Source organism: Kribbella sp. NPDC049227 (assembly GCF_043197265.1).
Classification (GTDB): domain Bacteria; phylum Actinomycetota; class Actinomycetes; order Propionibacteriales; family Kribbellaceae; genus Kribbella.
Genome location: NZ_JBICST010000006.1, coordinates 113,324 through 168,284 on the forward strand (window position 1 = coordinate 113,324; position 54,961 = coordinate 168,284).

Genomic DNA, 54,961 nt, shown 5'->3' on the forward strand with positions numbered 1-54,961 from the left:
CGATCTGCAGAACCTCGCGGCCGCGCCCACCTCAGGCCTGATCTCGGTTGAACTGAAGACCGACGGCACCGCGTACTTCGCCGTACCCAGGGCAGAGGTCGGCCAGGGCATGACCACGGCGATCGCGATGATCGTCGCCGAGGAACTTGACCTGCCGATGGACAAGATCACCATCGGGCTCGCGGACGCGCGGCCGGAGTTGCTGATGAATCAGCTGACCGGCGGCTCGAACTCGATGCGCAGCATGTACCTCCCGGTGCGCACAGCGGCTGCGATCACTCGGCAACGCCTGGTGGAGACGGCCGCTGCGCACTGGGGCGTGTCGGCCGGCAAGGTGACGACTCGCAAGGGTGTGGTCAGTGGACCGAGCGGGCGTACGGCGACGTACGGATCGTTGGCCCGGGCCGCCGCCAGTTCCCGGACGATAAAGGTGTCCGCCGAGCTCAAGCCCCAGTCCGAGTTCAGCATTCTCGGGCGGCCGCACAACCGGGTCGACGCTCACGACATCGTCACCGGCCGCAAGCAGTTCGGGACGGATCTGCAGATCCCGAACGCGAAGCCGACCATGGTGGCCCGGCCGCCGACGATCAACGGCACCGTGAAGTCGGTCAACAATCTCGCCGCGATCCGCGCGATGCCCGGGATCACGGACGTCGTCGCCATCACCCACGGTGTGGCGATCCGGGGCGAGACGTTCGGCCAATGCATCGACGCCATCCAGGTGGTCGACGCGACCTGGGGCCCGGGAACTGTGGACGGCGAGTCCGACGCGACAGTGTTGGCGAAGCTGCGTGCGGCCCAGTTGCCGATGGCCGTGCCGCCGCTGTTGTCGAACACGATCGACGCCGAGTTCGTCTTCGCCTTCGCCAGCAACAGCCCGCTGGAACCGGACTGTGCGATCGCCGACGTCACCCCGGACAGCGCCGAGATCTGGGCCAGTCTCAAGGTACCGATCGTCGCCCAGGAGGACATCGCCAAACGGCTCGGCCTGCCGATCGACGCGGTGAAGGTGCACGTCATCCAGGGCGGTGGCTCGTTCGGCCGGCACCTGTTCCATGATGTGGCGGCCGAGGCGGCGGAGATCTCCCAGAAGATGGGCAAGCCGGTGAAGCTGTCGTGGTCGCGCACGGACAACTTCCGCCAGGGGCGCGTCCACCCGATGTGTACGTCGCGCGTCCGGGTCAACTACCTGGCCGGCAACGTGCTCAGCTACGAGCAGCGGCACACCAGTGTGGAGACGGACTTCGGTCACGGGCTCGGAGAGATGATCACCGCGTTCGCCGCGGACCTGCCGGTCGGTGGCAACCTCTCGTTCGCGGAGACGATCTTCGCGCTCAGCCAGTCCTCGCCGTACAACTTCGGTGTCACCACGCAGTTGCTCAACGAGATCCCGCTGAAGTTCAACACCGGCAGCATGCGCAACATCTACTCGCCGAACGTCGTGTGCGCCGAGGAGCTCGTGGTCGACCGGCTCGCCGCGAAGTTCGGCCAGGACCCGGTGCGGTTCCGTCGCAACTTCCTCAAGGACAAGCGACTGCTGGCGGTGCTGAACAAGGCGGCCGAGGTCGGCCGATGGGGCAAGACCATGCCGAAGGGCACGGCACAGGGTGTCGCGGTGCACGCGGAGTACCGCGGTGCGGTCGCGACCCTGGTCGAGATCGACTGCCGCCCGGAAACGGTGAACAGACCCATTCGGGACGGCGTGAGCGGCCCGCGCGTGACCAAGGCCGTGATCGTGGTCGATCCCGGCTTCTGCATCAACCCGCGCGGGCTGGAAGCCCAGATGATCGGTGGCCTGCAGGACGCCATCGCACTCGCGCTGACCTCGAGTCTGCACATCAAGAACGGCATGCCGCTCGAAGGCAGCTGGGACAACTACTTCTACACCCGGCAGTGGAACACACCGCCGGACGTACAGGTGGTCATCATGCCCAACACCAACGACAGTCCCAGCGGTGCCGGTGAGCTGGCGGTGGCCCCGGCCTTCGCCGCGGTCGCGTGTGCCTACGCTCGCGCCACCGGGACGATGCCGACGTACTTCCCGATCAACCACGGCAAGCTGGGCTTCGAACCGCTGCCGCTGGAGCCGTCCACCCCGCAGTCACCGACCGACGGTCTCGACCACACGTTCTGAGGAATCCATGGCAACCCACACTTTTACACTCAACGGCAAGCAGATCAGCGTCGAGGCCGAGGGCAACGTTCGTCTGCTGTGGGTTCTCCGCGACCTGCTCGGCGTCACCGGCCCGAAGTACGGGTGCGCGCTGGAGGTCTGCAAGTCGTGCACCTCTCACATCAACGGCAAGGCCTTCAACCCGTGCTCGGTGCAGGTCAAGGACATCGAGCCGGCTGACGAGATCACGACGATCGAAGGCCTGCCGGCGACCGTAGGCAAAGACCTGCACCCGATGCAGCAGGCCTGGCTCGACCACGACGTCTCCCAGTGCGGCTACTGCCAGCCCGGTCAGATCATGGCGGCCGTGGCCAAGGTCAAGCAGGCCCAGGCGGAAGGCCGCGAGATCACCGATGCGGACCTCGACGAGCTGCGCAACATCTGCCGGTGCGGCACCTACTCCCGGATCCGCGAGGCCATCAAGGCAGGCGCCGAGAACATGTGAGGCAGCCTGCGCGACTTTCTCCCGCACATCCGGCCGGATCAGGCGTACGTGGGGAGGGTGGTCAGGAAGCTGAGGAGCAGGGTGTTCACGTGGTCGGGCGCGTCGAGCTGGGGCCAGTGGCCGATGCCGTTGATCCGCTCGTACCGCCACGGGGCGTCGACGAAAGCTGCGGTGCCGGTCAGCGCCTGTTCGGTGATGGCGAGATCTTCGGTGCTCCAGATCCCCATCGTCGGTGCCTGAATGGGCGGGAGGTCCGTCGGAGGCCGGATCAGTGACTCCGGCGGCAGGATCGCCCGGTACACCCCGAGGCTGGCCGTCAGGGCCGCGGGGTCGCGCAGGTGTGCGATGACGGACTCGATGTCCGGGTGCCGGCTCCACGCGCGCAGGTTCGCGAAGTCGTCGGCCGCGAGCCAGCGTTCAGCGACGCCGGGGAACTGGAACAGCAGCATGTACCACGATTTCTCGCGTTGTTCCCAGCCTGCGGCCGCGAACGCCGCCGGATGCCCGACCGACAGGCAGGTCAGGCTGGCGACCCGTTCGGGCGACAGGGCGGCGAGCACCGCGCCGATCGCACCGCCCCAGTCGTGGCCCACGACATGGGCCTGGGGCACGCCGACGGCGTCAAGGAGACCGATCAGGTCGCTGACCATCTGAATCATTCCGTAGCTCGCGACGGTGCCGCGTTTGTCGGACTGGCCGAATCCGCGAAGGTCGGGGGCGATGGTTCGGTAGCCGGTCGTGCCGAGCGCGGTGATCTGGTGGCGCCAGACCTCGTGGCTGTCGGGCCAGCCGTGCAGCAGGAGGACGGGCTCGCCGTCGCCGAGGTCCTCGACCTCGAGGACTGTTCCGTTGATGTCCAAGCGCATGGCGAACTCCTTTCCGGGTTCAGTTGGAGGCGGCCGCGATCGTGGAGAGGAGCTCTGCGCGGTTGGGACCAGGGGTCGGGTACTGCGGCGCGTTGGCGCCGAGCGTGAGGACCTTGCCGACCAAGCCAGGCGCTGCCAGTGCCTCCTGGGGAGTACTCAGCATCGACATGACGGACGCGTACGCACGCAGTACGTCGGGATCATGCCGGGCGGCCGCGTACAACGCTTTGCTCATCGCCCAACTGGCGTCGGACGTTTGGTAGGTTTCGCCGGCCGCATCGGCGGCGAGCTCGTTCAGCCGGTGCCGGTCGAAGGCCAGCGTCATCCGGTACAGCGGAGCGACCGTGCTCTCGGTGATCTCGTCGAACCGGCGTACCAGCTTCTCCGGCTGGTCCGGGTTGACGTCGCGGAGCAGATCGCGCAGTGCGCAGGCGTGCAGCATCCCGATCGACGCGCCGCGACCGAGCGAGGGGTTCGTGCAGGCCCAGGAGTCGCCGACCGCTACGAGCCCGGTGACCACCGGTTCGCCATCGACGACGAACCGGTGATACCGGTCTTCGATGCCGGCGATCACCTGTACGTCCGTGATCGGTTCCGCCTCGCCCCAGTGGGCGGCGGTCGGATACAGCCTCAGCGCCGCGTGCCAGGCGGAGGCGTCGCGCAGCCCGCGCAGGTGCTTGTCTCGCGCGGAGGTGATGAATCCGACGCCCCAGGTGCCGTTGTCGCCGGGAAGGGTCAGGACCGACAGGCTGTCGAAGTGCTGGAGGAGTGTGCCCAGGGCCGCGGGGCGGGATCCGTCTGCCGAACGGAAGTGGCGCGCGTAGTACACGAATCCTGAGTCCTCGCGCTCCTCGTGGGGACGGCGGCCACCGGCGGACTCGACCATGTCGCCGATCGGCGACCGCCGCCCGGTCGTGTCGACGACGAGGTCGGCACGGAGTACGGCGCCGCCGTCGATCACAACTCCGGTCACGTGGGGCGCCGCGGCGACCGGGCCACGGCCGGTGACCAATCCGCGGACCGTGACGCCGCGGCGGATCGAAACACCGTGGGTCCGCTCTGCGACCGCAGCGGCCGCTGCCTCGAGGATCGGACGCCGGGCCGTCACTGTGTCGAATCTGTCGTCGCTGTCGCGCCGGCCACCGGTCAGGTCGACCGGCAGCTCACCGAACACGTTCAGCCGGCAGCCGCCCGAGGCGATCACCTGGTCGAGGACGTCCGGCAGCTCGTGCTGCATCAGCGTCCGCCAGCGGGGCAACATGAAATGCAGCTGGCGGAACTGGTTGACTCCCGGCCGTTGCCACTGGTCCCAGAGGGTGCCGGCATCGTCGCCGGGGGCGGCTTGGTCCCGTTCCAGGATCGTCACGCTGTGGCCGTCGTGGGCCAGGAGCATCGCGGTGACCAGGCCGTTCAGGCCGGCGCCCAGTACGAGGATTTCCGCCATCTCACACCTCCGGAGCTGTATCAGTGCCGGAAGCGTGCGGCCGCCGGCTGCTCATCCGCCAGACCAATCGCTGTCCAATCACTGTCCGAACGCCGTACGGGCTGTTCATCCGTCTTGACCGCTGACCGGGCGGGGGGCAGGTTGGACTGAGGCGCGGCGCGCGAGGATGCTCGGAGTGCCGAAGGGGGTGGCGCATGACGAGCCGTGACGAGTCCACACCGACGGCGCAGGCCGGTGCGGCCACGGTCGCGGATCGGCTTCGGCAGGCGCGGCGCCGGCGGTTCGTCGGGCGGACGGGTGAGCTCGAGTTGTTCCGTACCGCGGTGACGTCGGTGGAGTCCGGCTTCACCGTGCTGTTCGTGCACGGGCCGGGTGGAATCGGGAAGACCACCTTGCTCGGCGCTCTCGCCGAGGCCGCCGAGGAGGCAGGTGCCACGGCGGTGCGTCTGGACGCCCGGACGATCGAGCCGTCGCCGCCCGGGTTCTACGCCGCACTTGGCGCGGCCCTCGGCCTACCGGACCGGACCGCACCACTGGAGAGCCTCGCTGCGCACCCTCGCCCGATCCTCTTCATCGACACCTACGAGCAGTTGCTGCCGCTGGACAACTGGCTGCGCGAGGAGTTCCTGCCGGCCCTTCCCGCGGACGCCCTGGTCGTGGCCGCCGGGCGGACGCCGCCTTCCCCGCAGTGGGCCAGCGATCACGGCTGGAGTGAGCTGTTGCGAGTGGTTGCCCTGCGCAACCTGCGCCCCGACGACGCACGCGCCTACCTGCACGCCGCGGGCGTGCCGGAGGATTTGCATGGACGGGTGCTGGAGATGACGCACGGTCATCCGCTCGCACTGTCGCTGCTGGTCGATGTCGTCGAGCAGCACCGAGGTGCCCTTGCGCCGGGCCTGTCCCTGCAGGAGACGCCGGACGTGGTGCGGGTGCTGCTCGAACACTTCGTCGAGTGGGTCCCCAGCCCACGGCACCGCGAAGCGCTGGAGGCCTGCGCGCATGCCCGGTTCACCACGGAGGATCTGCTGCGTACGGCGCTCGGCGGCGACGACGCGCATGAGCTGTTCGGCTGGCTGCGTGGGCTGTCGTTCATCGAGGAGGACCCGTACGGCGTGTTCCCGCACGACGTGGCGCGGGACGTCCTCGACGCGGATCTGCGCTGGCGAGACCGCGCCTCGTACGCCGACCTGCACCGGCGGGTACGTCGGCACCTCGTGGAGCGGGCACGCCGTACCACGGGACTGGAACAGCACCGCTGGACCGCCGACATCATCTTCCTCCACCGCAACAACCCGTTGATGAGGAGCTTTTGGGACTGGGAGTCGTTCGGCCAGGCCTTCCCGGACGAGCTCCGCGACGACGACCGGGCTCCGGTCCTGGCGATGACCAGGCGGCACCAGGGAGCTGAGCAGGCCGGGTTGGTGGCGCACTGGATGGACCATCCTGCGGCGAAGTTCGTCGCCTTCCGGGCCGGCGCCGGCGACCCGATCGGCTACGGCGGGGAGATCAGCCTGGAGCAGGCCGGTGAGTCCGGCCTCGCTGCTGACCCCGGCGCCGCCGCGATGTGGCAGTACGCACAGCGACACGGCCCGCCGCGGCCGGGCGAGACCGTTTACGCGGCCAGGTTCTTCATGGATCGAGAGGCCTATCAGAGGCCGTCGGCGTCGAACAATGTGATCACCGCGCGGCACATCCAGCACATCCTCACGACGCCGCGCCTGTCGTGGGACTTCATCGCGTGTTACGAGGACGCAGCCTTCTGGGAGCCCTTCTTCGCCTACATCGACTACCACCGGGCCCATGAGGCGGAGTACGACATCGGCACCCATCACTACGCCGTGTACGCCCACGACTTCCGGCGGCTGGACCCCGCGGCCTGGCTGGAGCTGATGTCCGATCGGGAGATCGGCGCCCCCGCAGGACCGCCGACCGGCGCCGACCCGGAACTGGTGCTCTCCCAGCCCGACTTCGCCGACGCGGTCCGTGCCGCCCTGCGGTCTCTGCACCGGCCGGACCGGCTCGCGGGCAATCCGCTCCTGTGCTCGAGGCTGGTCCGCGACCACGGTGACTCATCCGCCGACACGCTCCGTGCTCTCGTCCTGGAGGCCGCTGAGTCACTCCGGGCCGACCCCCGTGACGACAGGCCTTTCCGGGCGATAGACCGTACTTTCCTCCGGCCCGCCGGCACTCAGGAACGGGCCGCGGAGGTGCTCGGCCTGCCGTTCACCACCTACCGCCGCCACCTCGCCCGGGGCGTCGACCGCATCATCGACTCGCTGTGGGCCCGAGAAGTGGACGGCCCGCCTCCGGAGAGCGGTCGTTAATCGATTGACGGTGGGGGATGGGGGCTGATCTGCTGTGGGCACGTGCGCCGGACGAGCCGGCGCGGACCGGGAGGAGGGAAGCCGATGTCTGTCCTGTCCAGCAGCTTCGCTCTGAAAGGTCCTTGGTTTGGCATTCGCACGTTCGTTCAGCTGTGAACACTGCGGCGTAGAGGTTTCTCTCGACGCCCCCGGAACCACCCATCGAAATCATTGCCCGAGTTGTCTGTGGTCGCGCCATCTCGACCGCAACGTGCCGGGTGATCGCAAGGCCGACTGCAGCGGCGGTATGGAACCGATCGCGGTCACGGTCCGCGGCGAGGGCCGTTGGGTCCTCATCCACCGGTGCACCAACTGTGGCCGCCTCCGGCTCAACAAGACCGCCGGTGACGACAACGTCCTGCTGCTGATGCGGCTGGCGGCGCTGCCGCTGACCATGCCGTTCATCCCGTTCGCGGCCGAGCCCGAGACCGAGGGCAACATCAACGGCAACGGCAACGGTTCGCATCCCGCTCCTCGCAAGCCGAGGGCGCGCAAGGCCAAGGCCTGAGTGAGGCCTTTCGATCAGGGGACGCGCCGGGCGCGTCCCCTGATCATCAGACGCCGGCGCGTGGTGCGGCGGGTAGTTCGACCGTTACCCGGAGGCCGCCGGTGGGGCGGGGGGTGAGGGTGAGGGTTCCGTCGTGGGCTTGGGTGATGCTTCTGGCGATGGCCAAGCCGAGACCGACGCCTGCGTGGTCGGTGCGGATGCGTTGGGTGCCGCGCTGGAACGGCTCAGCGAGCGTGGACACCAGCTGTGGGGTGAGCCTCTCGCCGGTGTTCTCGACCGTGAGCAGTACGGTCCTGGGGCGGGCGCTGGTCGTGACCCAGACCGTGCCGTGGTCGGGCAGATTGTGGACGATCGCGTTGTGCACGAGGTTGGTGGTCAGCTGCAGCAGCAGCGCGTGTGAGCCGATGGTGGGCGTGATGGTGCCTGACGTCTCGATGGTGAGGCCCTGCTTCTCGGCGAGTGCGAGGAGCGTCTCCGTGGCTTCTTCGGCCAGCAGGGAGAGGTCGACGTGTTCCCGGGTGAAGGACCGCTGGTCGGCGCGGCTGAGCACAAGCAAGGCTTCGGTGAGGTCGATCGCCCTGGTGTTGACGGCGTGGAGGCGATCGACCAAGGCTCGGTTGTCGCCGTTCAGATCGTTGCGGGCCACGTCGAGAAGGGTCTGCGTGATCGCCAGTGGAGTGCGCAGTTCGTGGGAGGCGTTGGCCGCGAATCGCTTCTGTTCGGCGTCGTGTGCCTCGAGCCGGGCGAGCATGGTGTCGAAGGCGTCGGCGAGTTCGCGGAACTCGTCCTTGCGGCCTTCCAGCATGATCCGGTGCGAGAGCGATCCGTTCGTCGCCTGCCGGGTGGCATTGGTGATGCGAGTCAGCGGCGCGAGCATGCTGCCGGCGAGAATCCAGCCTCCGACCAGGCCGGCGACAAGCAGGAACATCAGCATCATGATGGCCTTCGGGAGGAAGGCGGCCATGAGGTCCGAGCGGTCGGGCAGAGTCATGGGCGAGGGGGAGAGCTGCACCGGTACGTAACGCAGCAGGAACACCCACACGACCGCGAGCAGCGAGACACCGACAAGCATCACGAACCCCGCGTAGCTGAGGGTGAGCTTGAGGCGAACGCTCCAGCCAGGCTCTCTATCCACCCTCGTCTCCCGTGTCGATGCGGTAGCCGACGCCTGGCACGGTCGCGATGATCCAGGGCTCGCCGAGGCGTTTACGCAGGGCGGAGACAGTGATGCGTACGGCGTTGGTGAACGGATCCGCGTTCTCGTCCCACGCCTGCGCCAGGAGTGCTTCGGCGCTGACGATGCCGCCTTCGGCAGTGACGAGGACCTCGAGTACGGCGAACTGCTTGCGGGTGAGCGCGACGTACCGGCCGTCACGGTAGACCTCGCGCCGGAACGGATCCACCCGGAGACCGGCGATCTCCCGCACGGGTGGTCTGTTGTGGGCGCGCCTGCGGTAGAGCGCTCGGAGCCGGAGTACGAGTTCCTGGAGCGCGAAGGGCTTGGTGAGGTAGTCGTCGGCGCCGAGTTCGAACCCGGAGGCCTTGTCGTCGAGCCGGTCGGCGGCGGTCAGCATGAGGATCGGCATACCGCTGCCGGAGGCAACGATCCGCTTGGCGATCTCGTCGCCCGATGGGCCAGGGATGTCGCGGTCGAGTACGGCGATGTCGTAGCTGTTGATGCTCAGCAGTTCGAGCGCCGTGTCACCGTCACCGGCGATGTCGGCCGCGATCGCTTCCAGGCGGAGGCCATCGCGGACGGCGTCGGCCATCTCGGGTTCGTCCTCGACGATCAGCACGCGCACACTCTTGATGGTACGAGCTGGGCCATATCGTCGGCGTATCCAAAACCGGATACGCGCCGGCAACAGCACGCTGCCTTGACTGGAACGCATGTCAGCCAGCGAACCGGCACAGGCAGCGGGCCGCCGTACCAAACTGACCGTCCGCGCGGCGTTCGTCGTCGCCAATGTGGCGCTTGTCGGCGTCTTCATCCACCAGTCGCTGGCGACGTCCTCATTCCCGGTGGCATCGCCCAGCGAGGCTCGCCACGGTGCACTGGCCGATGGCTTCGTCCCTGCCGGAGTCAAGGTGTTCGACGACGAGATTCCCGGTGTGGCCAACCTCGACCCGGAGCTGCTCCGGGCGCTGCGTCAGGCCGCGACGGATGCCGCGGACGACGGGGTCGAGTTCTTCGTCAACAGTGGCTGGCGTTCCCCGGCGTACCAGGAGCAACTGCTCAGTGAGGTGGTCGCGAAGTACGGCTCGAGGGAGGAAGCGGCCCGGTGGGTAGCGACCCCAGACACGTCGCCCCATGTGTTGGGGCAGGCGATCGACATCGGGCGCTCAGACGCGACCGCGTGGCTGTCCAAGCACGGCGCGTCGTACGGGCTGTGCCAGATCTACGACAACGAACCGTGGCACTACGAACTGCGGCCTGAGGCCGTCGATCACGGTTGTCCACCCAGGTACGCCGACCCTACGCACGACCCCAGGATGCAGCAGTGACCCTGACTGTCCAGCCAATCGGCGCCGCCGAGCACTTGGCCTTCGTGCAGGCACAGCGGTCGGTCAGTTTCCTGCAGACCCCGGCCTGGGGGAGCGTCAAGACCGAGTGGCGCAGCGAGTCTCTCGGCTGGTACGACGGCCGGCGGCTGGTCGGCGCCGGGCTCGTCCTTCACCGCCCCGTGCCGCGGCTCGAGCGCTACACGCTGGCCTACGTGCCCGAGGGGCCGGTGATCGACTGGACCGGCGAGATCGACGCGTGGCTCGACCCGCTGGCGGCGTACCTCAGGGCGCGCGGCGCGTTCGCGATCCGGCTCGGTCCGCCGGTACGCACGGACACCTGGTGTGCTGCCCAGGTCAAGGAGGGCATCGCTGATCCGGCCATCGAGCGACTCACCGACCTGCCGAGCCAGCGCGTCGACCCGGTCGGTGCGCGGGTGACCAGCCAGCTGCGGGACGCCGGCTGGTTGCCGCAAAGTCCGGAGGACGGGTTCGGCGCCGGGCATCCGCAGTACAACTTCGAGCTTCCGCTGGCTGGTAGGACCGAGGACGACCTGCTCAGGGGCATGAACCAGCTGTGGCGACGCAACGTCAAGAGGGCAGCCAAGGAGGGCGTCGAGGTCACAGTCGTCGAGGTCGCGGTCGGCGAGGATCTGAAGGCGTTTCACGACCTGTACGTCCACACCGCTCAGCGCGACCACTTCACGCCCCGGCCGCTGCGCTACTTCGAGACGATGGTCGCGGCGATGTGTGCGGAGGATCCCGAGCGGATCAGGCTCTACGAGGCCCGCCACCGGGGCGACCTGGTCGCCGCCACCATCATGGTCCGCGTCGGCGCCCAGGCTTGGTACGCGTATGGCGCCTCCTCCACCGAGAAGCGTGAGGTGCGCGGATCGAACGCCTGCCAGTGGGCAATGATCCGCGACGCGGTGGCGGCCGGCTGCGTTGTCTACAATCTGCGCGGCATCACCCCCACCCTCGACGCCGACGACCCGCATGTCGGGCTGATCCAGTTCAAGGTCGGCACCGGCGGACAGGCCGTGAGGTACGTCGGGGAGTGGGACCTGCCGTTGCGGCCGATGGTCTACCGGGCCTTCGACCTCTACATGCGGCGGCGCGAGTCCATCAGGCGGCGCGGACGACTAGATTCCATGGCCTGACGGAAAGTGGGGGTCGCGTGATCATCAACGGGTGGCACCGCTGGTTCGATACGTTCACTGGCGTGGCCTTGCTGACCGTGGCCTTCCTGCCGTTGGCCGCGCTGGTGGTGTGGGCGCTGGCACGTCGGCGGACAGCCACTGGCGCCACGCGGCCGTGGCGCACCTCGCTCGCGGAGGTCGGCATCGTCTACGGGACGGTGCCGTGGGTGTGGATGATCCTGCTGCCAGGCAGCCGCGCAGGTGAGGTCCCCGGCCGGGTGAGCCTGGTACCGCTGCGGGACCTGCTCACGATGTCGACGCCTCAGGTTGTCGGCAATCTGCTGGTGTTCGCGGCGCTGGGGTTCTTCGTCCCCCTGCGGTTCGCCGCGCTGGCGTCGGTTCCGCGGATCCTGGCGCTCGCGGCGGGTTGCTCGGTCCTGGTCGAGGTCGCGCAGTTCGTCCTGCGGCTGGACCGGGTGTCCTCGGTGGACGACGTACTGCTCAACACCGCCGGCGCCGGGCTGGCCGCGCTGGCGTCGTACCGCTGGTGGTGCGTGCCTGTCGTCACCCGGCCACAGGTTACCCGTCGTTAGCATTTCGTCGGCATATCAAAATCCACATACAGGCGGACAACACCGTGCCCCTTTGACTAGGTGGCATGACCTACAGCGAACCAGCGGCACTCGCTCGATGGCTGGCGTCGTCCACCTCGGCCGCCCCGCGCACAGGAATCACGATCTTTGGATGCGGGCAGGACGAGGCGGTTCTGTTCCGCGAGTTGGCACCGCGTTTTGGCGTCATGCCGACCATCACAGCAGCGGCGGTATCCGAAGCGAACGCCGACCTGGCCTCCGGAAATCGCTGCATCAGTGTCGGTCACAAGACTCGGATCACCAACCCCACTCTGCTGGCGCTCAGCCGGGCCGGCGTGGAGTACGTCTCCACGAGAAGCGTCGGATACAACCACGTCGACGTGAAGTACGCCGAGAGCATCGGGATCCTCGTCGAGAATGTCGACTATTCACCCGACAGTGTGGCCGACTACACGCTGATGCTCATGTTGATGGCGGTGCGCGATGCGAAATCCATCATGCGCCGTGTCGATGTTCATGATTACCGACTGAATGAGGTGCGCGGGAAAGAACTCCGCGACCTGACTGTCGGGGTCATCGGAACGGGTCGCATCGGCACCGCAGTCATGGACAGGCTACGAGGCTTCGGCTGCCGTGTCCTGGCGTATGACAAGCGCCCCAGGGCGGGTGCCAACTTCGTACGACTCGACGAACTGCTCGAGCACAGCGACATCGTCACGCTCCATACGCCGCTCACCGCGGACACGCACCATCTCTTGAATCGCGAACGTATCAAGCAGATGAAGTACGGCGCGTTCATCGTCAACACCGGGCGCGGCGCTCTGATCGACACCGAGGCCCTTGTCCCAGCGCTGGAAAGCGGCAGCATCGGCGCCGCGGCGCTGGACGTCCTCGAAGGGGAGGAAGCAATCTTCTACGCCGACCGCAGAAACGAACCCATCGACAGCAAGTTGTTGCTGCGACTCCACGAACTGCCCACTGTGCTGATCAGTCCGCACACTGCCTACTACACCGACCGTGCCCTGAGCGACACCGTCGAGAACTCTCTGACAAACTGCCTCGCGTTCGAACACAGAAAGCAGCAATGGATATGAAGATCGGCATTCTGTTCGGCGGCTGTTCCGAAGAACACCCCATCTCCGTCAAATCTGCGCAAGAGATCGCACGACACCTCGATACGGAAAAGTACGAACCGTACTACATCGGGATCACGACGAGCGGCGCGTGGATGCTCTGTGACGGCCCCGACGTAGGTTGGGAGACCCGTGACAGCCGTCCGGTCGTCCTGTCGCCGGACCGAGGCGTCCACGGACTACTGGTCCTGGAGCAGGGACGATACGAGACGATCAGCCTGGACGTGGTGTTGCCCGTTCTGCACGGCAAACTCGGCGAGGACGGGGCGATTCAGGGTCTCCTGGAGCTCTCCGGCATCCCCTACGCGGGGTGCGACATCCAAGCTTCCGCCCTGTGCATGGACAAGTCCCTGGCCTACATCGTCGCCGGCAGCGCGGGGATCGCTACGCCGGAGTTCTGGACCGTCTCGGCGGACGAGAACATCGACGCCGACCAGTTCACCTATCCGGTCTTCGTCAAGCCGGCCCGTTCGGGCTCGTCCTTCGGTGTTAGCAAGGTGTCCCGCAAGGAAGAGTTGCCGAGCGCAATGGAATTCGCACGGCAGTACGACTCGAAGGTGTTGATCGAAGCGGCTGTCGTCGGCAGCGAGGTCGGATGCGCCGTGCTGGGGAACGAGCTGGAGCTGGTGGTTGGGGAGGTGGATCGGATCGCGCTGACTCACGGTTTCTTCCGGATCCATCAGGAGAATTCGCCCGAGACCGGTTCTGACAACTCGACGCCGATCGTTCCAGCTGACATCTCGGCGGAGGCGCGTTCGCTCGTTCAGGAGACGGCGAAGGCCATCTATCGCGCCTTGCGCTGCAGGGGAATCGCCCGGGTGGACATGTTCCTCACCGAAGCCGGTGAGGTGGTCCTCAACGAGGTCAACACGTTCCCTGGCATGACGTCGTACAGCCGTTATCCGCGGATGATGGCCGCCGCCGGGATGCCGATGGCCGAGGTGATCGACGGCATGGTGTCGCTGGCGGTGACAGGGAAGATCCGATGACAGCTGCCCTTGTCTTTGTGGACGAGTTCGTCCCCGGCGTACGGTGGGATGCCAAGTACGCCACCTGGGACAACTTCACAGGCAAGCCGGTCGACGGGTATCTGGCCAATCGAATTGTCGGTACGACGGCCATGTGCGCGGCCCTGGGGAGAGCGCAAGAGTCGGCCGCTTCCCTTGGTTTCGGCTTGCTTCTCTGGGACGGCTATCGCCCTCAGCGCGCCGTGGACAGCTTTCTGCGCTGGTCGAAGCAACCGGAGGATGGGCGGACGAAGCGACGGCACTATCCGAAGATCGACAGGGCCGAGATGTTCGACAGGGGATATGTGGCCGCCAGGTCGGGTCACACCCGAGGCAGCACTGTTGACCTGACCCTCTATCACCTGACCACCGGTGAACTCGCCTCCATGGGCGGTGACCACGACCTGATGGATTCCGTCTCGCACCATGGAGCCGAGGGAATCACGCCGGTCGAAGCGGCAAACCGCAGCCACCTCCGCTCGGTCATGGAAGCCAGCGGGTTCAGCTCCTACGACTGCGAATGGTGGCACTACACCCTGCGGGACGAGCCTTTTCCAGACACCTATTTCGATGTTCTCATCGCCTAGTTGACCGGGGAGAGCGTGCAGATCAGACCGGCACATACGACCGATGCGGCGGCCGTCAACGAACTGCTTGAGCAGCTCGGGTATGCCCAGGATGGCACCGCGACAACAGGAACCAGGATCAAGACCTGGGGTGACGACCCATCGAGCGCAGCCTACGTTGCCGATGCTGACGGCAACCTTCTCGGCCTGGTGGCGGTCCACATCTGTCCGTTCTTCCAGCTCACCGGCTCGTCGGGCCGGATCATGGCTCTGGTCGTGTCAACTCACGCACGCGGCCAGGGCATCGGCGGTCAGCTGGTGGCGGCGGCGGAATCGTTCGCTGCAAGTCATGGATGCATACGCATGGAGGTCACCAGCGCGGACCACCGCCAGGACGCACACACGTTCTACCGGCGCCGTGGGTACCTAGACCAAACAGGCACGTCGTCCCGTTTCCTGCGTGATCTCAGCCAACGCCTGGGCAGCGGTGCGGTTGGTTGATTCCGCACCGCTGCCCGGGAGCGAGCGTCAGGTGCCGGGGCAGAACGAGTCTCGTGGTGGGCGCTTGCCGTCGACCAGGAAGGTGGTCGCGATGTTGTTGGTGCACGTGTTGTTGCCGAAGAGGTAGGACAGGTGGCCGCCTTGGTCGACGGTGATCAGGCGGGATCGCGCACCGAGCTTCTGGTGCAGTTCGACGGCACCGACGTACGGCGTGGCGGGATCGCGCAGATTGTTCACCAGCAGGATTGTCGACGATCCTGCTTTGCTGATGTCTACTCGCGGCTCAGGCTTGGCCGGCCAGAACGCACACGGCCAGACGCTGGCCGCCGCCGGGCCGAACAGCGGGTAGCGAACCCGGTCGACAGCCACGTGGCGCTGGTAGGTGTCGATGTCCCGAGACCAACCGGGGGAGTTGCAGACCAGCGCCAGCATGCCGGAGAAGTCTCCGCCCGCGGGTGGAGGCGGCAGCTGCGGTGCCTGGCCGTCGGCGAGTGCCTGCAGGGCCGACGCCAGGGCCGGGAAGATCGAATCGCTGAACAGCATCCCGTACGTCATGGCGCGCAGAGCAGTCCCGCTGATTCCGGCGACCGGTTCCTGGTCGAGCTTGTCGACAATCTGCAGGTACCGCGTCCGCACCTGTGCCGGGGTGGCACCGAGTCCGTACGTCGCGTCCTGAGCTGCGGCCCACCGCGCAAAGTCCGGGAACCGCAGTTCGAATCCCAGGCCCCACCTCCGAGCGCCGACGGCATCGAGCCCACCGAGACCGCTGACGCTGTCGAAGACCATCCGGTCGGTGCGGTTCGGGAAGAGCGCGGCGTAGAGCGTGCCGAGGTAGGTTCCGTGCGAGTACCCGAGGTAGGAGATCCGCTGCTCGCCGAGAGCCTGGCGGATCCGGTCCATGTCCCTCGCGACGTTGGTGTTGGTGATGTACGGCAGCAGATGCGCGGTGCTGGACTGCGCGCACTGCTCGGCGATCTGCCGGGCGTCGGCGGCGCGCTGGTCGACGTCCGCAGCCGTCCGTGCGTACGGCGGCGGGATCAGGGTGGCCGCCTGGTCGGGCCGCAGGTTGCAGGTGAGCGGCGTACTGCGTCCGATGCCGCGCGGGTCGAATTCGATGAGGTCGTAGCTCTCCCGCACACTGGCAGGAAGGCCCAGCGACACCAGCGTGAGTGGCAGCGCCGCCTGCGAGTCACCTTGGCCGCCGATGTTCAGGAACAGCACGCCGCGCCGGCGAGCAGGGTTGGTGCTCGGCAGCCGCGAGACCGCGATCTCGATGGTCTCGCCGGCAGGTTTTGCGTAGTTCAGTGGGACACGAACCGTGGTGCATTCCAGCCCAAGGGACGGCTCGGGTACTCCGGGACAAGGCGTCCAGGACAGTGAGCTGTCACCTACCAGTGCGGCGGAGGGTGCTGGCGTAGTACCCAGTGTGAGTCCACTCGCCACCGCGACGGCCGCCAGCGCAGTGGCCAGCAGCCGTCGTCTGTGCGCGCGGAAGCGCTCGATGAATGAAGGCATGGGAGCTTCCTCTCTCGTTGGTCGATCACCTCGCCTGTCAGTGCGTCGAACGAGGGGCCGCCAGATCGACACGGCGTGCTACACCTGACGTGAACAGGTCTGCCAGGAGCCAACGGTGGGCGGGCGATCGCGCCCAAGCCCTTGAAAGGTAGGAATCATGGCGGTTCTCACGAAGGCCGAGGCCCTTGCGATCATTCGCCGCGCCTACGGACCCGATGTCGCCGAGTCGGTCGCAGACCAGTTGCCGGATCAGTTCGACCCCGACAACGACGCGGATGCGGAGATGCTGAACCGCCTCGGCCTCACCCGAGACGGCCTCGCCAACGCGATGGGCGGCGAACTCTGAATCGACCAGCCACCGTCACACCAGGGTTCGCCAATACGTCCAGAAGCGCTCGAGGATCAAGGTGAGGACGAGGACGGACCAGAGGGTGACCACCACAGCGTGGTACCGCGTCAAGAAGGCGGTCGCTTCTCGGTGAGCCCTCGCACTGTTGAGGTTGTGGAGGGTGACGTACCAGAAGATGGGGATCGTGACTGCCCAGACAGCCATGCAGTAGGGGCACAGGGCACCGATTCGGTACAGGCTCTGGAAGATCAGCCAATGCACGAACACCACGCCGAATGTGGCACCTGCCTGGAGACCGAGCCAGAACCATCGGTGAAACGCTGCGCCGGCCATCAGCGCCGCTCCGACGGTCGTGACGATGGCGAATCCGGCGATACCGAGCAGCGAGTTCGGTACGCCGAAGGCCTCGGCCTGCGGCGTGGTCATCACCGAGCCGCAGGACAGTATCGGGTTGATGCTGCACGACGGAACGTACGCCGGATCGCGCAGCAGGGCGATCTTCTCGACCGTGAGAACGACCGCCGCGGTCAGGCCGAGGGCCCCACCGACCAGCAGCAACCGCGGCAGCAGGGCTGGGAACGGCATCTCGTCGAGCGGGGGAGCCGGCGTACGTGTCATCGCATCGGGCCGGTTACTCGAGCGCGGCATCGATGCTCGCGATCAGGTCTTGCGCCGATTCCGGCTGGAGCTTCTCGCCGTTGAGAAAGAAGGTCGGAGTACCGGAGACGCCGAGCGCTTCGCCGTCGGCGACATCCTTCTTGACTCGTTCGAGCGTGGCCGGGTCGTTGTAGGCGTTGTCCCAGGCGGCCAGGTCGAGGCCGAGATCCTTGGCGAAGCCGCGGAACCGTTCATCGGCGGGGACCCGCTGCTCGCCCCACTCGGTCTGGGTTTCGTACATCTTCTGGTACATCGCCTCGAACTTGCCCTGCTGGGCGGCGGCTTCGACAGCGCGGGCGGCCCGTTCGGCGTTGAAATGCGAGGGAATCGGGAAGTACCGCACCACGAAAGTCACCTTGCCGGCGTAGTCCTTGCGGAGTTGCTCGACGGCCGGGAATGCAGCGCGGCACGACTCACATTCGAAGTCGAGGAACTCCACGAAGGTGACCTTGTTGTCCGATGCGGTGCCGAGCCGGTGACTGTCGGGACGGACGAGGCGTTCGTCGGCAGCGGCTGCACCAGGTCCGGATGCCGGAGCGGGATCACCGCTGCCGGCGCTGACGGCGAGAATGACGGCGATCACGACGGCGAAGGCCGCGGCGATGCCTACGGAGATTCGGGTGTTGGTACCCATAGCGTTCTCGTTTCTGAGTTGAGGCGCCTATTCGGAGAAGAGCAGCAGGAGGCCGCCGGTGGTGTAGGCGACCATCACCACCAGCAGCGGGATCTGCCCCGCGAGGGCGTTGGCACGTGGGAACAGCGAGACGGCGCGGTCGTGAGCGGACACGACACCCAGCAGGTGGCCGACAACCACAGCTCCGACCTGGACGGTGGCGATCACGCCGGTGTGATTGACGATGCCGTCGTTCACACCGAGCAGTCCGGTGCCGAAGACATTGGCGCCATCGCTGAGCGGGTCGCTGAGCAGGATGACCGTGCGCTGGCCCTCCAGCCACAGCAGCGTGAAGTAGTGCGCGATGACGTAGCCGAGCACGATCGGTACGACGGAGTGCGCGAACAACCCGGGCAGCGCGGTCCGGGAACTGTTCGAGATCCGGCCGGCCAGGACGGTGGCGCCCGCAAAGGTCACGAGCACGAACAGCACGAACGCGAACAGAGCGAGAGTGCCGAGCAGCGTCATGGAGTACCTGGAGTTCTGTGCCCACGCGATCCACACCGTGGAGTTGGAGAATCCGTCGTACGCCGTCGAGCCGAGCAACCCGGCGACCAGTGCCACGAGACCGGGACGAGGCGTCAGGCTGTCGAGATTCTCGAGCGGTCGCCGGACGACGATCGCGCCGTCGCTGCGCCGCCGACCCCACGGCGAGAGCTTCGCCATCAACGTGGCGTAGACCTCGAACGGATCGGCGGCGGCGAACCAGGCTTGGCCGAACAGCACCGCGCCGAATCCCATGATCACCACATACAGCGCCAGCCAGGACTGTACGACGACCACCGTGGCGCGGTCGGGCGCGACCAGTTCGAGCCACGCGAACGCGACGATCCCGGCCGCCGCAGGCCAGACCCCGACCCGTGGCGACAGGTCGAACAGGCCCTTGGCCGGGTCGTGACGCAGGACCCGGCAGGCCAGCAGGTGCAGCGTGCGCAGCGGATTCAGCGTCCTCCAGATCGGCCCGAGGATCAGCGAGAGCGGCACCAGACCGACCCAGACCAGGATGTAGACGAACCCGAAGATCGGATTGGTCAGCCGGTCGACACCGAACAGGAGCGCGACTCCGGCGTACGCGAACACCGCCAGGCCGACGCTGCGCACCGCCCAGCGGAACCAGCCCGAGTCGACGGCACGCGTCACCGCGGCGGGCAGCGGCGTACCGGCACGGGCGCCCCGGTACTTCGGAGTGCGCCACGCCAGACCGAGGATCACGAAGGACAACGTGATCGCCACAGCGCCACCCACGACCGCGAAACCGAACGGCACAGGCAGGTCCTGGCGGCCGCCGATGCCGTGCAGCGGAACCATGGCGGTCGAGGCAACGATGTTCACGACACCTGCAACCGGAAGGCGAGGTCGCCACTCTCGTGGGTCTCGACCTCGAACGACCCCTTGGTGTCGGCGACGAACTCCAGCGACGCGGATTTGCCCGGCTTCAGGTCCAGGGTCTTGTCGTAGCCGTGGACGTGGAGTGATTCGGCGACGTCGCTGGTCGCGACGATCCGCACCTTCTGACCGGCCTTCGCCTTGACCACCGCGCCGCCGGCGGTGGAAACCTTGCCGGCCTTGATGGTGACCTGTGCGGTTGTGTCGGCCACAGGCGTTGCGGTCGCCGAGGGCTCCGCGGACGCGGGCGGCGTACTCGAGGGAGAGGTTGAGGAGTTGGTGATGACTGTTGGACTCGGATCGGCCGAGGATCCGGCGTCACCGCCGCAACCGGCGATGGTCAGGCCGCACACGGCAAGGAGAGTGGCGAGGCCGAAACGGCGCGGAGTACGGACATGAGGAGGCATGAAAGGTCCTTCGAGGAGTGGGTATGCGAGATCGGCCGCTGGACGCGAGGCAGCGGCACAGCAGCACAGGACAAGGGGCGGCCGGCAACCACCAGCCACCGGCACGTGCCCGGCCTACGTGCGCGAGATCCGCAACTGAGTCAACGAAGGAGTCGCCGGCCTCGGTGGACCTGACGCGGACAACGACCTGCCACCGGCCGAGGAACCGCAGCCATCACGCACCGCGACGACTCGCGATGCCCGGGCAATCAGCCCGAGGAGCAAGAGCGACAGGGACATCCCCAGCAGAACCACCGCGGCGGGATGCGCGTGCTGCTCAGCCGACGCGTACGTCGCCGGAACCTCGTTCAGATCGAGGTGCATCGGCCCGGCCAACTGTTCCTGCGCCGACGCGAGGACACCGGTCCCCGTAGCCACAGGAGAAGACGAGTCCAGCGACGCGCTGTGGAACGCGCACACCGATACCAGCGCCGCGACCAGCATCAGGCCGCGCGCAACAAGCCGCTGCAGCGATCGAGAACCGTCCATGTCGTGCCTAGCGTATCCAGTCGCGCACGCGGGCCGCCGTACCCCCGGGTGCAAGCTGGGAGTTTCAGCTGAGGAAGGTGAGCGCTCGTTTGGCCCAGTCGAGTTTCTCGTCGGCCCAGCTGAGGATGTCGAGGGTCGGGGTGACGTTCTCGGGTGGGTGTTGGACCAGGGTGTCGAGGCGGATTAGGCGGTCGAAGTCGACGTTGACGGGGTCCGGGCGCGGCGTGCCGTTCGGGGTGGTGAAGGGGACGCCCGCGAGGCGGAGGATGTTGATCGTCTCCTGGGCGAGGATGCCGTAGGCGACCGTGGTCGGATGGACGCCGTCGAGTGAGAAGAGGCCGCCGGCCGCACGTCCGCCTCGCCCGTCACTGGCGAGGTACCGCGAGTCGACGACGGGTTGCAGCGCTTTCAGGGCGGGCGGCAGTGGGTACGGCGTCCACCAGTCCGGTCGCGCGTTGGGATCGGTGATGAAGCGGCGGGAAGCCATCCGGTCGAGCAGGCCGGCGGCGTCCAGCAGGTACCAGTCGCGCGCCGGGTTTCCTTTGCGGGCAGCGCGTACGGCGTCCTCGATGGTCTGGTTGAACATGTCGATCGCGACATCCACCGCGAACGCTTCCGGACCGGTGATGGACTTGTCCTGGCGCGGGTCGAAGTCCTCGTCGCGCACCCACGGTCTGGTGTAGTGCGGGAAGTACCGAGAACCCGGCTGGATCTTCGTGCCGATGCCGCGGCTGATCGGCGGGATCGTCACATGCGGGACGGTGCAGAGGATGACGTGCCGGGCGTTGATCTTCTTGATCTCGTCGACGATCTCCGCGAACTCGGCGGCGAAATGAGTTGGTTGCCAGACCGTGTACTGCTCCTTCTTGCCGAGATCCCGGTAGTCGTCACCGCTCCAGCCGACGCGCAGTTGGGTCACGCATTTCAGCGCGTTGTTGGCGCCCAGAAAGACGATCAGAGTCTCGATGCCGCACTCGGCATCCTCCTTGTCGTCTCCCAGCTTGGCCGCGACTTGGAAGAGAGTCAGCTTCCGATCCTCGTCCGACCCGTTCGGATAGACGGACAGGGCAGCCCGATCGTTGTGGTTCTGGACTATCTGGTGAATCAGATCGTCGCGGGGCGAGCCGATCCTTGCGGCGCAGGTGTCAAAGGTCTTCGCGAGCGCGTCGCGCAGATCCCAGCCGTACACGGCCAAGGCGTGGTTGTACCCGCTGGTCACCGGCACGTGGCTGCCGTCGCCACGTTCGTAGTAGTCCTCGAGCTTGCCCATCCACGACCTGGCCGCGAACAGCGCCAGCGGAACTTCGAAAAGGTTCAGCTCGGCGCCGAAGCGATCCGCCAACTCACGGAGAAGAAGCTCCATGTTCAACGGCAGGCCGCCGTACCCGGGATAGCGCGGATAGCGGAACTTGTCGAGCCACCCGAGCTCGTAGGCGATGATGGCCGGGTAGGAGATGTCGGTGTTGAACACCGCCCCACTCTGGAACCCGTGCGTCAGCGAATCCCCGATCGCCACCAGCCGATGCTTGGGCGTCCCACTCCGCTTCGGCACCTTGATATCCGGTACGCCGACAGTCGCGTCGAACTGCGGCGTCCTGGCCTCCTTCTTCGAGCGATCCTTGACTTCCTTAGGAGCGCTCTCCGCAACAGAAATCTCCCCTGAAGCTGGCATAGTGTTTCCCCCTGGAGCAGCCTTCTTCAGACACTGATCCGCACCCAGACACTTGTCAACGACTCGCCGAGAACGCGGGGCTACGCTTCGAACGTGGAGGCCGGCGGCTGACACCGACGCTCGCCGGGTGCGCAGATGTCACCCGCCAGCCTGCGTCCGGGCCGGCGGGTGCGCTCGTCTGGGTGGCCGGGGCTGTCAGACGTGTGGAGGGGCTGGGCCGCGATCGGCCTGTGAGTATTCGGGGCCTTCCATCGCGCTCCAGGGGGCGTCGCCTACGCCGCCCAGGCTGTCTTGCACCTCGGACCACCGGGCGGTCAGGGCGTACAGGACGATAACGTCCAGCGCGAGCATCAGCACCGCCCAGACGGGATAGGCGCTGAGCCACGCGATCTGCGTCACCGCGTGCAGGCTGACGACCACGATCCCGGCGATCCGGGACCAGGGGGCTCCTGTCAGCAGGGCGCCGCCGATGGGGATGAGGAGCAGCCCGGAGATCAGGACCACCCATCCCCAGGCCGTCACGTTCACGATGACGAGCCTTTCCTGGTGCATTCCCAGCCGCTCGTCGGAGAGCAGAGCGGTGAGCCCGTGGACCACATTGATCAGGCCCTCCACCATGAGCAACGCGCCGGCGAAAACCACGAAGCCGGCCAGTTTCTTCCCACCACCCTCAGCCATGTCTGCCCTCTCCTCTCGCTGCGTCCGCCGGCCGCAACCAGCAGCGGGCCGCACCTGGATGCTCTCCCTCCACGCCGCGCCAGCGCCTCACCCCGCTTGGATGAGACCTACCGGCCTGTTGTGCCAGCTGGGTCGGACGGGGGATCTGACCTGGGTTGCTCACCACATCCAGGCAGACTGATCACCTACTGTGACTGTGGCGGATCACCAGCTCGCGGGCTGTATCTCGGGGGTGGGTCGGTGGTTCTTTTGTCCGGGATGTCTAGGCACGGGAGGCCTGATGGGGTCGGCGGTAGTGGTTGGTGGGGGTGTTGTAGGGCTGGCGGTGGCGCGGGCTTTGCAGCGGCTGGATCCGGGTACGCCGGTTGTCGTGCTGGAGAAGGAGTCCGCGGTCGCGGCCCATCAGACCGGACACAACTCGGGCGTCATTCACTCGGGGTTGTACTACAAACCTGGATCGCTCAAGGCGCGGCTGGCGGTGTCCGGCGGGGCAGCGTTGCGAGAGTACTGCGAGGCCAAGGAGATTCCGGTGGATGTCCCCGGGAAGCTCGTGGTCGCCACGACCGAGGCCGAGATGGTGCAGCTCGACCGGCTGTTCGCCAGAGGGCATGAGAATGGCGTGCCGGTACGGCGGCTGACCCTCGACGAGGTCAGGGAGCGGGAGCCGCACCTGCGAGTGAGGGGTGCGCTGGCCGTCGACTCGACCGGGCGGGTGGACTTCAAGTTGGTGTCGCGTGCGCTGGCCGACGACGTTCGGGCGGAGGGTGGCGAGATCCGCACCGGTGTGACGGTCACCTCGGTCCAGAGTGCCGGCTCGGTCGTGCGGGTGCAGACGACGGACGGGGTGATCGAGGCGGATCGGGTCGCGGTCTGTGCCGGCCTGCACAGTGATCGGCTCGCTCGGGCCTCGGGTCTCGAGCCAGGCGTGCGGATCCTGCCGTTCCGCGGTGAGTACAGCGAGATCGTGCCGGAGCGTGACTATCTGGTGAAGGGACTCGTGTATCCGGTGCCTGACCCGGATCTGCCGTTCCTGGGAGTGCACCTGACCCGCGGTATCGACGACACGGTGCACATCGGGCCCAACGCCGTACCGGCGCTGGCTCGGGAGGGTTACCGCTGGGCGAAGATCGTGCCGAGGGACCTGTGGGAGTCGTTGACCTACCGAGGCTCCTGGCGACTCGCGCGGCGATACGGCAAGACCGGGGCACAGGAATTCCTGCGCTCACTCACCGGGAAGGCCCTGGTCCGCGCCGCGCAGCGGATGTTGCCCGACCTGCAGGTGGCCGACGTACGGCGGGCAGGCTCGGGGGTCCGTGCTCAGGCGGTGACGAAGCAGGGGCAACTCGTCGACGACTTCCTGTTCCTGCGTGACGGCCGGACACTGCATGTCCTCAACGCGCCGTCCCCAGCCGCGACGGCGTGCCTGCCGATCGGTGAACACATCGCCCAGGAGCTCTGCGGCCGCCGAGCTTGAGTCAGGCGAGGAAGTCGACGCGGTGTTCGCGGCCGCCGAAGCTGAACGTGTCGCCGACCCCCAGCCCCTTCAGCGACGCGTAGATCGGTGAGTCGGAGGAGAGCCCTTCGTACGTGACGCCGTCGCACTCGAACGCTTCAGCGACCACACCGACGACGTACCGATCCCCGTCGAAGCCGACGAGTGCGCCTGGCGCCACGGTCGTCTTGACCCCGAAGTCGAGCGCCTTGATGTGGGTCAGGATCCGCTGCTGCCGGGCCTCGACGTCGTCGAGCAGCCCGCCGAGGTCAGCGGCCTCGCCGGACTGGGACAGGTCGTCGACCGAATCTGCCGCGTCGGAGTCCAGCATCGCGGCGGAGTCGTGCTCCGCCACACTCGCCCGCGACGACCGGAGCCCCGCCTCCGCCTGAGCGATCAGCGCGTCCTTGACGCGCTGCTTGGCATCAGCATCCATCGCGGCCTCCAGATCGACGTCGCCCAAGCCAGCCTAACGCGGTCGTTACGCGAGGCTGTTGGCGATGAAGGCCAGGCTGAGGGTTTCGATCTGGCGGACGTCGGGTGCATCGCGGAGTGGGCCCTGGCCGGTGAGTACGGCGGTTCCGTGAACGATGGACCAGATGGGGTACTCGATGCCCTCGCGTCGCTGCGGATCGAGGACGCCGGCTTCCACCAGCTCGTCCAACGCGTCGCGCAGCAGACCCAGGGGAGTGCGGTCGTTGTAGCCGTGCTGCTGCGGCACAGCGAACGCGGTGGCGAACAGCCCGGGCTCCTCGTGCGCGAACCGCAGGTACGCCGTTCCGATCGCGCCCAGCCGCCGTTGGGCCGCACCGGGATTCCCGCGCTTGCCGCGGACGCGAGCGATATCCGCGGCCATGCGGTCGGCCAGCTCGTTCATGGCCACGGTGCAGACCTCGGCGAGCAGCTCGTCGCGGTCGGCGAAGTGCCGGTAGGCGGCGTTGGGTACGACGCCGACGATCCGGGTCGCTTCGCGCAGGACGACCGCGTCAGGGCCGCCCGTGCGAGCCAGCTCGACCCCGGCCGCGACCAGGCCGGCGCGTACGTCGCCTCGCGGGCGCCGCCGCGATCGTGGTGCTTCCTCGCCGATGCTCACCGGCTCAGGTTATCAATGTGGACACTGTCCACCAAGCCGAGCTAATGTGGACGGTGTCCACTTAACTTCCAGGGAGGGCTCCCACATGGAGACGACTACCGACACGCCGTGGGTGACCGCGGACGCATGGTTCGCAGGCGGCCGGCGGATCTGGTACGACGCCGGGTCCGCACGTGTACTGACCGACGAGGAGACCGCCACGAAACCCGGGGTGCTGAAAGTCTTCGAGCGCGCGACGCCGACAGCCGGGGATGCGGTGTGGCTGACGATGCTGCCCGGATTCCCGGACGGTTCGTACGGCTGGGCGCAGGTGGATCGTCTGCTCCCCGCGGGCCTCGGTCCACGCCTGTACGTCGACCCCGTCGGGCAAGGGGATTCGGACAAGCCCAAGCACTACCCGCATTCCACGGTCGGACGGGCCGATCTCGTCGACGCCTTGTGGCGGCACCACGGCGTGCGTCGTACCGTCGTGGTCACTTTCGACTACAGCTCGCTGGCACTTCTGGAACTCCTGCGCCGCCGGACCGGGCCGGAGATCGCCGCGGTCTTCATGGTGAACGGCGGCTTGTTCGCCGACGCACATACGCATCCGTGGCAAGGCACTCCGATGCTCAGGTCTCCTCTCGGTGCCCTCGGCGCGCGGAGTTTGCAACGCTCGTTCACGTCGTTCGTCCGGGGCTGGAAGCAGGCCCGCATGTACTCCCGCGACTACGACCCGACCGAGACCGAACTGAAGGAACTCTGGTCGGCCCTGACCCGCCGCGACGGAGCGATGTTCCTCCACGACGGTGCAGGCTTCGTCAAGGAACACCGCCGCAACGCTGCGCGCTGGGACTTCGCCGCGATCGCGCGAGAACTGAACGGCACGGTGCCCTTGTACGTCGGAGGCAGCACCGAAGACCCGTACGAGCACCGCCAGATCACGGCCACTCGGGAAAGGGTGCCCGAAGCCCGGATCATCACCTTCCCGGGCGGCCACCTGACCACCAGCGAACATGCGGATCTCCTGGCCACCGCGATCGCCGACATCGCGTCCCGCCACGGAGTGGAGGAGGCATGACAGACGCACTTCCGGCCCAGTACGTGACCGGCAAGTCCCAGGCTGCCATCGAGCGGGCCCTCGTTGCCGCTGGCAAAGACCTGGACGGGCTCGAGGCCGCCGATCTGGCGCTGCTCGAGGATTACCACACCGGCGGTCGGCTCGTGACCGCACAGCTGGTCGACCTGGTCGAGCTCACCCAGGACAGTGAGGTGCTGGACGCCGGCACAGGCATCGGCGGAACCGCGCGCTACCTCGCGGCCCGTGTCGGCTGCGCGGTGACGGCGGTCGACCTGTCCGAGGAGTACTGCGACACCGCCCGCTGGCTCAACGGTCTCGTCGGCCTGGACGACAGGATCGTCGTACGGCAGGGGGACGTGACCGCGCTGCCTTTCGACGACTCGTCGTTCGACGTCGTTTTCAGCCAGCACGTCCAGATGAACGTGGCCGCCAAGGACCGCCTCTACCAGGAGGCGAGGCGTGTTCTGAGGGTCGGCGGTCAGCTCGCCGTGTGGGACATCGCCGCCGGCGACGAGCGCCGACTCGAGTACCCGTTGCCGTGGGCCGACCTACCCGAGCACACCCATCTGAGTACGCCGGCAGCCCTGCGTGCCGCGATCGAGCCGGCCGGATTCACCGTCGAGCGCTGGACCGATCTGACCGAGCAAGTCGGCGCCATGATGCGGGCGATGCAGTCACTGCCACCCAATCCGCTCGGGCTGCACGCGTTCGTCCCCAACTTCCGCGACCGGGTGAAGAACCTCAGCGACGCGCTGTCCGACGGTCGGCTCCGAGCCATCCAGGCGGTCGCCCGGGCGCATTAGCCCCGCGCGTCCTCACCCCTCATGGAGGAGTACTGCGTCGGCGGTCCCGCATAGCGTCGTAGATCGGTGATGCATGTGCCCGGGGGAGCGGTGCGATGGGTGAGAGCTGGGACCCGCGGTGAGCCGATGGGCCGAGCATCCGCTGGTACTGCGGGTGGTGCGGGCCGTGCGGCGGAGCATCGTCTGGCGAATCGTGGTCGCCTCGATCGAGATCAGGTTCTACGACCGGGCGCTGACGCTGGCGGGGCAGGCCTTCATCGCGCTGATTCCGCTGATGATCGTGCTGGCGACGTTGTTCAGCAGTTCCGACTCGCTGGCGGTCGGTGACTGGGTGATCGACAGATTCTCGCTGACCGGCTCGTCCGCGGATGCTGTCCGGACCCTGTTCGGAAGGCCGCCGGCCGGCACCGGCGGTCTGACCGTCCTGAGCGTGCTCACCGTGCTGATCGCCGCGAGCAGCTTCGCGCGATCGGTCCAGCGGACCTACGAACTCGCGTGGGACCTGCCTGCGCGCGGGCTGCGCAGGACGGTCAACGGCATCGAGGGTGCTCTCCTCATCCTCATCGCCCTGCTCCTGCTGGGCTACCTGGCGAGTCTTGCCAACGACCTGCCGGCCGGGAGCCTCATCACCGTGATCGCTCAGCTCTGCACGGCGATTCCAGGGTGGTGGCTCGCCAGCCGGCTGCTGCTCAGCGGCCGGGTGTCCTGGCGCCTGCTGTTCCCGGGTGCCGTTGCCAGCGCGGTGGCTCAGGTGGCGGTCAGCTCGGCGGGCGCGGTGTACGTACCGCACCTGATCGAGCGCAACACAGACCGGTACGGCGTGATCGGTGTCGCGATCGCGCTGATCTCGTGGCTCGTCGTCCTCGCTCTCCTGGTCGTCGCCTCGGCGGTCGTCGGTGCCCAGCTCGGTGCGGCGCTCGCGGAGCGCGACGAACGCCGTACCTGACGGCCGGTTCAGGCGCAGGCCTGCACTCCTCCTTGTACTCCGGTGTTGAAGGCCGACGTCCGCTCCTGAGCGTTGCCGTGATCGCTCTCGTTGGTCCACGGGTAGTCGTCGGCGACAGCGGCCAGCGTCTTGGCGAGCTCCTCGCTGTCGCCGGGCTCGATCTCGATCAGGCCGTCCTTCGCGGCGCCCTGGAGCGCGGCGCCGGCCAGGCAGTCCGCCTGCAGTTCCGCCTGGACGGAGACCTGGTCCCGGTTCAGCCTGGCCTGGATCGCATGGCCCCACTCGTGGGCGATGATCAGGTAGATCCAGGCGTCCCCGATCTGGCTGTAGCCGGCTTCCATCAGCTGCTCGTCCCACGCGAGGAAGTCGCCCGGCCCGCAGTAGAACGCATTGAACGGCACCGACGGTTCTCCTCCGCACTGCGGTCCGTTCGCACCGACGTAGCTGCCCTCCACCCGAGGGCTCTGGTACTGGCCGTCGAAGTGCTCGGAGAAGTGCGTGCGCCAGTAGGTGTCCACCGCCCTGACGGCGGACTGCTCGTCCGCCCGCATGGCAGCGAGATCTATCGGCGCCGAGGTGCCGGTAGTCGCAGCCTCTGGCGTCGCGGTGGTCGTGGCGGCAGGTGGCGCCGGCGTCGTCGTCGTACCGCAAGCGACCGCGAGGACCGCGACGGTGGTCGCGAGTCCGGTGAGCCTGAGGCGTCGAAGCATCGGGTCGGCAGCAGTCACTAGGCGAGGGCCTTGGCCTTCAGGGCGTCGAACTCCGTCTGGTTGATCGTGCCCGCGCTGAGGAGTTGCTGTGCCTGGCTGATCTGCTCGGCCGGCGACGAGGACCCGGCGACCGACTTGATGTACTCGTCCTGCGCGGCCTTCGCGCTTCCCCACGCCGCCGCCTGGCGCTCCGCCATACCCCTGCCGCGGGCGATCAGGTAGACCAGCGCGGTCAGTAGCGGGAAGAAGACCAGACAGATCACCCAGAGGGCCTTGGCCCATCCCGCGAGCGACTTGTCGCGGAAGATGTCCGTGATGATGTGGAACAGCACCATCAGGTACGCGACGAACGCGAACGTGACGATGATGAACCAGATGATGTCCCAGAAACTCATGACTGCATCCCTTCGCTGTCGCGCCGATCTGTCGCTCTCGGGACCACGGTCGCGGTCCGGCGGCCGTCTGGGATCACCCGGCATGGATGAGCTCCGGCCCGGACCGTGAATCGGTGCCTGGTTCACCCGGCGCGGGGGAGGAAGCCACCGCCCGGTCTGGTCAGGCTCGAGTTGTCGAGCCACGAAGGGACGGTTCATGAGCGACGCGTTCGGGAAACCAGCCGGCGGATCGACCCCGGCCGGGGACGCCGCACCCGGCCCGGCCCCGGACGCTGCTCTCACAGCGGACGAGCGGGCCGAGCTCGAGCGATTGCGGGCGCAGGTGGCGGCCCGGCGGCGCCGGATCGGCTGGCGGTCGCCTCTGGCGGTGCTGCTGATCCTGGTCGGTTGCGTGCTGATGCCGCTGTCCGTGGTCGGCGTCTGGGCCCGCAACCAGGTGACCGACACCGACCGCTTCGTGGCGAACGTGACTCCGCTGGCGGCTGACCCGAGCGTCCAGAACGCGGTCGCCGACCGGGTCACCGCCGAGATCTTCAGGTACGTCGACGTGGCCGCGATCACCAGGCAGACGGTGGATCTGCTGGCCGAGCGAGGGCTGTCGCCGCTGGTCGCCAACCAGCTCCGCGGGCTGTCGGTGCCGCTGGCCGGCGCCATCCGCGGTTTCGTCCGGGACAAGGTCGGCGAGGTCGTCTCCAGTGACAGGTTCCAGGGGGCGTGGGTGACCGCGGTTCGCGTCGCCCATGAGCAGATGGTGGCAGCGCTGAGCGGAGAGGGAAGCCGGTCGGTCAGCGTCAGCCAGGGAGTGGTGAGCATCAACCTCGGGGCGTTCGTGGCCGCGGCGAAGGACGGTCTGGTCTCGGCCGGTTTCACGGCCGCGGAACGGGTGCCGAACGTCAGCCCCCAGTTCGAGGTGTTCTCCTCGCGTGACCTGGCCCGGGCGCAGGACGCCTACCGGCTGCTCGAACGAGTCGGTACGGCGCTGCCCTTCGTCGCCATCGGCCTGATCCTGCTCGGCGTGTACGTCGCACCCGGTCACCGCCGCGCGTTGGTCGGTGCCGGGCTCGGCGTGGCCGCGTCGATGCTCCTGCTCGGGATCGTGATCACGCTGCTCCGCACGGCGTACCTCGATCGGCTTCCTGGCACCGTGTCGGCGACCACCGCGGCGACGGTGTTCGACACCCTGGTCCGGTTCATCCGGGCCGGACTGCGGACTGTCCTCGTGGTCGGCCTGGTGGTTGCCGCGGCAGCGTTCTTCACAGGGCCCTCGGCCACCGCGGTCCGAACCCGGCACGGCTTCCACACCGGGATCGGCTGGCTGCGCCAGCACGGCGAGGCCGCCGGCCTGCGCACCGGCCCGGTCGGAACGTGGGTGCATGCCAACCTGACCATCCTGCGGCTCGCGCTGGTCGCGCTGGCCGGACTCGTCTTCGTGTTCATCGACCGGCCGACCGGGAAGGACGTCCTGGTGCTGGCGGCCCTCCTCGTGGTCGGGCTGGCGATCCTCGAGTTCCTCGCCAGACCTCCACACCCCGAACCGGCCCCCACCCCGGCCGGTCCCGTCTGACACAGGTGGACTGAGGTCCTGAGTGCGGGGGTACGGTCGTCCTCGGGTTCGTCCGCTGATCTGAGGAGTGCGCGTGGCTGGTGACATCAGGCTCATTGTTCAAGGTGACGACTTCGGTATGTGTCATGCCGTCAACGTCGGCACGATGGAGGCCTTCCGGGAGGGGATCCTGACGCAGGCCTCCACCATGGCCGCGTGCCCCTGGTTCACCGAGGCCGCGGCGCTGGCGCGGGAGTCCGGGATCCCGCTCGGCGTGCATCAGACCCTGACCTGCGAATGGGACTTCCTGCGGTGGCGGCCGCTGACCGATGGACCGTCGCTGGTCGGTGATGACGGAACGTTCCTCCGCACGGTCGATGCGGCGCGGGCTTCGATCACCCATGACGATTCCGTCCGCGAGCTGTCCGCCCAGGTGGCGAAGTTCGCCGCGGAAGGGCTCTCGATCGACTACCTGGACGTCCACATGGGGCAGTCCGCGCAGGAGTCGGCGTACGACGAGGTGTCGAACGCCGCCGGCAAGCCGTTCATCTACGGCCCGGTGGAGTCGCGGCGGTTCGCCTCGATCGTGACCTTGAGCGACCGGGAGGCGGACGGCAAGAAGGCGTGGATGCTCGACCACATCGCCGGCCTGACGCCCGGCGTACATCTCTTGGTCACGCACTGCGCCGCCGCCCATCCGGAACTCGCGGCGATGACCTCGCCCGGCACGTACACCTACCGGTGGGCCGAGGAGTACCGGCTGTCGGACCAGGAGATCGTGACCGACCCGGAGGTCCGCAAGGCGATCGAGGAGCGGGGCATCGAGCTGGTGTCGATGCGCAACGCGTTCACCGACTGACGGGCGGTACGGCGGGTGGCATGCCGAAGACGGCCACGTGGTGCGGTCCGACGAAGGCGTTGCTCTCCACGATCCGGCCGTTCTCGATGGTGAGGACGTCGACGACCAAGGCGTCGTACTGATCGCTGCCGGGGCTGCGCAGATAGCAGATCAGGGCAGGGCGGCCGTTGGCGGCGGACGGGAACGTTCGCCAGTCCAGCGGCCTGGTCAGGAACTCGGCAACGGCATCGATCCCGATGACCGGTGCGTCCGGCGGCATCGTGATGCGTACGTCGTCGGCCAGCAACTCGCGGAGAACCGCAGGGTCGGTCGCGGCCGCATATCGGCGCAGGATCTCCTCGTCCTCAGCGGTCAGCGCCGGTCGGCGCCATTGCCGCGGATCGCCCGGAGCGTTCCGGCGAATCGTCCGGCGGGCGCGCTGGATCAGACTGTTCACCGCGGGCACCGCGAGTTCGAGGGCCTCGGCGATCTCGGCCGCCGTCCAGCCCGACACGTCGCGGAGGACGAACGCCGCGCGTTGCCGTGGCGGTAGATACATCAGCGCGGCGATCAGCGCGAGTTCGACCGTCTCCCGCGCCACCAGACCGGACTGTGGGTCCTCGCTCGGCACGGAGTCGGGGTAGGGCCCGATATCGGTACACCACTCGAGCGGGTCGCCCGCCGGTACGGTCCGCCGCGCCGCTGCCTTGTGGTGGTCGAGATAGACGTTGGTGGAGATCCGGTAGAGCCAGGTCCGGATCGCCGCCCGGCCCTCGTACTGCGCGCGCGAGCGCCAGGCGCGCAGGAAGGTCTCCTGCACCAGGTCGTCCGCGTCGGCGACGTTGCCTGCGAGCCGGTAGCAGTGCGCGTGCAGTGAGCGCCGGTGCTCGTCGAACGCGTCCCGGAACCGGTCGTCGGCCGCGGCGCTCGTCATGCGGCTCACGGTATCAACGGCGCCGTCGACCAACTGGGGCGAAAAAGAGCGATGACGATTCGGCGGGTCGCTCGTCCAACCTTCTGACAGCACCAACCGAAAGGACCACGCCATGACCGAAGCGACCGCCACGCCACCGATCGTCGACCGGGAGACCTTCCTGCGCGAACGCCGGGGCCTGCTGACGAGGGAGAAGGCCCACACCCGTGAGGGCGACGCGATCGCCGCGGCCCGGCGCCGGCTGCCGATGACCGAGGTGGACGCCTCGGCGAGCCTGGTCGGCGAGGGCGGGCAGGTCTCGCTGCTGGACGTGTTCGATGGCCGCGACCAACTCATCGCCTACAAGCACATGTGGCATACCGGCAAGGGGATCGAAGGTCAGTGCGAGGGGTGTACCGCCTCGATCTTCGACGTCCACGACGCCAGCTATCTGAACCATCGCGGCGTGTCCTTCGCGGTGTTCTGCGCAGGACCCTGGGAGGAGATCGCCCCGTTCCGTGAGTTCATGGGCTACACGTTGCCGTGGTACTCGATGGCGGGCGTCGAGGACCCCGGCGTCGGGCCGGGCCTGCTCGACGACCCCGGCAACATCGCCTGCTACCTGAGGATCGGCGATCGGGTGTTCCTGACCGGCGAGACGATCGGCCGGGGTGTCGAGACGATCATGACGCAGGCTCACCTGCTCGATCTGACGGTGTACGGCCGTCAGGAAGCGTGGGAGGACTCGCCGGCGGGCTGGCCGCAGTCCCGGACCCACACCTGGTGGGCCAAGGACGGCCGTCCCGTGCCGCAGTGGACCAGGCCGGGCGCCGTGCGGCAGGACGACTCCGCCGGCGACCCGGAGGGTCATTGCTGTGGACAACCAGCGTCAGAACCGCGGTAAGGACAGTAGACCGTCGCTGCCGTCGGCCGTCAGGCCGCTGCGCACCGAGCGTCGCGTCGGATGGTTGGCTACGTGCAGGCGCGGCCCGCGCTGTCCGCTGGGCCATTGGAGGTACGCATGCCCCCGCGACCGGGCGATCCAGAGCACGAGATCGCCGATAGAGCTTTCCTCCGGCCCCGCATTGCCCTCCCATCGGACGGTCGTCACACCGTCCACATCGTCACGACCATTGGCCAGGCGAATCGCAGTGACAAGGACCATCGATTGACTTGCCAGGCTCATTTCTCGGCGCACCTCCAGCCCGCCCTGTCGACAGCAGCAGATTGGCACGGCGGACGGCCTGCGGGAAGCCTCAAATAGGCGTTTCCAGCAGGGAGAATCGCGACGCGAACGGCCCGTGCTCTGACCATGACCGAGTGCGATCAACCGGGGTTCCGGCGGCCTCAACTGCCCGGGCTGTTGTAGCTCCGGATCATCCGGTTGAAGAAGACGAGACCGATGGCGAAGACGACCAGTCCGCCGGCCGGTGAGAGATAGGCCAGCCAGGCGGGTATCGGCAGGTCGTCGGTTCGACCGAGGAGCACGGTGGCCGGCAGGTAGGCGATGAACGCCATCGGAAAAACGAAGGTGAGGGACAGGAATCCCCAGCGGCTGAACATTGTCAGCGGGTAGCCGCTGAACCGCGTGATGGTGTCGTCGGCGAGGATCCGCAGCGACATGGTGGAGGTCATCCGGAAGGAGAGCCCGGCCAGGAAGGTTTGCATGCCGGTCTCGACCAGGCCTCCACCGACCACCGCGGCGATCAGGAACGCCACCTTTTCCGGCGTCCAGTCCACCGAGGCCTGAGGGGCGAAGACCGCCAGCGCTCCGAACCCGAGCAGCGCGTCGCCGAGGGCCATGAGTGGCGCGTAGCGGGTCACGACCTGCAGATAGAGTCCGGCCGGGCGCAGCAGGTAACGGTCGACATCGCCTTGCTGGATCGCCTGGTCGATCGAGAGCAGCGCACCGAACGGCACCACGTAGAACGCATGCGCGGCCAGCCGCATCCCGAACAGGAAGGCGATGTCGTTCAGTCGCCAGCCGTCGATGACGTTGAACTTCGCCAGCAGGACCCCGATGAACAACAGTTGCGTACCCTGCAGCACCATCCCGCCGAGGATCGCCGAGAGGAAGCTGATGCGATAGCTCATCGCCGCACGCCAGCCGGCCCTCAGCAGGATCCGGCTCGCGCGCAGATCCTCCCGGACCGCGGACAAGGTCGTGACCAGCTCAGCCACCGAGCACCACCACCTTGTGGACGGCTCGGCGCCAGACCAGTTGCAGGAGCAGGAAGAGCACCACCACCCAGCCGAGCTGGACCGCGAGCGTGCCGACCAGGTCGGCCCCATGCCTGGTCCCGAACCAGATGGACAGCGGTGCGTAGATCTGCGCCTGGAACGGAAGCCAGCTGATGATCGGTTGCAGCCACTCCGGCATGAACCACGGTGGGATCAAGGCGCCGGACAGGAACGCCGACCCGAACCGGTAGAGGATCATGATGCCGCCGATCTCGAGCGTCCAGAACGCGGTCATGGACACCAGCAGATTGATGGTCATGATGTTCGCGACACCGAGCGCCATCGACACGACCGAGGCCAGCAGGTCGAGCACAGTGTTCGGCGCCTTCACCGCTCCGAGGGCGAGGCCGGTGGCCAGGCCCGCTGCCCCGAGCGGAAGTCTGCCGACCATCGTGCCGCCGGCCTGGGCCAGGTTCTGGCTGATCAGCGACCGCGGCCGGATCATGTCCACGCCGATCTGACCGCGCATGACTCGTAGCGGGAGTGACGAGAACTGCCAGGGCATGACGACGGCCTGAAGACAGGCGGCGAGTACGGCGTACGCGACCGCGGTGGCGCTCCCGATTCCCGCGACCTGGTCGTGCCCTACGAACAGAACGCGCCAGACGACCACGGTCAGAGTCGCCTGGATGACCAGCCCGACGATCCCGAACAGAAGGTCCGCGCGGTAGGCGAGGACCGACTGGTACCCGGCCCGGTAGAAACCGCGAAGCCCGGTCAGGCGGGTGCTCAGTGTGTCGACCGGCATCAGTCGCCCGTACTGCGTGCGGCCACCGGCGTCCGTTCCGTGTACAGCTGCCGGATCACGTCCTCCAGGTCCGGCTCGAGCAGGGACAGGTCGGTGATCGGGTAGCGCGAGGTGAGGTCGTGGACGACCTTCGGCGCGGCCGTCGCGTCCGGGTCGAACCGCAGCGTCGCCTTGAAGGTGTCGGCCGAGACCACCTCCGCGAACGGGGACGAGATCGTGGTGGCGTCGAAGTCCGTGCAGTGCACCACGACGTCCCGGCTGGTGACGTACTGCGCCTTGAGCATCCCGACGTCGCCCTCGTACAGGATCTTGCCGTGGTCGATGATCACCACCCGCCGGCAGAGCCGCTCGACGTCGTCCATGTCGTGGGTGGTCAGGATGACCGTCGTACCGCGGCCGGCGTTGATCTCCGCGACGAACTCCCGGATCTTGCCCTTGGCAACGACATCGAGTCCGACCGTCGGCTCGTCGAGATACAGGATCCGCGGGGCGTACAGCATGGCGGCGACCAGATCGCCGCGCATCCGCTGACCGAGCGAGAGCGACCGCACCGGGGTGTCGATGAACTCGTCCAGGTCGAGCAACTCGGTGAACTCCCCGAGCCGGGTCCGGTACGTCGCCGGATCCATCGTGTAGAGGTCCCTGATGATCTCGAAGGAGTTGCGCAACGGGAGGTCGTACCAGAGCTGGGTTCGCTGACCGAAGACCGCGCCGATGGTGCGAGCGTTGCGGCGCCGGTCGCGCCACGGGACCTGGCCGGCGACCGTGACGGTGCCCGAGGTGGGGACCAGGATGCCGGTGAGCATCTTGATCGTGGTGGATTTGCCCGCGCCGTTCGGACCGAGGAATCCGATCAACTCACCGTCGTCGATCTGGAAACTGATCCCGTCGACCGCTCTGGTGACCTTGCGGGCCCGGGTGAACAGCGATCGCGTTCCCGCGAAGCGTCCCGGGCGCACATCCGGCCGTGAGAAGTCCTTGGTGAGATCGGAGACCTCGATGATCACGTGCGCATCCAACCTTCCACTGACGGCAGGTCTCCGCACGCGCACACCGGGACCTGCGGGGCGTGATCGGACCATACCAGTTCGGATTCGGCCCGGCACTCGACTTTCGCGGCCGCCCGGGCCGCGGTCGGCCGACCCTTGACCTGCTTCGGTCGGCGGCAGAGGCTGGCGAGTGGAAGCCCCGGCTGCGAAGGAGATGGCGTGATGGCGAAGGTGCTGATTCTGACCGGTGATGCCGCCGAAGACCTGGAGGTGTTCTACCCCTACCAGCGGCTGCTCGAGGAGGGGTACGACGTCCACGTGGCGGCGCCCGCGGTGAAGAAGTTGCAGTTCGTGGTGCACGACTTCGTGGACGGGTTCGACACCTACACCGAGAAGCCCGGGCACACCTGGCAGGCCGATATCGCGTTCGCCGACGTGGATCCGGCTGAGTACGTCGCGCTGGTGATCCCGGGTGGGCGTGCGCCGGAGTACATCCGCAACGACGCCGACTGCCAGCGGATCGTGAAGCACTTCTACGGCGAGTCGAAGCCTGTGGCGCAGCTCTGTCACGGACCACTCATCCCGGCGGCTGCCGGCCTGTTGAACGGGCGGAAGACGTCGGCGTACCCGGCGCTCGCACTCGACATCAAGGCCGGGGGAGCGGAATGGGTCGACGGCGACGCGGTAGTCGACGGCAACGTGGTCTCCGGCCGCGCCTGGCCAGACCACCCCGCGTGGATGCGAGCCTTCATGACAATCCTGAAAGAACACGCCCCGGCGTAACTGCCCGAAGCCCGCGCAGCTTCCCCTTTGGCACCTCAGCCGATAACATCGCTGGATGGCGATGACAGCTGGGACAGTCGATGTTGGGGTGGGCGAGGCACGGGCGCTGGTGGTGGCGGCGTGTCTTTTCAACGGGTTCAGTGATGTGTCTCGGCTGGCGATTGTGCGGCATCTGTCGCTGGGTGAGCATCGCGTGGTGGATCTGACTGAACATCTTGGGCTGGCGCAGTCGACGGTGTCGAAGCACTTGGCTTGCTTGCGCGACTGCGGGCTGGTGCAGTCGCGGCCGCAGGGGCGGGCTTCGGTGTTCAGCCTCACGCATCCTGAGGCGACGCTCGAGATGTTGTCGGCGGCCGAGCGGCTGCTGAGCCTGACCGGCGACGCGGTCGCACTCTGCCCGAACTTCGGCGAGGCAGCACGCCAGACCCAGGACACCACGCCATGAGCCACAACCACCCAGAGCAGCATGAAACCTCCGGCCGGCCGGAGTTGCAGTTGCAGCCGGTGCAGCTCACCAGCGCGCCGCCCAGCACCTGGACCAGGGATCCGGAGGAGCGGCGCCGCCTGGGCCGCCGTGCTCAGCTGCTCGCCGGTGCGTCGGTCGCCTACAACGTGGTCGAGGCCGGGGTCGCCATCAGCGCGGGCCTCGTGGCCGGTTCCGTTGCGCTGGTCGGCTTCGGGCTCGACTCGGTCGTGGAGGTTTCCAGCGGACTGATCATCTTGTGGCAGTTCCGCCACCACCTCCCGGAGACCCGCGAACGTCAGGCGTTGCGGCTGCTCGCGTTCTCGTTCTTCGCACTCGCGGCGTACGTCGGCTTCGAGTCGATCCGTACGCTGATCACGGGCGCTGACCCGGACACCTCACCGGTCGGGATCGGGCTGGCGATCGCTTCGCTGATCGTCATGCCGTTGCTGTCGTGGGCGCAGCGCCGTACTGGCCGGGCACTCGGCTCGAACGCAGTCGTTGCCGACTCCACCCAGACTCTCCTCTGCACCTACTTGTCGGCCGTCCTGCTCCTGGGCCTGATGCTGAACGCGACCCTCGGCTGGGGCTGGGCCGACCCGATCGCCGGGCTGGTCATCGCCGGCGTCGCGGTGCGCGAGGGTCTCCAAGCCTGGCGCGGCGAAGGCTGCTGCGCACCCCTCGCCGATGGCAGTGCCGGGGATGGATGCGCCGACGGCTGCTGCAACGACTGACCCTCTGCCGGACTCTCCTGACCTACCTGCTAACGGGAAGGACTGACGTCCGGCTGGCTGTACGCGAAGTCGGAGGCTGGCCGCAGCGACATCGGCCCGCTCGCGCGCGATCGTCGGAGGTGAGCCCCCGCGTCCTGGGGACTCCGTCTGTCAGCGCGTCAGAGAGGAAGCAGAATGCCAGCCACACCGTTGAGCAGGGTGCTCTACACCGCCGAGGCGACCGTGGAGGGCGGCCGGGCCGGGCATGGTCGGAGTACCGATGGTCATCTGGACGTCGACCTGTCGGTCCCCGCGGACATGGGCGGCCAGGGTGGTCCCGGCACCAATCCCGAGCAACTGTTCGCGGTGGGTTTCGCGGCCTGCTTCCAGTCGGCGCTCCTGGGCGTCGCGCAGGGTCGCAAGCTCGACGCCGCCGACTCCCAGATCCGGTCCCGGGTCGGGATCGGCCCGACCGGTCACGGCGGCTTCGGCCTGCAGGTGACCTTGGACCTGCACGCACCGAATCTCTCGGCGGCCGACGCCGCGGACCTGATGCTCCGCGCGGAGCAGCGGTGCCCGTACTCCAACGCCACCCGCGGCAACATCGAGGTCGTCCTCAGCGTCGACGGGCAGCAGATCGAGCAGGCCGCCGCCTGACCGTACGACGGCGCAGGCACCTCCTACGGCGTACGGCCGCAGGAGGTGCCTTCCTGCTGTCCGCGGGGTTCGTCCGATTCCTGCTAGCAGGGGGGACGGACGGGGGCTGGCCGTGTCGACCGGGCAGGGGCGGACGGCCCAGTCTGGGAGAGTCCCCACAGGTGTCCCGGGAGGTGTGACGGGAGCCGGCCCCGGCTAACCCGTCCCACCCTCGCCGGAGGGCGATCTGCCCCCGGACGGTGCCGCGCCCGACGGTACGAGGAGGTCGAACAGTGAACGTGGTCGTCGAATACAACCCGGTAACTGACGGCGCCCCGGTCGTCGTCTGCAGCGAGCGGGCCGGCGAGTGGCTGATGCGGTGCCGGGTCTGCGACTCGGACCGGATCGAACCCACTCAAACCGACGCGATCGTGATGAGCGTGGTGCACTACATCATTGCCGAGGCCAACGGATGCAACGCCTTGAAGCTCGCCGAGCACCGGCGCATCGCGCGCAGTACCCGGTGAAGCAGGCGCCACTCGCCTGGGGGACCCAGATCGCTTCGAGTCAAGGGATTCCGGGCACATGATCGTCGTCGTTCTCTGCGGACTGTCACTCGCGCTGCTGTCGGGCGGGACCTATCTCGTCGTACGCCGGGTGAGGTCCCCGCGGCTCGGCAACATCCCGGACAGCGCTCTGGAGCCGATCGGGCCGCCGATCGAGGAGATCGCGGTCAGCCTTCGGCAGTTGCTGCAGCGGCACGACAGGTACGCACGCTCGGACGACCGCGTCTTGCGGGTCCGCAGGATGTCGGAGCTGGAATCGCTGATCAGCCTGCGGGCGGCCCAGGCAGCCCTCGCGCTCGACGTACCTCACCCGGCGCAGCACCTGTACGACGAACTGGACAAGGAGCAGCTGCGCCTGTTCCTGCTCGCGCTCGTCGCGGCGGGTCTTGTGCTGCCGACGGCGGTCGCGCTGATGGCGCCCGACAGCCGGTTCTGACGATCTCGCCGGGAAGGGCAGTCATGGGCGAGGCGGACCGCTGCCGGTCCGACGTACTGGTCAGCGGCTTGTACGCCGAGTACGGGCGCAGCGTGCTGATGTTCGTCACCCGGCTGACCGGCGACCGGACCGGAGCCGAGGACATCGTCCAGGAGACGCTCGTCCGGGCCTGGAAACACGCCGACGACCTGGTCGAGGACAAGGGCTCGGTGCTCGGCTGGCTGCTCACGGTCGCGCGGAACCTGGTCGCCGACCGCGCCCGGGCTCGAGCCCTTCGTCCCGTGGAGCTGGGGGCCATCGCTGAGCACAGCCGCGTCCATGGAGATCACTCCGAGTCCGTGGTGAACACCATGATGCTCGGCGACGCGCTTCGCCAGGTATCCGCCGAACATCGCGACGTCGTGGTGGAGCTGTACTACCGCGGCCGATCCGTCACCGAGGCCGCCCGCGAACTCGGCGTACCTCCCGGCACCGTGAAATCCAGGTCGTACTACGCGCTCCGTGCCCTCCGCACTCTGATCAGCGCGTCCGGCCCCTGACTCCGACGGCGGCGACGACCAGCCCGATCACCATGATGATCGGGCCTGCGACTGTCCAGAACGTGGTGCCGCTCATCGCGCTGCCGCCGATGACACCGGCGCCTTGCAGGCTGAAGAGGAGGCCAAGGAGCGCCACCACAACACCCACCACAACCATCAGTGGCTTCTTCATTTTTGCTTGCTCCTTTGAGGGTCAGTCGGTGTGGACGTAGCGGGTGCCGCGGAAGAGTGAGGCGACGGCGGCGATGAGGGACATCGCGATGGCTGCGCTGAACACGATCACCAGGCCGTGATGGAACGGGGTGGCGATCAGTTGCGGGAAGAACTGCTTGCTGGTCAGGGTGTTCAGGTCGGCGCCTTGGATCGCCGAGGCAGGCAGGCCGCCGAGGAGCGTCCCGATCGGGTTCGCGCCGAGGAAGGCGGCGAACAGGCTGCCGACGGGCGGTTGCTGTCCGATGCCGGTCGCGACCGTTGCGGAGACCCCGTGTGCTTCGAGGCCGGAGGTCAGTGCCGCCGGCAACGTCTGCGCGAGGCCGACGATCATCAGGCTGAAGAAGATGCCGATGGACAGCGACGTACCGGAGTTGAAGAACGTGCCGCGCATACCGGACGCGACGCCGCGGCGGTTGGCCGGAACACTGTTCATGATCGCGGTGGTGTTCGGCGCGGAGAACAGCCCGGAACCGATGCCGTTCAGCACCAGCAAGCCACCGAAGGCCCAGTAGTTGAAGTTGGTGGGCAGCATCATGAGACCGAGGAAGCTGAGCGCCGCCAGCAGTAGGCCGCCGGTCGCGAAGGCCCGGGCGCCGTACCGATCGGACAGGAAGCCGGACAACGGTCCCGCGATCAGGAACGCAACGGTCAGTGGCAGCAGGTAGATGCCGGCCCACAGTGGCGTGCTGGCGAAGCTGTAGCCGTGCAGCGGCAGCCAGATGCCTTGCAGCCAGATGATCAGCATGAACTGCAGTCCGCCCCGGCTCACCGAGGCCAGCAGACCAGCCAGGTTGCCCGCCGTGAATGCTCTGATGCGAAACAGCGACAGGTTGAACATCGGGGACTCGACCCGTGCCTCGACCACGCAGAACACGGCCAGCAAGGCGGCGCCGCCGATCAGTCCGGCCAGTACCCACGGATTCGTCCAGCCCATGTCGTGGGCGCCGTACGGCTGGATGCCGTACGTGATGCCCGCCAGGATCGCGGTGAGGCCGACCGCGAACAGTGCGTTGCCGACCCAGTCGACGCGCGCCCGCGTGCGGACACTGGTCTCGCGCAGGCTCTTGTACGACCAGACCGTGCCGATCAGGCCGAACGGTACGGAGATGAGGAAGACCAGCCGCCAGTCCACCGGTGCGAGCAGACCGCCGATGATCAGCCCCACGAACGACCCGCCGATGGCGGCGACCTGGTTGATGCCCAGCGCGAAACCCCGCCGATCGGAGGGGAACGCGTCGGTGAGGATCGCGGTCGAGTTCGCGAACAGCATCGCGGCCCCGACGCCTTGAACCAGCCGCCACAGGATCAGCCAGAGTGCGCCGCTGCCTTGGGTGAACGGATCGAACACCAGGGCGATCGACCCGGCCGTGAACACGGCGAAACCGAGGTTGTAGATCTTCACCCGGCCGTAGATGTCGCCGAGCCGGCCGAGGGAGACGACCAGGACCGCGGTGACGAGCAGGAAGCCCATCAGCATCCACAGTAGGTAACTCACGTTGCCCGGCTGCAGCGGATCCAGCTTGATGCCGCGGAAGATGTCCGGCAGCGAGATGATCACGATGGAGGAGTTGATGGTTGCCATCAGCATCCCCACCGTGGTGTTCGAGAGCGCGATCCATTTGTAGCGAGGATGGTCGGCATCAACAGTGAACCGGGACGACGTACCCACCGGTGCAGAACTCACGTGTACACCCCAAACAATATCGTTAGCAAAACTAACGATACCCACGCCTCAACCACATCCCAACCGCCCTGCCCCCGATCACCTGACCTGTACGGGTGTGGTTGGTCACTCCCACGCCGCGGGCGAGACGCCGGACGGACACCGGGGTGGGTGTCCGTCCGGGGTGTCTCGGACCGGTTAGCGGGTTACGTCGTACACGAGCTTCTGGATGCCGTTGGGGTAGGACTGGCTCTCGGCCAGGGTGAGGTTCTGCTTGTCCTTGTCGGTGTCGCTGAAGAGGCGTTTGCCGGCGCCGAGGAGGACCGGGAAGACGAGCAGGTGGTAGCGGTCGATCAGGCCGGCGTCGGACAGGTTGCGGTCCAGGGTGGCGCTGCCGTGGATGATGATCGGGCCGCCGTCGGTCTCCTTGAGCGCGGCGACGTCGTCCAGCGAGCGCAGGATGGTGATGTCGCCCCAGTTGGTGACCAGGTCCTTGTCCTGCAGGGTGGTCGACACGACGTACTTCGGCAGGACCTTGTAGCGCGGGAAGTCGTCGAGCATGTCCGGCCAGACCGGTGAGAAGGCCTCGTAGCTGACCCGGCCCATCATCATGGCCGCGGCCTGCTCCTGCTCGCGGCCTTTGAGCTCGTACGCCGCCTCGTCGAACGCGACGTCCTTGAACGTCCAGCCGGAGTTGCGGTAGCCGGGCTCCCCGCCGGGTGCCTCGACGACGCCGTCGAGTGAGACGAACGCGGTGGCGATCAGGGTGCGCATCAGTTCCTCCTTGGGGTGATGTGACGTGCTGTCGTCAATGCGTCGAACAAGAGCCCCCGGGTACGACACATCGCATCGACAACGTATAGGCGCCGCGACATCACGGGATCATTGCAGATGCTTGCGCGCCGTGAGTACGCCGAACGCGATCATGGCGAACGTCGTCAGCACGGCCGGCACGAAGAAGACGTGGGGGAGCCCGATGGCTGCCACGCCGATGCCGCCGATCGTGCCGCCGACCGCGGAGCCGAGCGGGATCGCGCTGAGGAAGATGCCGGACGCCGTACCGACGCCCTCGGGGTAGAGCTGCTGGGCGATCGACACTCCGAGCCCGCCGACGCAGGCCCACAGGCCGGCCGTCAGGGCTTGCCCGAGGAACAGTCCGCCGACCGAGGTACTTGTCGCGTAAGCGAGGTTCCCGGCCAGGCCCAGCGCGGCGCCTCCCGTCATGACCAGCATCGGCCCGAAGCGGTCGGCCAGTCGGGCGACCACCGGGAGCAGCAGCAGCTCGAGCAGTGGCTGTACGCCGATCACCGCGCCGCGCACCGAATCGGAGACGTGGAGCTGTTCGGCCATGTAGATGGGCAGGTAGCCGAACTTGATCGTGTCACCGGTCATCGCCAGTACGCAGACAGCGGTGAAGATCAGCAACGGCATCAGGTGGTCGATCTGCCGCCGGCTCGCGGTCCGCGGCGGCAACGACACGTTGTGATAGCGCTCCACGCGTTGGCGCCCTAGCGGGATCAGTTGCGCGAAGGTGCAGACGGCGGTCGCGACCAAGAGCGCCCGAAGCCCGAACATTCCGCCGAACCAGCTGCCGAACACCGGTCCGAGGATCCAGCCGGTCGTGAACGCCATCCGGACCGTTGCCACGACCCGGTTCTCGGCTTTCGTCGGGTGCCGGCTCAGCTCGTCCCGGCAGGCCGCGAACAGCTGCGCCATGGATCCGCCGGCGACACTCAGCGCCACGGCACTGATCACGAACGGGAGCCAGACCGTGTTCGCCGCCGCCATCGCGAGCCAGGCGGCAGTCCCGATCAGCGCGCAGATGCGGAACCAGAGCAGTCGATCATGGCTCCGGTCCGACAGCCGGCCGACTGCGTAGCCGGCGACCGGCGCGGCCAGGTTCGTGACGTAGTACAGGCCGGCCACGGGCAGGGGAGCGCCCAGGTCGCGGACGAGGAACAGGGTCAGCTGAGGAGTCGCGGCCGACACCCCGATCCCGGCGATCAGCAAGGACAGGAACGCCGAACGGTAGAAACGCGACTGGACGACGATGCTCAGGGCAGACTCGGGCCGGTCGAGCATGGGCCTCCCCCCAAGGTCGCGGCTGTCGAAACCCTATCTGTCCGAGCAGGGTTCGCGCCCCGCTGTCCGGCGTACGGTGATCGCATGATCGCGCGCATGTGGCGGGGCTGGGTGCCCACCGAGAAGGCGGCCGAGTACGTCGACATCGTCGAGCGCACCGGGATGTCCGGCTATCGGCGTACGCCGGGAAACCAGGGCGCACAGCTGCTCATCCGCGATCTCGGCGACGGCCGGACCGAGATCATCACGCTGAGTTGGTGGACCGACCTCGACCACATCCGCGCCTTCGCCGGCGACGACATCAGCCATGCCAAGTACTACCCCGAGGACGACGCCTACCTCCTCGACCGGGAGGACACAGTCACCCACTTCGAGGTCGCTCCGGTGCCGAGCGAGGGGTGACTACTGTGGTTCCTGACGGCCGCACGACCGCCAGCTGCGCTTGAGGAGGAATCATGACGGATGAACCGTTCGAGACGTCTGAGGATGCTCGGCGCGATCGGCGGGAGCATGGCGGGGCTTCGTCGCTGCGCCCCGACGACGACGAGCTGGCCCGGCGGACCGAGCAGGAGCGGGTCGAGGCGGGCATCGACGACTACGATCCGGACGACGTACCGCCGGCGACCGACGAGCCGGTGCCGACCGACCTCACCGAGTCCGAGGAGTACCAGGAGGCCGAGGCGGAGCTCCGCCGGGAAGAGGCCGAGGGCGAGGTCTATCCACTGACGGAAAAGCACCCGTTCCCGCCAAGCCACTACGACCGTTCCTGACCTACCCCGGCTGCCGGAATGCTGAGGGTGAGTAGGTCGGCCAGGCCGAAGGTTGGCCCGGCGGTAGGCAGGGTCGGCTCCCAGGTCGGCTCGAGGCTCAAGTAGCTGGCCGGATCGGCGCGAAGCAGGCCGATCAGGACCTCCGCGACGATCTGGCCGCCGACCGCGCCCAGCCGGTCGCCGTCGCCGCGGTGCTCGGACTCCTTGAGGATGTAGAACCACAGCGGCGTACCGTGCGGCCAGTTCTGCTCCAGCTCGTCGGCGGTCAGCGGCTCTGCGCCGATGAGCCTGGCGATCGCCTCGCCGCTGGGCAGCTGCGTCGTCTCGCCGCGGAGCAGGTCGCGTACCGCCAGCGAGCGGTAGGAGTCGGTGTCGACCGCGCCGGTCACCTGCTCGGGCAGCCCGATGAGGCTGGCGGCGAGCCGGCCGTCGAGGCGTTTGGCGCGCTGCGCGGGTGGGCGGCCAGGCAGATCGAAGATCTGCGCGAGATCGAGACGCCTGTCGGCCGGCGGTGGCCCGAACCCGACCAGGTCGGGGAACAGCGGTACGGCGGGACCGCCCTCGACGAGCCGGTAGGTGTGCCGGATCTGGCCATGTCCGTACCGGTACGCCGCATCGGCGAACTCCAGCGGGATGTACGCCTGCAGCGGCGCCGGCGTGAACCACCGCCCGCCCTCGGCGAGCACCTGCTCCACCAGTGGCGCGCCGACCAGCCGCGGCAGGAAGTCGTGCACCACGATCCACTGGTAGTGCCACGTCAGCGCGGTGCGGGCCTCGCCGAAGATATCGGCCTCGGGTACGCCGTCCACCCGCAGCTTGTCAACAATCCGATTGTGGGCATGCAGCAAGGCGACGTGCAGAGTCAACGAGAACAGATGGACGTCGTTGCGCGGGTCACCGATCAACGCGACGCCCTGGTGGTTGCGGGGTACGTCGCCACCATCGGGACCGAGCAGGAACTTCGCGGGGCCACGCAGATCGAACAGGTACGGCGATCCGATCGGGCCGTCGGAGTACACGATCTCCAGGTTGAGCCTCGGAGTACGGGCGTTGCGCAGTGCCTCGGCGTCGACGCCACCGGCGATGGGTGAGCGGTCGGCGGTGATGTCGTGGGCGATCAACTGGCCGAAGAACGGCCAGCCCGCGGCTTGCGTCGCGTCGTCGCCCGCGCTGACCTCGTCCAGGGCGGCGGCGGCGTCGCAGATGCCACCGGTGCCGCCTGCGCGCATCAGCATCTGAGGGTCGGTGCCGAGCGGCTCCAGCCCGGGGAACATCCGCCCGTAACGCGCCGAGCCGGTGGGCCGGTCGACGGCGCGTACCGGGCTGAGGCAATGGTCCCGGGCGACCTGGTGGCTGCCGTGCACGTGGGGTGGAGCGCTGTGCGGCACCTGAATGACCTCCATGAAGGACGGGGACAGACCAGTCGCTCACTTAGACAGGACAGCCACTCGGTCCGTGACATCACCCGTGCGCGTCCGCCAGCGCCGCGGAAGCCACCAATTGGCATCGCCGAGGAGAGTCATCAGGGCTGGGACCAAGGCCAGCCGCACAACGGTGGCGTCGATCAGCACGGCAACCGCGAGACCCAGACCGAACATCTTCGCGGTCGGATCGTCGGTGAGGGCGAAGCTGACGAACACCGAGATCATGATGAGCGCCGCCGAGGTGATGACGCGGCCGGTGGTGGCGATGCCGTGGACCGTCGCGCGGTGGTTGTCGCCGGTCCGCACGTACTCCTCCCGGATCCGGCTGAGCAGGAAGACCTCGTAGTCCATCGAGAGACCGAACACCACGGCGAACATGAACATCGGGATGAAGGGCAGGATCGGAAGTGTCGACTCCAATCCGATCAGGTCGGCCGCCCAGCCCCACTGGAACACCATCACCATCACGCCGAACGACGCGCCGATGCTCAGCAGGTTCATCAACGCCGCCTTCAACGGGACGACGACCGACCGGAAGACGAAGGTCAGCAGCACAACGGACAGCAGGATCACCGCACCGATGAACAGCCCGAGCCGATCGTTGACCTTGGCACCGACATCCGCGAGCGTCGCCGTCTGACCACCGACATGCGCGGTCGCTGGGCTCGGCCCCAATACTGATGGGAAGACCTCCGCGCGGAGTCGCTTCACTGTGGTCATCGTGGCACCGTTCTGCGGTCCGGTCGTCGGTACGGCGATCAGCGTCGCGACTCCGGCCGCGGTGTTCACCTCGGGAGGGGCGACCGAGGCGATGCCCGGATCGGCCTTGACGGCGTCGACGAGCGGCTGCACGACGGTGGCGTCCTTCGAGATGTCGACGGCGATGACCAGCGGACCGTTGCTCCCGGCACCGAATCCCGAGGCGACGAGGTCGTACGCCCGGCGCTCGGTTCGCTGCACGGGAAGCGCGCCGTCATCGGGTGTGCCGACCCGCAGCGCGAGGACCGGGGCCGCGAGTGCCAGCAGCAACACGGTCGCGCTGATGGCATAGGCGGCGGCGTGCCGCGACACATGTCCCGCCCAGCGCTGCCATCCCGGACCGGGGGAGGACCGCACGCGACGTACCCGGAGGCGGTTGATCCGGTGCCCGGCGAGGCCGAGGAAGGCCGGCAGCAGGGTGAGCGACGCGAGCACCATGATCAGGACGATGAGGGAGATGGCAACGCCACCGGCGGTCATGAACGGTACGCCGGCCACGACCAGCCCGAGGATCGCGACCACGACCGTGCCGCCGGCGAAGAGCACAGCCTGACCAGCGGTGGCGACCGCGTGACCGACGGACTCCTCGACGCTCATCCCGCGGGCCAATGACTCACGGTGCCGGGTGACGATGATCAGCGCGTAGTCGATACCCACGCCGAGACCGATCATGCTGCCGAGTACAGGCGCCCAGCTGGGCAGCTCGATCAGGTACGTGACGAGTGACAGCGAACTGATCCCTAGCGCGAGGCCGAAGAGCGCCATCCCGATCGGCAGGCCCATCGCGATGATCGAACCGAAGGCGAGCAGCAGGATGACGATCGCGGCGATCAGACCGAACGCCTCGCCGAGACCCGCCTGGCCCTCCTCGAAGGCGTAGAACAGGTCGCCGCCCAGCTCGATCCGCAGCGGCGAACCCGTCGCTGCCAACGACTTGAGGTTCTCCAGGTCGCTCGGCTCCAGCTTGTCCAGCACCGGGTACTGCACGCGGATGAGACCGACCCGGCCGTCGGGTGAGATGACGGGATCGCCGACGCGAACCACCTGAGGAAGCCCGGCCGCGGTCGACCGGACCTGGGTCAGAGCAGCCCGCAGCTCCGGTGAGGTGAGTGTTGCGTTCTGGTCGCGTGGGGTGACCACCACCTGCGCGGTAAGGCCGGCCTGATCGGCTCCAGCGGCCGACAATAGATCGGTCGCGGACTGCGAGTCGACGCCCGGTGCCCCGAACGACTCCTCGAGCTTCTTGCCGAAGGCGCCGGACGCCGCCACCACCAGCCACGCCCCGATGACCACCCACGGCCGGCGTGCGGCGTACCGGCCCACTCTGTACAGGTTCGACCTCATGGTTCTGCTCCTTCTGCGAGGGCTCGCGATCATCCGGCGAGGGTTCGCGATCATCGTGTCGGCGGCGAGCAGGCCCGCGCCTCGGGCGATGGGGCGGACTTTCCTCGGCCGATCAGCCGAGCAACGAGCCGTACTTTGAGCCGATCCGCTGGGCGCCCGAAGTCCCTACGCTGTGGGCATGTTGAGAAACGCCATCCGCTCGCTACTGGCCGAGCCGCGAGCGCCGTATCCGCCCAAGCGGGTGTGGCGCGACTGGGTGCTCGTCGCCGGCTTGCTGACGGCGGTTGTCATCGAGGGCGTGGTCCGCGATGACGTGGTCTGGAGGCCCGTTGCGATCGTGGTGAGCGTGGCCGTCGTCTGGGCGCTCCTGTGGCGGCGTACCCAGCCTCTTGCCGTGGTGGCCGCGGTGTTCGGTGCCGTGATCGTGACCGACATCGTCGCCTTGATCAGCGGCCGCGCACCCTTCGGCCTGTATTCGATGATCTGCGTGATCCTGCTGCCCTACGCGCTCGTCCGCTGGGGATCCGGGCGCGAGATCGGCATCGGGCTGGTGATCATCCTGGTCGCGATGGTGCTGGCGAACATCAGCGACTTCACCTCGTACGTCGAATCCGTCTTCGGCAGCATGTTCTTGTTGTTCCCGGCAACGCTCGGCGCCGCGGTGCGCTACCGGTCGACTGCCCGGCTGCGCGAACTGGACCAGGTGCGGCTCCGCGAGCGCGAGCAGTTGGCTCGCGAGTTGCACGACACCGTCGCCCATCATGTGTCGGCGATCGTCATCCGGGCGCAAGCCGGCCGGGCTGTCGCCGCCTCCCGTCTCGAGGCTGCGGTGGACGCGCTCGCGGTGATCGAAGCGGAGGGCACACGTACTCTCGCCGAGATGCGGCGGATGGTCGGCGTACTGCGTGATGAACGGACGGCGGCGCTTGCGCCGAACCCGGGAGTGGCTGACCTGCAGCGGCTCGCGCGCAGCGTGGGGGACCGGGTTCAGGTCGAGGTGTCGGGCGATGTCGGGGATCTCGGACCGGCGGTGGATGCGGCGATCTACCGCATCGCTCAGGAGTCGATCACGAACGCCGTACGGCATGCGCGTCAGGCGACTCGCATCGATGTCCGCGTGGCGGTGGACGGCGACGCCGTACGGCTCACCATCCGCGACGACGGAGAAGGCGCCTCGGCGCCCGGGACCTCGCCCGGTTATGGGTTGGTGGGGATGACCGAGCGCGCGATGCTTCTCGGCGGCTCGTTCGCTGCCGGGCCTTCCTCCGACCGGGGCTGGACTGTTGACGTCGTGCTGCCGCGAACGGCGGACCGATGAGCATCCGGGTGCTCGTCGCCGACGACCAGGATCTCGTCCGTACCGGGCTCGCGATGATCCTCGAGGCGCAACCCGGCATCGAGGTGGTCGGTCAGGCGGCTGACGGGCGCGAGGCGGTGGAGCTGGCGCGCCGGCTTCGGCCCGACGTGTGCTTGTTCGACATCAGGATGCCTGGCATGGACGGCATCGCCGCGACCCGCGAGCTGGCCGGAGCCGGTGTCGACGACCCGATGGCGATCGTGGTGATCACGACGTTCGACGTGGACGAGTACGTGTACGGCGCGCTGAAGGCGGGCGCGCGAGGCTTCTTGCTCAAGGACGCCGGGCCGGACCTTCTGGTCCAGGCGATCCACGCCGCTGCCAACGGCGACGCGCTGATCGCGCCGCGAATCACCGCGCGACTGCTCGCCGCGTTCTCCGACCCACCCGCCGGTCGTACGCCGGTTCAGCTCGTCGATCCGCTCACGACGCGCGAGGAGCAGGTCCTGATCGCCACGGCCACCGGCCGGACCAACGCCGAGATCGCGACAGACCTCCACATCAGCCTCAGCACCGTGAAAACCCACCTGACCAGCGTCATGGGCAAGATCGGCGCCCGGAACCGCGTCGAGATCGCCATCTGGGCCTACGAGACCGGCCGCATCAATCACCGCGGCAGCGGACCCCAGAACGGCGGGAAGTCGTAGTACCCGTGGACCTCTTCGCAGTACCGACGCTCAGGCACGACCTGCGGGTCGTACACCGGCTGACCGAATGGATCCGGGGCGGACGGGGCACGTGGGCAGTACGACGGGCGGGCTCTGGGAAGGATTGGGCGATGGGCAAGGGACGTTCGGGCTGGGCGGTTCAGCCGCCTATGCCGCCGCCAGAGCCGCCGGAGCCTTCGGAGCCACCGGCGCCTCATATGCCGCCTGAACCGCTCGAGCCCACGGGGCCGGTCGAGCCGACGGATCCGGTTCCGCTTCCCGGGCCGATCCGTGCGCCCTACGGTTCACAGAAAGCTACTTCCGGGTAAGACTGGTGGGTAAGGACGTGCCCCCGAGCAGGGAGGATGCGGCGTGACCACGGAGCAGGTACCTACGGAGCAGATGACCGAGCAGCCGGGAGCGGCACGGAACGCCAGCGAGCGCGAGGCCCGCGAAGTCGCGGAGGCGGCACGGCAGACCGAGTGGGACCGGCCGAGTTTCGCCAAGAAGCTGTATCTCGGTGACTTCGACCTGTCGCTGATCCACCCACACCCGCGCTCTGCCCCGGATGACGTCTCGCGAGGCGAGGAGTTCCTGGCCAAGCTGAGGGCGTACTGCGAGACCCTCGACGGCCAGCTGATCGAGCGGGAGGCGAAGGTCCCGGACGAGTACCTGCGGGGTTTCGCCGAGCTGGGCGTGTTCGGCATCAAGGTCCCGACCGAGTACGGCGGCCTCGGCCTGTCGACGACGTACTACGGCAAGGCCCTGATGATGGTCGGATCGGTTCATCCCAGCCTCGGCGCACTGGTGTCCGCGCATCAGTCGATCGGCGTACCGGAGCCGGTCAAGATGTTCGGCACCGCCGAGCAGAAGGCCGAGTTCCTGCCGCGGTGCGCCGCCGGCGCGGTGACGGCGTTTCTGCTGACCGAGCCCGACGTCGGATCCGATCCTGCCCGGATGGCGTCGACGGCGACCCCGACCGAGGACGGCCAGGCGTATCTGCTCGACGGAGTGAAGCTCTGGACCACCAACGGAGTGATCGCCGAACTGGTCGTCGTGATGGCGCGGGTGCCGAAACACGAAGGCGGTCGTGGTGGCATCAGCGCTTTCGTGGTCGAGGCCGACGCACCAGGCATCACGGTGGAGAACCGCAACGCGTTCATGGGACTGCGCGGCCTGGAGAACGGCGTCACTCGGTTCCACCAGGTCCGCGTGCCGGTGGAGAACCGCTTGGGGCGCGAGGGTGACGGTCTGCGGATCGCGCTCACCACGCTGAACACGGGCCGGCTCTCCATCCCGGCAACCTGCACCGCGGCCGCCAAGTGGTGTCTGAAGATCGCCCGGGAGTGGTCCGCGGAACGGGTCCAGTGGGGGCGGCCAGTCGGCAAGCACGCCGCGGTCGCCGAGAAGATCTCGTTCATCGCCGCCACCACCTTCGGCCTCGAAGCAGTGCTCGACCTCTCGGCGAAGCTGGCCGACGCGGGGAGCAAGGACATCCGGATCGAAGCCGCGCTGGCGAAGTTGTGGTCCAGCGAGATGACTTGGCTGATCGCCGACGAACTGGTCCAGATCCGTGGTGGTCGTGGTTACGAGACCGCCGATTCGCAGGCGGCGCGCGGCGAACGCGCGGTGCCGGCCGAACAGATTCTGCGTGATCTGCGGATCAACCGGATCTTCGAGGGATCGACGGAGATCATGCACCTGCTGATCGCCCGTGAAGCCGTCGACGCGCACCTGGCCGCGGCCGGCGATCTCGCCTCGGCGGACGCCGACCTGCAGGCCAAGGCGAAGGCAGCGGTGAAGGCGAGCGGCTTCTACGCGAAGTGGCTTCCACAGCTTGCCGTCGGCAAGGGTTCGGCGCCGACGTCGTACGCCGAGTTCGGGCCGCTGGCGAAACACCTCCGGTACGTCGAACGCACCTCGCGGAAGCTCGCACGGCAGACGTTCTACGGGATGGGCCGCTGGCAGGCGAAGCTCGAGTACCGGCAGGGCTTCCTGGGACGGATCGTCGACATCGGCGCGGAGCTGTTCGCGATGGCGGCCGCCTGCTCCCGGGCCGAGATGCTGCGCACGGACGATCCGACCCGAGGCGAGACGGCGTACGAGCTGGCAGGCGCCTTCTGCGAGCAGGCCAGACTCCGGGTGGATCACCTGTTCGAGCGGCTCTGGAAGAACACCGACGTCACCGACCGCCGCCTCGCGAACCAAGTCCTCGACGGCGCCTACACCTGGCTCGAGTCCGGCATCGTCGACCCCTCCGAAGGAACCGGCCCCTGGATCAGCGAATGGCAACCAGGCGAGTCCACCGCCGAAAACGTCTCCCGCCGCTACCGCTGAGAACAGTTCCTGGTCAGCTCAGGTTGAGGCGCATGAGGATGCGGGGGTGGCCGGCCAGGACGGAGGTGGTGTCGGCGGCCTTGGTGAAGCCGGCTCGTTCGAAGTTCTTGCGGATGCCGGGGTAGGCCATCGTCAGGTCGACCTTGGCGTCGCCGCTGTCGAGTGGGTACGCCTCGATCGCCGGCGCGCCGTGCTTGCGAGCGAACTCGACGGCACCGTCGATCAGGGCGTGGGAGATGCCCTGCTTGCGGTGCCCGGGACGGACCCGGATGCACCACAGCGACCAGACCGGAAGGTCGTCGACCTGCGGGATCTTGCGGTTGCGGGCGAACGACGTGTCCGCGCGCGGCGCGACCGCGGCCCACCCCACCGGTGTTTCGTCGTCATAGGCAAGGACTCCCGGAGACAGTTCCGCACGGCACAGTTCAGCGACGTACTCGCCTCGATCCGGTCCGCGGAGTTCGTTGTTCAACTTGGACGGGATCCGGTAGCTCAGACACCAGCACACATTCGAGGTCGGCGACTTCGGCCCGATGACGGCACGAACATCGTCGAACACCTCAGCCGGCCGAATCTCAATCGACATGCCACCACGATCCCACGACGGACGCCGTATTTCGGTCGAGATGTGCGCCCGGGCGTCCTAGGGTCGGCTGGGTGAACTCGACTTGGACGAACGAAGCCGCGATCAGTCAGTGGGACGCCTCGAGTACGCAGGAGGCGATGGAGGCGACCGCGGAGGAGGGGGACTTCGTCAAGCGGCAGCTGGTGAACCCTGTGCTCTTGCGGCTGCTGGGCGAGGTACGGGGACGGCGGGTGCTGGACGCCGGATGCGGCAACGGGTATTTCAGCCGCATGCTCGCCGAGCGCGGAGCTGAGGTTGTGGGCGTCGAACCGGCCGAGGCCATGGTCACCTTCGCTCGTGACAAGGAAGCCGAGATCGGTCAGGGCGTCCGGTATGTGCAGGCCGACCTGACCCGGCTGCCAGACCTGGGCGGTGCCTTCGACGCCGTGGTCTGCAGCATGGTGTTGATGGCGATCCCTGACTGGAAGCCCGCGATGCGCGCCTGCGTAGAAGCGCTGCGACCGGGCGGCCTGTTCGTCTTCGCCCTGGTCCACCCTGCCTTCGAGAACCTGCTGACGAGCTGGCGCGAGCACGGCGATTACCGCCAGGACCGATACCTGGAGGAGTACGTCGTCCACGGCCCTTCCGCCCCCGACTTCCACCGCCCCCTCTCGGCGTACCTCAACGAACTGGCCAGCCTCGGCTGCCGCCTCCGCGAGGTCGTCGAACCAGCGCTGGACCCAGCCGCCGCAGCCTCCTTCCCAGGCGCCGTCGCCTACACCCGTCTC

At 67.7% G+C, this 54,961-nt stretch carries 59 protein-coding genes (2 of these 59 cut by a window edge); 32 read left to right on the forward strand and 27 right to left on the reverse strand.

The features are described from left to right. Window positions 1–2,134: the 3' portion of a molybdopterin cofactor-binding domain-containing protein gene (locus tag ACGFH6_RS26530; RefSeq protein ID WP_393389034.1), read on the forward strand. It extends 209 nt beyond the left edge of the window; only the last 2,134 of its 2,343 coding nucleotides appear in the window; its start codon lies beyond the left edge, outside the window; the stop codon is at window positions 2,132–2,134. 7 nt (window positions 2,135–2,141) lie between these two features. Then, a complete protein-coding gene (locus tag ACGFH6_RS26535; protein WP_393389037.1) occupies window positions 2,142–2,618 on the forward strand; it encodes a (2Fe-2S)-binding protein in 477 nt (158 codons plus the stop codon). A gap of 38 nt (window positions 2,619–2,656) precedes the next feature. On the opposite strand, the gene ACGFH6_RS26540 is transcribed toward ACGFH6_RS26535, so the two are convergent. Further along, complete coding sequence (locus ACGFH6_RS26540; protein WP_393389039.1) at window positions 2,657–3,484, reverse strand: alpha/beta fold hydrolase; 828 nt, start codon at window positions 3,482–3,484, stop codon at window positions 2,657–2,659. Window positions 3,485–3,503: 19 nt separating this feature from the next. Continuing rightward, a complete protein-coding gene (locus ACGFH6_RS26545; RefSeq protein ID WP_393389042.1) occupies window positions 3,504–4,928 on the reverse strand; it encodes an FAD-dependent oxidoreductase in 1,425 nt (474 codons plus the stop codon). Between the two features lie 194 nt (window positions 4,929–5,122). Between ACGFH6_RS26545 and ACGFH6_RS26550 the strand changes: the two genes are divergently transcribed. Together ACGFH6_RS26550 and ACGFH6_RS26555 are read left to right on the forward strand one after the other, a co-directional pair. Next, window positions 5,123–7,252 carry an AAA family ATPase gene (locus ACGFH6_RS26550; protein WP_393389045.1) on the forward strand — a complete coding sequence of 710 codons (2,130 nt, stop codon included), beginning with the start codon at window positions 5,123–5,125 and terminating at the stop codon, window positions 7,250–7,252. A 127-nt stretch (window positions 7,253–7,379) separates the two neighbouring features. Next, entirely contained in the window at window positions 7,380–7,799 is a 420-nt protein-coding gene (locus ACGFH6_RS26555) for an RNHCP domain-containing protein (RefSeq protein ID WP_393389047.1), read from the forward strand. A gap of 46 nt (window positions 7,800–7,845) precedes the next feature. Here the strand turns inward: ACGFH6_RS26555 and ACGFH6_RS26560 are convergent, their stop codons facing one another. Together ACGFH6_RS26560 and ACGFH6_RS26565 are read right to left on the reverse strand one after the other, a co-directional pair. Beyond that, entirely contained in the window at window positions 7,846–8,934 is a 1,089-nt protein-coding gene (locus ACGFH6_RS26560; protein WP_393389049.1) for a sensor histidine kinase, read from the reverse strand. Next, window positions 8,927–9,601, reverse strand: a complete 675-nt coding sequence (locus ACGFH6_RS26565) for a response regulator transcription factor (protein WP_393389050.1) — start codon at window positions 9,599–9,601, stop codon at window positions 8,927–8,929. Before ACGFH6_RS26565 ends, ACGFH6_RS26560 begins: the two co-directional genes overlap by 8 nt. A gap of 88 nt (window positions 9,602–9,689) precedes the next feature. Here ACGFH6_RS26565 and ACGFH6_RS26570 point away from each other — a divergent pair, with 88 nt between their 5' ends. The 7 genes from ACGFH6_RS26570 (at window position 9,690) to ACGFH6_RS26600 (ending at window position 15,240) form a co-directional block, all read left to right on the forward strand. Further along, window positions 9,690–10,304 carry a M15 family metallopeptidase gene (locus ACGFH6_RS26570; protein WP_393389053.1) on the forward strand — a complete coding sequence of 205 codons (615 nt, stop codon included), beginning with the start codon at window positions 9,690–9,692 and terminating at the stop codon, window positions 10,302–10,304. Next, window positions 10,301–11,461, forward strand: coding sequence for a lipid II:glycine glycyltransferase FemX (locus ACGFH6_RS26575; RefSeq protein ID WP_393389056.1), 1,161 nt, complete (start codon window positions 10,301–10,303; stop codon window positions 11,459–11,461). The genes ACGFH6_RS26570 and ACGFH6_RS26575 overlap by 4 nt, the downstream gene beginning before the upstream one ends. 62 nt (window positions 11,462–11,523) lie before the next feature. Beyond that, complete coding sequence (locus ACGFH6_RS26580; protein ID WP_393389058.1) at window positions 11,524–12,033, forward strand: VanZ family protein; 510 nt, start codon at window positions 11,524–11,526, stop codon at window positions 12,031–12,033. Between the two features lie 65 nt (window positions 12,034–12,098). After that, complete coding sequence (vanH, locus tag ACGFH6_RS26585; RefSeq protein ID WP_393389061.1) at window positions 12,099–13,127, forward strand: D-lactate dehydrogenase VanH; 1,029 nt, start codon at window positions 12,099–12,101, stop codon at window positions 13,125–13,127. After that, a complete protein-coding gene (gene vanA, locus ACGFH6_RS26590; protein ID WP_393389062.1) occupies window positions 13,118–14,155 on the forward strand; it encodes a D-alanine--(R)-lactate ligase in 1,038 nt (345 codons plus the stop codon). Before vanH ends, vanA begins: the two co-directional genes overlap by 10 nt. After that, window positions 14,152–14,760: a D-Ala-D-Ala dipeptidase VanX gene (vanX, locus tag ACGFH6_RS26595; RefSeq protein ID WP_393389064.1), complete on the forward strand. Its 609-nt coding sequence runs from the start codon at window positions 14,152–14,154 to the stop codon at window positions 14,758–14,760. Before vanA ends, vanX begins: the two co-directional genes overlap by 4 nt. A 15-nt stretch (window positions 14,761–14,775) precedes the next feature. Then, window positions 14,776–15,240 (forward strand): GNAT family N-acetyltransferase, encoded by a 465-nt coding sequence (locus ACGFH6_RS26600; protein ID WP_393389067.1) that lies wholly within the window; start codon window positions 14,776–14,778, stop codon window positions 15,238–15,240. A gap of 27 nt (window positions 15,241–15,267) precedes the next feature. Here the strand turns inward: ACGFH6_RS26600 and ACGFH6_RS26605 are convergent, their stop codons facing one another. Next, window positions 15,268–16,755, reverse strand: a complete 1,488-nt coding sequence (locus tag ACGFH6_RS26605; RefSeq protein ID WP_393389070.1) for an alpha/beta hydrolase — start codon at window positions 16,753–16,755, stop codon at window positions 15,268–15,270. Between the two features lie 157 nt (window positions 16,756–16,912). On the opposite strand from ACGFH6_RS26605, the gene ACGFH6_RS26610 reads away from it, so the two are divergent. Continuing rightward, complete coding sequence (locus tag ACGFH6_RS26610; protein ID WP_393389072.1) at window positions 16,913–17,101, forward strand: hypothetical protein; 189 nt, start codon at window positions 16,913–16,915, stop codon at window positions 17,099–17,101. Between the two features lie 15 nt (window positions 17,102–17,116). On the opposite strand, the gene ACGFH6_RS26615 is transcribed toward ACGFH6_RS26610, so the two are convergent. From ACGFH6_RS26615 to ACGFH6_RS26645, 7 genes are all read right to left on the reverse strand, one after another. Continuing rightward, a complete protein-coding gene (locus ACGFH6_RS26615) occupies window positions 17,117–17,752 on the reverse strand; it encodes a vitamin K epoxide reductase family protein (protein WP_393389075.1) in 636 nt (211 codons plus the stop codon). Continuing rightward, a complete protein-coding gene (locus ACGFH6_RS26620) occupies window positions 17,736–18,395 on the reverse strand; it encodes a DsbA family protein (protein WP_393389078.1) in 660 nt (219 codons plus the stop codon). Before ACGFH6_RS26620 ends, ACGFH6_RS26615 begins: the two co-directional genes overlap by 17 nt. Before the next feature lie 27 nt (window positions 18,396–18,422). Next, window positions 18,423–19,766, reverse strand: a complete 1,344-nt coding sequence (locus ACGFH6_RS26625; RefSeq protein ID WP_393389081.1) for a hypothetical protein — start codon at window positions 19,764–19,766, stop codon at window positions 18,423–18,425. Next, window positions 19,763–20,227: a hypothetical protein gene (locus ACGFH6_RS26630; protein WP_393389084.1), complete on the reverse strand. Its 465-nt coding sequence runs from the start codon at window positions 20,225–20,227 to the stop codon at window positions 19,763–19,765. Before ACGFH6_RS26630 ends, ACGFH6_RS26625 begins: the two co-directional genes overlap by 4 nt. Window positions 20,228–20,341: 114 nt before the next feature. Next, complete coding sequence (locus tag ACGFH6_RS26635; protein ID WP_393389087.1) at window positions 20,342–20,755, reverse strand: hypothetical protein; 414 nt, start codon at window positions 20,753–20,755, stop codon at window positions 20,342–20,344. Between the two features lie 64 nt (window positions 20,756–20,819). Continuing rightward, window positions 20,820–22,427 carry a hypothetical protein gene (locus ACGFH6_RS26640; RefSeq protein ID WP_393389090.1) on the reverse strand — a complete coding sequence of 536 codons (1,608 nt, stop codon included), beginning with the start codon at window positions 22,425–22,427 and terminating at the stop codon, window positions 20,820–20,822. A 195-nt stretch (window positions 22,428–22,622) separates the two neighbouring features. Next, entirely contained in the window at window positions 22,623–23,105 is a 483-nt protein-coding gene (locus ACGFH6_RS26645) for a hypothetical protein (RefSeq protein ID WP_393389093.1), read from the reverse strand. Window positions 23,106–23,385: 280 nt separating this feature from the next. Here ACGFH6_RS26645 and lhgO point away from each other — a divergent pair, with 280 nt between their 5' ends. Next, window positions 23,386–24,579 (forward strand): L-2-hydroxyglutarate oxidase, encoded by a 1,194-nt coding sequence (gene lhgO, locus ACGFH6_RS26650; protein ID WP_393389096.1) that lies wholly within the window; start codon window positions 23,386–23,388, stop codon window positions 24,577–24,579. 1 nt (window position 24,580) lies between these two features. On the opposite strand, the gene ACGFH6_RS26655 is transcribed toward lhgO, so the two are convergent. Then, window positions 24,581–25,033 carry a hypothetical protein gene (locus ACGFH6_RS26655; protein ID WP_393389099.1) on the reverse strand — a complete coding sequence of 151 codons (453 nt, stop codon included), beginning with the start codon at window positions 25,031–25,033 and terminating at the stop codon, window positions 24,581–24,583. Window positions 25,034–25,078: 45 nt separating this feature from the next. Then, on the reverse strand, window positions 25,079–25,684 hold the full coding sequence (locus tag ACGFH6_RS26660; RefSeq protein ID WP_393390550.1) for a TetR/AcrR family transcriptional regulator: 606 nt from the start codon (window positions 25,682–25,684) through the stop codon (window positions 25,079–25,081). Window positions 25,685–25,775: 91 nt separating this feature from the next. On the opposite strand from ACGFH6_RS26660, the gene ACGFH6_RS26665 reads away from it, so the two are divergent. The 3 genes from ACGFH6_RS26665 to ACGFH6_RS26675 all read left to right on the forward strand — a co-directional run bounded on the left by ACGFH6_RS26665 (window position 25,776) and on the right by ACGFH6_RS26675 (window position 28,499). Continuing rightward, on the forward strand, window positions 25,776–26,750 hold the full coding sequence (locus ACGFH6_RS26665) for an alpha/beta fold hydrolase (protein WP_393389101.1): 975 nt from the start codon (window positions 25,776–25,778) through the stop codon (window positions 26,748–26,750). After that, window positions 26,747–27,553 carry a methyltransferase domain-containing protein gene (locus tag ACGFH6_RS26670; protein ID WP_393389104.1) on the forward strand — a complete coding sequence of 269 codons (807 nt, stop codon included), beginning with the start codon at window positions 26,747–26,749 and terminating at the stop codon, window positions 27,551–27,553. Before ACGFH6_RS26665 ends, ACGFH6_RS26670 begins: the two co-directional genes overlap by 4 nt. A gap of 118 nt (window positions 27,554–27,671) precedes the next feature. Next, the gene (locus ACGFH6_RS26675) at window positions 27,672–28,499 is read left to right on the forward strand and encodes a YhjD/YihY/BrkB family envelope integrity protein (protein ID WP_393389106.1); all 828 of its coding nucleotides are present in this window, start codon (window positions 27,672–27,674) and stop codon (window positions 28,497–28,499) included. Window positions 28,500–28,507: 8 nt separating this feature from the next. Here the strand turns inward: ACGFH6_RS26675 and ACGFH6_RS26680 are convergent, their stop codons facing one another. After that, window positions 28,508–29,209, reverse strand: coding sequence for a neutral zinc metallopeptidase (locus tag ACGFH6_RS26680; RefSeq protein ID WP_393389108.1), 702 nt, complete (start codon window positions 29,207–29,209; stop codon window positions 28,508–28,510). Between the two features lie 17 nt (window positions 29,210–29,226). Continuing rightward, complete coding sequence (locus ACGFH6_RS26685) at window positions 29,227–29,604, reverse strand: PLDc N-terminal domain-containing protein (RefSeq protein ID WP_393389110.1); 378 nt, start codon at window positions 29,602–29,604, stop codon at window positions 29,227–29,229. Window positions 29,605–29,800: 196 nt separating this feature from the next. Here ACGFH6_RS26685 and ACGFH6_RS26690 point away from each other — a divergent pair, with 196 nt between their 5' ends. Together ACGFH6_RS26690 and ACGFH6_RS26695 are read left to right on the forward strand one after the other, a co-directional pair. Continuing rightward, the gene (locus tag ACGFH6_RS26690; RefSeq protein WP_393389113.1) at window positions 29,801–31,168 is read left to right on the forward strand and encodes a hypothetical protein; all 1,368 of its coding nucleotides are present in this window, start codon (window positions 29,801–29,803) and stop codon (window positions 31,166–31,168) included. A 73-nt stretch (window positions 31,169–31,241) separates the two neighbouring features. Continuing rightward, on the forward strand, window positions 31,242–32,006 hold the full coding sequence (locus ACGFH6_RS26695; RefSeq protein ID WP_393389114.1) for a carbohydrate deacetylase: 765 nt from the start codon (window positions 31,242–31,244) through the stop codon (window positions 32,004–32,006). Here ACGFH6_RS26695 and ACGFH6_RS26700 read toward each other — a convergent pair. Continuing rightward, complete coding sequence (locus tag ACGFH6_RS26700; protein WP_393389117.1) at window positions 31,996–32,919, reverse strand: RNA polymerase subunit sigma-70; 924 nt, start codon at window positions 32,917–32,919, stop codon at window positions 31,996–31,998. The two genes, ACGFH6_RS26695 and ACGFH6_RS26700, sit on opposite strands and share 11 nt — an antisense overlap. Window positions 32,920–33,031: 112 nt before the next feature. Between ACGFH6_RS26700 and ACGFH6_RS26705 the strand changes: the two genes are divergently transcribed. Further along, window positions 33,032–33,802: a DUF899 family protein gene (locus tag ACGFH6_RS26705; RefSeq protein WP_393389119.1), complete on the forward strand. Its 771-nt coding sequence runs from the start codon at window positions 33,032–33,034 to the stop codon at window positions 33,800–33,802. A 443-nt stretch (window positions 33,803–34,245) separates the two neighbouring features. On the opposite strand, the gene ACGFH6_RS26710 is transcribed toward ACGFH6_RS26705, so the two are convergent. The 3 genes from ACGFH6_RS26710 to ACGFH6_RS26720 are packed head-to-tail and all read right to left on the reverse strand — an operon-like array spanning window position 34,246 to window position 36,894. Next, window positions 34,246–35,079 carry an ABC transporter permease gene (locus tag ACGFH6_RS26710; protein ID WP_393389122.1) on the reverse strand — a complete coding sequence of 278 codons (834 nt, stop codon included), beginning with the start codon at window positions 35,077–35,079 and terminating at the stop codon, window positions 34,246–34,248. After that, the gene (locus ACGFH6_RS26715) at window positions 35,072–35,887 is read right to left on the reverse strand and encodes an ABC transporter permease (RefSeq protein WP_393389124.1); all 816 of its coding nucleotides are present in this window, start codon (window positions 35,885–35,887) and stop codon (window positions 35,072–35,074) included. Before ACGFH6_RS26715 ends, ACGFH6_RS26710 begins: the two co-directional genes overlap by 8 nt. Continuing rightward, a complete protein-coding gene (locus ACGFH6_RS26720; RefSeq protein WP_393389127.1) occupies window positions 35,887–36,894 on the reverse strand; it encodes an ATP-binding cassette domain-containing protein in 1,008 nt (335 codons plus the stop codon). The genes ACGFH6_RS26715 and ACGFH6_RS26720 overlap by 1 nt, the downstream gene beginning before the upstream one ends. A 204-nt stretch (window positions 36,895–37,098) precedes the next feature. On the opposite strand from ACGFH6_RS26720, the gene ACGFH6_RS26725 reads away from it, so the two are divergent. From ACGFH6_RS26725 to ACGFH6_RS26755, 7 genes are all read left to right on the forward strand, one after another. Beyond that, a complete protein-coding gene (locus ACGFH6_RS26725; protein ID WP_131515570.1) occupies window positions 37,099–37,659 on the forward strand; it encodes a DJ-1/PfpI family protein in 561 nt (186 codons plus the stop codon). Between the two features lie 88 nt (window positions 37,660–37,747). Continuing rightward, entirely contained in the window at window positions 37,748–38,104 is a 357-nt protein-coding gene (locus ACGFH6_RS26730) for an ArsR/SmtB family transcription factor (protein WP_393389131.1), read from the forward strand. After that, entirely contained in the window at window positions 38,101–38,856 is a 756-nt protein-coding gene (locus ACGFH6_RS26735) for a cation diffusion facilitator family transporter (RefSeq protein ID WP_393389134.1), read from the forward strand. Before ACGFH6_RS26730 ends, ACGFH6_RS26735 begins: the two co-directional genes overlap by 4 nt. Before the next feature lie 174 nt (window positions 38,857–39,030). Continuing rightward, window positions 39,031–39,492: an organic hydroperoxide resistance protein gene (locus tag ACGFH6_RS26740; RefSeq protein ID WP_393389137.1), complete on the forward strand. Its 462-nt coding sequence runs from the start codon at window positions 39,031–39,033 to the stop codon at window positions 39,490–39,492. 272 nt (window positions 39,493–39,764) lie between these two features. Continuing rightward, window positions 39,765–39,998, forward strand: a complete 234-nt coding sequence (locus ACGFH6_RS26745; protein WP_393389138.1) for a hypothetical protein — start codon at window positions 39,765–39,767, stop codon at window positions 39,996–39,998. A gap of 58 nt (window positions 39,999–40,056) precedes the next feature. Continuing rightward, window positions 40,057–40,473, forward strand: a complete 417-nt coding sequence (locus ACGFH6_RS26750) for a hypothetical protein (RefSeq protein WP_393389140.1) — start codon at window positions 40,057–40,059, stop codon at window positions 40,471–40,473. Window positions 40,474–40,496: 23 nt separating this feature from the next. After that, complete coding sequence (locus ACGFH6_RS26755; protein WP_393389143.1) at window positions 40,497–41,012, forward strand: sigma-70 family RNA polymerase sigma factor; 516 nt, start codon at window positions 40,497–40,499, stop codon at window positions 41,010–41,012. Here the strand turns inward: ACGFH6_RS26755 and ACGFH6_RS26760 are convergent. The 4 genes from ACGFH6_RS26760 to ACGFH6_RS26775 form a co-directional block, all read right to left on the reverse strand. Continuing rightward, complete coding sequence (locus ACGFH6_RS26760) at window positions 40,993–41,184, reverse strand: hypothetical protein (protein WP_393389146.1); 192 nt, start codon at window positions 41,182–41,184, stop codon at window positions 40,993–40,995. The two genes, ACGFH6_RS26755 and ACGFH6_RS26760, sit on opposite strands and share 20 nt — an antisense overlap. A 21-nt stretch (window positions 41,185–41,205) precedes the next feature. Continuing rightward, on the reverse strand, window positions 41,206–42,909 hold the full coding sequence (locus tag ACGFH6_RS26765; RefSeq protein WP_393389149.1) for an MFS transporter: 1,704 nt from the start codon (window positions 42,907–42,909) through the stop codon (window positions 41,206–41,208). A gap of 177 nt (window positions 42,910–43,086) precedes the next feature. Then, complete coding sequence (locus tag ACGFH6_RS26770; protein ID WP_393389151.1) at window positions 43,087–43,662, reverse strand: dihydrofolate reductase family protein; 576 nt, start codon at window positions 43,660–43,662, stop codon at window positions 43,087–43,089. A 108-nt stretch (window positions 43,663–43,770) separates the two neighbouring features. Continuing rightward, entirely contained in the window at window positions 43,771–44,970 is a 1,200-nt protein-coding gene (locus ACGFH6_RS26775; RefSeq protein WP_393389154.1) for an MFS transporter, read from the reverse strand. Window positions 44,971–45,054: 84 nt separating this feature from the next. Here ACGFH6_RS26775 and ACGFH6_RS26780 point away from each other — a divergent pair, with 84 nt between their 5' ends. Together ACGFH6_RS26780 and ACGFH6_RS26785 are read left to right on the forward strand one after the other, a co-directional pair. Then, window positions 45,055–45,372 carry an antibiotic biosynthesis monooxygenase family protein gene (locus ACGFH6_RS26780; protein ID WP_393389157.1) on the forward strand — a complete coding sequence of 106 codons (318 nt, stop codon included), beginning with the start codon at window positions 45,055–45,057 and terminating at the stop codon, window positions 45,370–45,372. A gap of 53 nt (window positions 45,373–45,425) precedes the next feature. Next, window positions 45,426–45,740 carry a hypothetical protein gene (locus ACGFH6_RS26785; protein WP_393389160.1) on the forward strand — a complete coding sequence of 105 codons (315 nt, stop codon included), beginning with the start codon at window positions 45,426–45,428 and terminating at the stop codon, window positions 45,738–45,740. On the opposite strand, the gene ACGFH6_RS26790 is transcribed toward ACGFH6_RS26785, so the two are convergent. Then, on the reverse strand, window positions 45,725–47,143 hold the full coding sequence (locus ACGFH6_RS26790; protein ID WP_393389163.1) for a peroxidase family protein: 1,419 nt from the start codon (window positions 47,141–47,143) through the stop codon (window positions 45,725–45,727). The genes ACGFH6_RS26785 and ACGFH6_RS26790 overlap by 16 nt on opposite strands. A 24-nt stretch (window positions 47,144–47,167) precedes the next feature. Next, the gene (locus tag ACGFH6_RS26795) at window positions 47,168–49,267 is read right to left on the reverse strand and encodes an MMPL family transporter (RefSeq protein ID WP_393389166.1); all 2,100 of its coding nucleotides are present in this window, start codon (window positions 49,265–49,267) and stop codon (window positions 47,168–47,170) included. A gap of 178 nt (window positions 49,268–49,445) precedes the next feature. On the opposite strand from ACGFH6_RS26795, the gene ACGFH6_RS26800 reads away from it, so the two are divergent. The 3 genes from ACGFH6_RS26800 (at window position 49,446) to ACGFH6_RS26810 (ending at window position 53,608) form a co-directional block, all read left to right on the forward strand. Beyond that, entirely contained in the window at window positions 49,446–50,585 is a 1,140-nt protein-coding gene (locus tag ACGFH6_RS26800; RefSeq protein WP_393389169.1) for a sensor histidine kinase, read from the forward strand. Continuing rightward, window positions 50,582–51,271 carry a response regulator gene (locus ACGFH6_RS26805; RefSeq protein WP_393389172.1) on the forward strand — a complete coding sequence of 230 codons (690 nt, stop codon included), beginning with the start codon at window positions 50,582–50,584 and terminating at the stop codon, window positions 51,269–51,271. Before ACGFH6_RS26800 ends, ACGFH6_RS26805 begins: the two co-directional genes overlap by 4 nt. Before the next feature lie 372 nt (window positions 51,272–51,643). Further along, complete coding sequence (locus tag ACGFH6_RS26810) at window positions 51,644–53,608, forward strand: acyl-CoA dehydrogenase family protein (RefSeq protein WP_393389174.1); 1,965 nt, start codon at window positions 51,644–51,646, stop codon at window positions 53,606–53,608. Window positions 53,609–53,621: 13 nt separating this feature from the next. On the opposite strand, the gene ACGFH6_RS26815 is transcribed toward ACGFH6_RS26810, so the two are convergent. Then, on the reverse strand, window positions 53,622–54,194 hold the full coding sequence (locus tag ACGFH6_RS26815; RefSeq protein ID WP_393389176.1) for a GNAT family N-acetyltransferase: 573 nt from the start codon (window positions 54,192–54,194) through the stop codon (window positions 53,622–53,624). Window positions 54,195–54,265: 71 nt separating this feature from the next. Here ACGFH6_RS26815 and ACGFH6_RS26820 point away from each other — a divergent pair, with 71 nt between their 5' ends. After that, window positions 54,266–54,961: the 5' portion of a class I SAM-dependent methyltransferase gene (locus tag ACGFH6_RS26820; protein ID WP_393389179.1), read on the forward strand. The gene runs 39 nt beyond the window's last position; 696 of the gene's 735 nt are visible here — the first part of the coding sequence; it begins with the start codon at window positions 54,266–54,268; the stop codon falls past the right edge of the window.

Coding starts and splice junctions, on each gene's coding strand:
- ACGFH6_RS26535 (WP_393389037.1), top strand. CDS start 2,142: ATGGCAACCCACACTTTTACACTCAACGGCAAGCAGATCAGCGTCGAG.
- ACGFH6_RS26540 (WP_393389039.1), bottom strand. CDS start 3,484: ATGCGCTTGGACATCAACGGAACAGTCCTCGAGGTCGAGGACCTCGGC.
- ACGFH6_RS26545 (WP_393389042.1), bottom strand. CDS start 4,928: ATGGCGGAAATCCTCGTACTGGGCGCCGGCCTGAACGGCCTGGTCACC.
- ACGFH6_RS26550 (WP_393389045.1), top strand. CDS start 5,123: ATGACGAGCCGTGACGAGTCCACACCGACGGCGCAGGCCGGTGCGGCC.
- ACGFH6_RS26570 (WP_393389053.1), top strand. CDS start 9,690: ATGTCAGCCAGCGAACCGGCACAGGCAGCGGGCCGCCGTACCAAACTG.
- vanH (WP_393389061.1), top strand. CDS start 12,099: ATGACCTACAGCGAACCAGCGGCACTCGCTCGATGGCTGGCGTCGTCC.
- vanA (WP_393389062.1), top strand. CDS start 13,118: ATGGATATGAAGATCGGCATTCTGTTCGGCGGCTGTTCCGAAGAACAC.
- vanX (WP_393389064.1), top strand. CDS start 14,152: ATGACAGCTGCCCTTGTCTTTGTGGACGAGTTCGTCCCCGGCGTACGG.
- ACGFH6_RS26605 (WP_393389070.1), bottom strand. CDS start 16,755: ATGCCTTCATTCATCGAGCGCTTCCGCGCGCACAGACGACGGCTGCTG.
- ACGFH6_RS26610 (WP_393389072.1), top strand. CDS start 16,913: ATGGCGGTTCTCACGAAGGCCGAGGCCCTTGCGATCATTCGCCGCGCC.
- ACGFH6_RS26615 (WP_393389075.1), bottom strand. CDS start 17,752: ATGCCGCGCTCGAGTAACCGGCCCGATGCGATGACACGTACGCCGGCT.
- ACGFH6_RS26620 (WP_393389078.1), bottom strand. CDS start 18,395: ATGGGTACCAACACCCGAATCTCCGTAGGCATCGCCGCGGCCTTCGCC.
- ACGFH6_RS26630 (WP_393389084.1), bottom strand. CDS start 20,227: ATGCCTCCTCATGTCCGTACTCCGCGCCGTTTCGGCCTCGCCACTCTC.
- ACGFH6_RS26635 (WP_393389087.1), bottom strand. CDS start 20,755: ATGGACGGTTCTCGATCGCTGCAGCGGCTTGTTGCGCGCGGCCTGATG.
- ACGFH6_RS26640 (WP_393389090.1), bottom strand. CDS start 22,427: ATGCCAGCTTCAGGGGAGATTTCTGTTGCGGAGAGCGCTCCTAAGGAA.
- ACGFH6_RS26645 (WP_393389093.1), bottom strand. CDS start 23,105: ATGGCTGAGGGTGGTGGGAAGAAACTGGCCGGCTTCGTGGTTTTCGCC.
- lhgO (WP_393389096.1), top strand. CDS start 23,386: ATGGGGTCGGCGGTAGTGGTTGGTGGGGGTGTTGTAGGGCTGGCGGTG.
- ACGFH6_RS26655 (WP_393389099.1), bottom strand. CDS start 25,033: ATGGATGCTGATGCCAAGCAGCGCGTCAAGGACGCGCTGATCGCTCAG.
- ACGFH6_RS26665 (WP_393389101.1), top strand. CDS start 25,776: ATGGAGACGACTACCGACACGCCGTGGGTGACCGCGGACGCATGGTTC.
- ACGFH6_RS26670 (WP_393389104.1), top strand. CDS start 26,747: ATGACAGACGCACTTCCGGCCCAGTACGTGACCGGCAAGTCCCAGGCT.
- ACGFH6_RS26680 (WP_393389108.1), bottom strand. CDS start 29,209: ATGCTTCGACGCCTCAGGCTCACCGGACTCGCGACCACCGTCGCGGTC.
- ACGFH6_RS26685 (WP_393389110.1), bottom strand. CDS start 29,604: ATGAGTTTCTGGGACATCATCTGGTTCATCATCGTCACGTTCGCGTTC.
- ACGFH6_RS26690 (WP_393389113.1), top strand. CDS start 29,801: ATGAGCGACGCGTTCGGGAAACCAGCCGGCGGATCGACCCCGGCCGGG.
- ACGFH6_RS26700 (WP_393389117.1), bottom strand. CDS start 32,919: ATGACGAGCGCCGCGGCCGACGACCGGTTCCGGGACGCGTTCGACGAG.
- ACGFH6_RS26705 (WP_393389119.1), top strand. CDS start 33,032: ATGACCGAAGCGACCGCCACGCCACCGATCGTCGACCGGGAGACCTTC.
- ACGFH6_RS26715 (WP_393389124.1), bottom strand. CDS start 35,887: ATGCCGGTCGACACACTGAGCACCCGCCTGACCGGGCTTCGCGGTTTC.
- ACGFH6_RS26725 (WP_131515570.1), top strand. CDS start 37,099: ATGGCGAAGGTGCTGATTCTGACCGGTGATGCCGCCGAAGACCTGGAG.
- ACGFH6_RS26735 (WP_393389134.1), top strand. CDS start 38,101: ATGAGCCACAACCACCCAGAGCAGCATGAAACCTCCGGCCGGCCGGAG.
- ACGFH6_RS26740 (WP_393389137.1), top strand. CDS start 39,031: ATGCCAGCCACACCGTTGAGCAGGGTGCTCTACACCGCCGAGGCGACC.
- ACGFH6_RS26750 (WP_393389140.1), top strand. CDS start 40,057: ATGATCGTCGTCGTTCTCTGCGGACTGTCACTCGCGCTGCTGTCGGGC.
- ACGFH6_RS26755 (WP_393389143.1), top strand. CDS start 40,497: ATGGGCGAGGCGGACCGCTGCCGGTCCGACGTACTGGTCAGCGGCTTG.
- ACGFH6_RS26760 (WP_393389146.1), bottom strand. CDS start 41,184: ATGAAGAAGCCACTGATGGTTGTGGTGGGTGTTGTGGTGGCGCTCCTT.
- ACGFH6_RS26770 (WP_393389151.1), bottom strand. CDS start 43,662: ATGCGCACCCTGATCGCCACCGCGTTCGTCTCACTCGACGGCGTCGTC.
- ACGFH6_RS26775 (WP_393389154.1), bottom strand. CDS start 44,970: ATGCTCGACCGGCCCGAGTCTGCCCTGAGCATCGTCGTCCAGTCGCGT.
- ACGFH6_RS26780 (WP_393389157.1), top strand. CDS start 45,055: ATGATCGCGCGCATGTGGCGGGGCTGGGTGCCCACCGAGAAGGCGGCC.
- ACGFH6_RS26785 (WP_393389160.1), top strand. CDS start 45,426: ATGACGGATGAACCGTTCGAGACGTCTGAGGATGCTCGGCGCGATCGG.
- ACGFH6_RS26790 (WP_393389163.1), bottom strand. CDS start 47,143: ATGGAGGTCATTCAGGTGCCGCACAGCGCTCCACCCCACGTGCACGGC.
- ACGFH6_RS26795 (WP_393389166.1), bottom strand. CDS start 49,267: ATGAGGTCGAACCTGTACAGAGTGGGCCGGTACGCCGCACGCCGGCCG.
- ACGFH6_RS26800 (WP_393389169.1), top strand. CDS start 49,446: ATGTTGAGAAACGCCATCCGCTCGCTACTGGCCGAGCCGCGAGCGCCG.
- ACGFH6_RS26805 (WP_393389172.1), top strand. CDS start 50,582: ATGAGCATCCGGGTGCTCGTCGCCGACGACCAGGATCTCGTCCGTACC.
- ACGFH6_RS26815 (WP_393389176.1), bottom strand. CDS start 54,194: ATGTCGATTGAGATTCGGCCGGCTGAGGTGTTCGACGATGTTCGTGCC.